Below are 57671 nucleotides of genomic sequence, written 5' to 3'. Positions count from 1 at the left end.
GCTGTTGATGATTCTGGCGTGGATGCTGCTGGCCGGAAATTGGGCGATGTTACCCGGCGTCTGGCAATGGGCGGTAGGCCGCTTTGTTCCAACGTTGATTCTGGTCGGCATGCTTATCGATCTGGGTGCGTTCATCGGCACCCAGGACGCAAATAAATATGGTAAGGATACGCAGGACGTAAAGTTCAGGGCTGACTCGTAGGCCGGATAAGCGCCATCCGGCAAAATGCCCGGGTGTTAACCGGGCATTGAAACGTTCTTACCAGTAGTGCTCTGCGGTCATATGGCCTGGTCGGCGGCGCAGGTGTTTGGTCATCTGCCGGGTGTCCTTCAGCAACTGCTGCGTGTCGCGTACCATCTGCGGGTTTCCGCACAGCATCACATGACAGGTTTCTTTATCCATTGGCAGCCCGACCGCTTTTTCCAGTTCACCGCTTTCAATTAGCGCCGGTACACGCCCGGTCAGCGAATCTGCCACGGTTTCACGGCTGACTACCGTCTGGATGCGTAATTTACCTTCGTAGCGCTTTTCCAGCGCCTGCATCAACGGCAGATAGCTCAAATCGGCGGCATAGCGCGCGGCGTGGACCAGCACCAGATTTTTGAAGCGATCCAGGTCGTTGCCTAATTGTAGAATCGACAAGTATGGGCCGATAGCCGTGCCGGTTGCCAGCATCCACAGCGTGTCGCAATCGGGGACTTCATCCAGCACGAAGAAACCAGCAGCTTCACTCACCACCTGGACTTCATCGCCAGGCTTCAGTGCTGCCAGACGAGGGCTGAGTTTGCCGTCGGGAACCGTCACCAGATAAAACTCTAAATCGGGGTTATCAGGGGCATTGACGTAAGAATAGGCGCGCTGGACGCGCTCGCCCTCGATCTCAAGGCCAAGCTTGGTGAATTGACCTGCAGTGAAAGGAAGAACCGGAGCTCGCACGGTCAAACTAAACAGGGCATCGGTCCAGTTCTGTACCTTCGTGACTTTGCCTGTTACCCAATCTGCCATGGTTCTCTCCTGTCTGCTTTGATTGCCTTATCTTCGTTCGTTGGACGAAAGATTTCCAGCCCATATGGGCTGGAAGGCTCTATTGATCAAATCAATTACAGGATGTGCGCCTGCACATCGGGATCTTTGCGATCGAGGTAGTGAATCGACTGAATGCGACGGATCGTACGTGATTTACCGCGGATCAGCAGCGTTTCGGTGGTCGCGATATTACCTTTGCGGCTAATCCCTTCCAGCAAATCGCCTTTGGTGATGCCGGTGGCAGAGAAAATGACGTTGTCGCTACGCGCCATTTCATCGAGACGCAGCGCTTTGCCCGCTTCAATGCCCATGGCGGCGCAACGAGCCAGTTCCTGTTCGCCAATGCGACGGTTCTCTTCGCTGTCGCCTTTGACGTCATGACGCGCCAGCAAACGACCCTGCATGTCGCCGTCCAGCGCGCGGATAACGGCGGCAGAAACGACGCCTTCCGGTGCGCCGCCAATGCCGTACAGCACGTCAACTTCACTGTCTGGCATGCATGTCAGAATGGAAGCAGCAACGTCACCGTCTGGAATAGCAAAGACGCGCACGCCCAATTTTTGCATTTCGGCGATCGTTTCATCATGGCGTGGCTTGGCCAGAATGGTGACGGTCAGTTCACTCAGCGGCTTATTGAGTGCAGCGGCAACGTTCTGCAGGTTGGCTTCCAGCGACAGGTTCAGGTCGATAGACCCTTTTGCGCCTGGGCCGACAATCAGCTTTTCCATGTACATGTCTGGCGCGTTCAGGAAGCAGCCTTTATCGCCAACAGCCAGTACGGCCAGCGCGTTTGCCTGACCCATTGCCGTCATGCGTGTGCCTTCGATAGGATCGACGGCGATGTCGACCGCATCACCAAGACCGGTCCCGACTTTCTCACCGATAAACAGCATCGGTGCTTCATCGATCTCACCCTCGCCAATCACGATGGTGCCGTCAATGTTGACCTGGTTGAGCATAATACGCATGGCGTTTACCGCCGCGCCGTCAGCGGTATTTTTGTCGCCGCGGCCCAGCCATTTATAGCCAGCCAGCGCGGCCGCTTCGGTCACGCGTGAAAATTCAATGGCAAGTTCTCGTCTCATTGCAAACTCGTAGCTGAAAGGAATGGCGCGAAGTGTAGCACAGGGGAGGGGGCGAGATTATTGATGTGTGTGCGGGGTTGCCCCCGCACGAAGATATTGCCGGATAAGGCACAGTTGCCATCCGGCTATGACGTATTACTCGTCGTGATCTTCCCACGCCATGGCGCGTTTGACCGCTTTTTTCCAGCCGCTGTAACGGAAGTTACGTTCGGTGGTTTCGATGCCTGGGCGGAATTCACGCTCGATGACCGCTTTTTCCTGCAGCTCATCCAGATTCTGCCAGAAGCCTACTGCCAGACCGGCCAGGTATGCCGCACCCAATGCGGTGACTTCGCGGACTTCCGGGCGCTCAACGCGCGTGCCGAGAATGTCGGACTGGAACTGCATCAGGAAGTTATTGGCGACCGCACCGCCATCAACGCGCAGGGCGTGCAGGCGAATACCGGAGTCAGCCTGCATTGCTTCCAGAACATCACGAGTCTGATATGCAATAGACTCAAGCGTGGCACGGATGATGTGGTTGGAGTTTACCCCACGGGTCAGACCAAAGATGGCGCCGCGAGCATACGGGTCCCAGTATGGTGCGCCCAGGCCAGTAAATGCTGGAACGACGTACACGCCGTTGGTGTCTTTCACTTTGGTGGCGAAATATTCGGAGTCGAACGCATCGCTGATGAGTTTCATTTCATCACGCAGCCACTGGATAGATGCGCCAGCCATAAATACCGCACCTTCCAGCGCGTAGTTCACTTCCCCGGTCGGTCCGCAGGCGATGGTGGTCAGCAGTCCGTTTTCGGACTTAACGGCTTTCTCGCCGGTGTTCATCAGCATGAAGCAGCCGGTACCGTAAGTATTTTTCGCCATCCCTTCCTTCACGCACAGCTGGCCAAACAGCGCCGCCTGCTGGTCACCAGCGATACCGGAGATAGGAATACGAATGCCGCCTTTACCACCGATGTTGGTTTGGCCGTACACTTCAGAAGAACGACGTACTTCCGGCAGCATTGCACGCGGAATATCCAGCGCATCCAGCATCGTGTCATCCCAGTCCAGGGAGTGGATGTTGAACAGCATGGTACGTGAGGCGTTGGTGTAATCCGTGACGTGTACACGTCCCTGCGTCATTTTCCAGATAAGCCAGGTATCTACGGTACCGAACAGCAGTTCGCCGCGACGAGCGCGCTCACGTGAGCCTTCTACGTGGTCGAGGATCCACTTCACTTTGGTGCCGGAGAAGTACGGGTCAATGACCAGACCTGTATTATTACGGATGTACTCTTCCATACCGTCGCGCTTGAGCTTTTCGCAGATATCCGCGGTACGACGACACTGCCACACAATCGCGTTATAGATAGGTTTACCGGTTTCGCGTTCCCAGACAATGGTGGTTTCACGCTGGTTGGTAATACCGATCGCTGCAATTTCATCGGAACTGATATCGGCTTTCGCCAGAACTTCTACCAGCGTGGAGCTTTGGGTCGCCCAAATTTCCATCGGGTCATGTTCTACCCAACCTGCTTTCGGGTAAATTTGTTCGAATTCGCGCTGTGAAACGGCAACGATATTCGCATCGTGGTCCATTACGACCGCGCGGGAGCTGGTGGTGCCCTGGTCGAGCGCAACGATATATTTTTTTTCAGTCATAATTTTTTGTCCCGTAGTCACATTACTGCGAAGCTTTTTGTTGAGTGTTGGCCGCAACGTCTTTTTCTTCAATCGCGCAGACATCGCACGGTAAATGACGACCAATCAGTTTGCGATATGCCCATGCGCCCAAAATCGCGCCGGTAATCGGGCCAAACACCGGAACCAGGAAGTAAGGGATATCGCGACCACCCGTGAAGGCAATCTCACCCCATCCGGCCATCCAGGCGAAGAGTTTCGGTCCGAAGTCACGTGCCGGGTTCATCGCAAAACCTGTCAGCGGACCCATGGAAGCACCAATAACGGCAATCAACAAGCCGATCAGCAGTGGTGCCAGCGGACCACGAGGTACACCGTTACCATCGTCGGTCAGAGCCAGAATCAGCCCCATTAGAATAGCGGTAATGACCATTTCAACCGCGAAGGCCTGCACAAAATTGATATGCGGGTTCGGATAGGTGGAGAAAGTACCTGCCAGACCCAGGCTTTCGGTACTGCCGCGAACGATATGGTTAGTTTGTTCGAAATCGAGGAAAAGATTGTAATAAAGCCCGTAAACCAGTGCCGCTGCGCAAAAGGCGCCGGCAATTTGAGAAATAATAAAAGGAACAACTTTGCGTTTATCAAAACAGGCGAACAGCCAGAGTGCGATGGTTACCGCGGGATTCAGGTGTGCACCAGAAACGCCTGCGGTCAGATAGATAGCCATCGCTACCCCCAGACCCCAGATGACACTGATTTCCCACTGACCGAAAGTAGCCCCAGCCACTTTAAGTGCAGCGACACAGCCCACACCGAAGAAAATCAACAACCCGGTACCGAGGAATTCAGCAATGCACTGGCCTTTTAAGGTTGATGTTTGACTCATAATCGGATCCTGAAGAGAGTTTAATGTTTATTGTGTGCGAGAAGGTCACTGACATCCCCGGAGCCGGTAGGCACACTGTTAATTTATCGTTAACGCGCAAAAACGAGAAATATCGAAATTAAAATGTGTGTACTGCATCAACAAAATGAGCGTTTTCGCGCCATTGTGAGGTATTTGTTATACAAAAATAGTGTGAGCTGAATCATTTCACTGATCAACCTGTTAACACTTAAGAGTTATGACAGTAATGTCACCAGGAGAAAGACTAAAAGTGTTGCAAACCGCAATCTGCGCGGGATGCCGCTGGACAGGGATGACGCGGCTTCATACAATCGGTGTTAAGTAGAGTGCGCTCGTTTTTATTAAGGCGTCGCCGGTTATCGGGACGAGGATTTTTATCCATCAACGCCTTGCAATTCAGGAGAGGTATGACGATGTCATTAGAAGTGTTTGAGAAACTGGAAGCAAAAGTACAGCAGGCGATTGATACCATCACGCTGTTGCAGATGGAAATCGAAGAGCTGAAAGAAAAGAACAACTCACTGTCGCAGGAAGTTCAGACTGCACAGCAGCAGCGTGAAGAACTGGAGCGTGAGAACAATAGCCTGAAAGAACAGCAGAGCGGCTGGCAGGATCGTCTGCATGCCCTGCTGGGTCGTATGGAAGAAGTCTAATTCTGATTTCTTGAAAAAGGCATCCATAATGGATGCCTTTTTGCTATGTAGAGATTAGGATATCGTATTTTTTAAATATCAAAGAATACGATATGACAAAAAGAAACGATATTATTGATGATTCGGATCGACTTATCACCAGAGATATTAGATATGGTCTTATCTATACAGATAATTTAGGATGGATTGATTTAGGCCATGCTAATCCGGCAGGGGCTGAAAAATTATGGTTTGAAATGACAAGGCCTCGTGGTGGTGATAGTGAGTTTTATGAAGTGAATTATCATCAAAGTATGTCCAAAAACATTCATGGCATAAATATCAATACTGGTATATATCGTAGATTTATGGTGCGCCGAGGATTGCAGGAGCGAACCTTACAAGGTATTGCTTTATCAATATTCTTAGGTACGTCACATCGCTTTGAGTCCTTACAGGACTTTTGGCCTTATGTTTATTTAACGGATAGTGGTTATAGTGCTGAAGATTTGGTCTCAAATCTATTTGGTTTTTACCAAGCGGTAAATTATGCAGATTACACCTCTTACCTTCAGATATGCTCGAAAGAAAAGGCTTATCGAATCTGGGACTTCTATGGCCCAGTTGGTGAGTTTAAGAATAAAAGTGTTATTCCGTTACTGTTTCCTGACCCTATCAATAAAGATAAGAGACATGAACCCTATTCGGGTGAATTACCTTTATTTATGGATGTAATAAGACCTATTGCTAATCCTGATTATGTTCGGGAACTTCACATATGAAATCCAGGAGATCAGGTTTTATTATTGTGTTTATGCTTTTTATTGCGCTATTTTATTGTCATTTTATGGTGAGCATCTATACAGAAAAAATCTACACTCAGCAGAATTTATTATTTTATCATCTGCTAACACCGAAACCTCTTAAACAGGCTCCAAGGATATCTAACGACTGGTTTTTTGTAAGCTATGCAGATGATGGTAGTCATCTTCAACGCAGTGAGATAATTTTTACCGGGATACAAAAGAGTGGCATTCAGATAGCTGAGGATAAATTAAATGCTTATATCGAAACTTATCCTGTCAGTCGTGAGACGATGAGTATCGTTGTCGAAGAAAAATATAAAAAGTATGATATTAAAGTCATTCATTACGAATCAAATGAATGAAAAAAAGGCCATCAAAATTGCTGATGGCCTTTTTCGCTTACTCGATATCGAGCGGGTCTTCGGAGAGGATTATCCCGGTGTTATCGGCGTACAGGTGGTCGCCGGAGAAGAACGTCACGCCACCGAAGTTGACGCGTACATCGCTTTCCCCAATGCCTTCACCTGAGGCACCTACCGGAATAGCGGCAATCGCCTGAATGCCGATATCCAGTTCTTCCAGATCGTCTACCTGGCGTACTGAGCCGTAGATGACCAGACCTTCCCATTCATTCTGTACGGCCAGCCGTGCCAGTTCGGCATCGACCAGCGCACGACGGACAGAACCGCCGCCATCGACCAGCAGAATGCGACCACGGCCGTTTTGTTCGAGCAGATCGTACAGCAACCCGTTGTCCTCGAAACATTTTACCGTGATGATTTGTCCGCCAAACGACGACCGTCCTCCAAAGTTAGAGAACAGCGGTTCCACGACGTTGACATCTTCCTGATAGATGTCACAAAGCTCGGATGTATCGTATTTCATAGGCTTAACGTTCAGTTGCTGCGAGAATTTTTAGTATATCGCGCTATGTGTACTGTTGGCAAAATCATCAATTGTTAATTGATATTTGTCAGTTAAAGAGACCACTGACTTAAGAAAATTCCAACGACAAACAGCAGGTTAGTTAACAATGCCGCTTTTACGGTGCGTTCCAGCATCGGACGCATTGCAGCCGGGTCCATCTCGCGCATTACATAGCGAGCCTGTTTGATCAGCAGCGGAGCGGCGAGGATAAACAGCCATCCCCACAGGCTTTGCAGTGAGAACAGGTTGAACAGTGCCAGACAGACCAGCGTGCCCATCAGCAGACAGGCGTGGTAGCGGCGGGCATTGACAGCACCTAAACGTACGACCAGCGTGTTCTTGCCGTTCTCTCTGTCGCTGTTGATATCGCGCAGGTTGTTGACGTTGAGCACGGCGGTTGCCAGCAGGCCGCAGGCGGTGGCAGGCAGAATCAGCGCTGGAATCAACGTATGCGCCTGCAGATACCAACTTCCCATTACGCTGAGCCAGCCGAAGAATACCAGCACAGAAATATCGCCCAGGCCGATATATCCGTAAGGGCGATTACCCACGGTGTAGGTGATCGCGGCGATAATCGACAGACCGCCGAGCACCAGGAAACCGACAAAATCCGCCAGCGTGTGACAGGCTACAGCAACCAGGGCCAGCCCGGACAGACAGATCAGCACCACGGTGACGATCAGCGCGCGCTTCATCTGCTGTTGGGTGATGACCCCTTTTTGCATACCGCGCAGCGGTCCAATACGGTCGGGTTTGTCGCTGCCTTTAACGGCATCGCCATAGTCGTTAGCGAGATTGGACAGAATTTGCAGCAGTCCTGCCGTAATCAATGCCAGCAGAGCAACCAGCGGATCGAAGTATCCTTGCCACCATGCTAATGCCGTACCGACGATGATCGCCGCGAAGGCGAGCGGTAAGGTCTTAGGTCGTAAACTTTCCAGCCAGGCTTGTGAGCGGCTAATTTGTTGTTGTTCAGTCATATTTAGCGCCAATAAAAATGGGGCTTTATCAGCCCCATCAACAGTGATGAAAATGCATTGAACGCGATTATAGGATAAAACGGCTCAGATCTTCATCTGCGACCAGCGCATCCAGATGTTTGCTCACATATTCGGCATCAATTGTGATGCTTTGGCCGTTCAAATCGCTCGCATCATAGGAAATATCTTCCATCAGACGTTCCAGAACGGTATGCAGACGACGTGCACCGATGTTTTCGGTGGTTTCGTTAACCTGCCAGGCCGCTTCGGCAATGCGTTTAATACCGGATTCAGTGAAGTTGATGTCCACACCTTCAGTCGCCATCAGCGCTTTGTACTGGACGGTGATGGAGGCATTCGGTTCGGTAAGGATACGCTCAAAATCGCTGGTGGTCAGCGCCTGCAGCTCGACACGAATCGGCAGACGACCCTGCAGTTCTGGGATCAGGTCGGACGGTTTGGCTACCTGGAATGCACCAGAAGCGATAAACAGAATGTGATCTGTTTTCACCATGCCGTGCTTGGTGGAGACCGTGCAGCCTTCAACCAGCGGCAGCAGGTCGCGCTGTACGCCTTCACGGGACACGTCCGGGCCGGAGGATTCGCCGCGCTTACAGATTTTGTCGATTTCGTCGATAAACACGATCCCGTGCTGCTCAACGGCGTCGATAGCTTCTTGTTTCAGCTCTTCCGGGTTCACCAGTTTGGCCGCTTCTTCTTCAATCAGCAGCTTCATCGCGTCTTTGATTTTCAGCTTACGCGGTTTTTGCTTCTGACCGCCCAGGTTCTGGAACATGGACTGCAGCTGGCTGGTCATCTCTTCCATTCCTGGAGGCGCCATAATTTCAACGCCCATCGGTGCGGCGGCGAGATCGATTTCGATCTCTTTATCATCCAGCTGGCCTTCACGCAGTTTTTTACGGAATGCCTGACGCGCTGCAGAAGGTTCCTGCGGCTGCTCTGACTGCCCCCAGTTATTTTTAGCTGGTGGGATCAGCACGTCGAGAATGCGCTCTTCCGCCATCTCTTCGGCACGGAAGCGGTTTTTCTCGATTGCCTGCACGCGGACCATCTTAATGGCAGCGTCGGTCAGATCGCGGATGATGGAATCTACTTCTTTACCAACATAGCCGACTTCGGTGAATTTTGTTGCTTCAACTTTGATGAACGGCGCGTTGGCCAGTTTTGCCAGACGACGGGCGATTTCGGTTTTACCGACACCGGTCGGGCCAATCATCAGAATGTTTTTCGGCGTGACTTCATGACGCAACTCTTCGTTGAGCTGCATACGACGCCAGCGGTTACGCAGGGCGATCGCCACGGAACGCTTAGCGTTATCCTGGCCGATGATGTGTTTGTTCAGTTCGCTGACAATTTCGCGTGGGGTCATTTCAGACATGGGGGATCCTTACGCTTTGGAGTTCAATTCTTCGATGGTATGGAAGTGGTTGGTATAAATGCAGATATCCCCTGCAATATCCAACGCTTTCTCAGCAATCTCGCGTGCGCCAAGCTCGGTATTTTCAAGCAGAGCGCGTGCAGCAGCCTGGGCGTAGGGACCGCCGGAGCCGATAGCAATCAGATCGTTTTCTGGCTGGATGACGTCGCCGTTACCGGTGATGATGAGCGATGCAGTTTCATCTGCGACGGCCAGCAGCGCTTCGAGTTTGCGCAGCATACGGTCGGTACGCCAGTCTTTTGCCAGTTCAACGGCCGCTTTCACCAGGTGACCCTGGTGCATTTCCAGCTTGCGTTCGAACAGTTCGAACAGCGTGAATGCATCCGCAGTACCGCCCGCAAAGCCCGCAATGACTTTGTCGTTATACAGACGGCGGACTTTCTTCACGTTGCCTTTCATTACGGTGTTACCCAGTGTGGCCTGACCATCACCGGCGATTACCACATGGCCGTTACGGCGTACGCTTACTATTGTTGTCACGAGCAGACCCCTTGGTTACAAATGCAGAATACAGGCCCCGCACAGGATGCGGGGCGTAATGCAAGTATAGATGGGGGGGATTTTGGGGGTTTCAACCCCCAGTGGCGAGTCGAATGCAGTTTGTGTGACCAGCAACCTTCAGGCGGCTGATGGTGTTGTCGGCATTCTCTTTGCCTTTGACCGGACCAATGACCACACGATTCCAGCCGTTATTGGTGGTAATACGCGAGTTGAACCCTTCAAAGGCCAGCTGCGCGCGCACGGTTTCTGCCTGCTCAGCGCCTTTAAATGACCCGCACTGAACCATCCAGCGGCGTTCATCTTTTTTCTCCGCCGTCTGTTTTGGCGGTTGCGTTTCATTCGTTATTGGCGCGGCCGGTTGCGTTTTCGGCTGAGCGGCGGTGGTATGCGCAGGCGTTTGCAGCAGATCCTGATACGGCTGTTGCGCCGCCGGTTTTGGCTGCGCTTTCGGCTGCTGTACCGGCGCGGCTTGTGCTGTACGCGTTTGCTGCTGCTGATACGGCTGTTCTGTTGCCCGTGGACGCGGCTGCTGAGCCTGCTGCTGTGCGTTATTCCACTGCTGCTGTTGCACCTGACGCTGACGCTGCAGCGTTTGTTGGCGCTGTTCAGGCGTTTGCTCGTTCCACGGTACTTCGTTGAGCTGTGTCGGCTGTTGACGCATATCAGCCTGCATTTGCGCCAATAGCTGGCGCTGCTCATTGGTTAGCTGATCGGCATTCAGCACCTCGCCGCCCGCAGACGGTTCGGTAGGCGCACGTACGCCAGGCTGACGGCTTTCCAGCTCTTTGATGTATCGCCAGCGCTCTTCCGGTTTTGGCGGAATGCCATTACCGGTGACTTTCTGGTTTTGCAGCGTTTCGGACTCTTCTTTCTTGTGATGCGTAATGAAGTACAGACCACCGATAAAGGTCACGAGTACGGCTGCAGCAATAGCAACCATTGCGGGCGATACCGCAGGCGTATTGCGTTGTTTTTTCCGTGATGTGCTCTTCTTGCGCCGCGAAGGTGCCGGTTGGCCGCGACGTACATAATCTCGTTGTGCCACTATCGTTTCGCTGTATTTATTCGTTCGTCAGCCCGCCATGTTACTTAAGCGACGGGCCTTTGACCAGACAGGGGAGTCCGAAAGCACTTTACTTTACGTCAGTGCCCGGGTAGTACCCCGAATAATAAGCTCGCAGTCCAGTAAACGTGAGCCACTGCTGACGCTCTGCCCTTGTAATTGATCGAGCAGTAACAGCATAGCTTCACGTCCGATATCGAAACGCGGCTGTGCGACGGTTGTCAGGGGTGGATCACAAAATTCCGTGAGCGAAATGTTATCAAAGCCAATAATGGATAAATCATCAGGGACTTTCAGACCCTGACGTTTGGCGTAAGAGAGTGCGCCCAGCGCCATGACGTCGCTGTGACAAAAGACAGCGGTAGGAGGCTGCGGTAGTTCAAGGAGCTGCTTCAACGCATTGGCTCCCGCTTCATAGGTAAAGTCACCGCGCGCGATGAAATGCGGATCGACCGTAATTCCGCTGCGACGTAATGCCTGAACGTAGCCTTGCAGACGGTAATGGCACAGCGGCATATCTTCGGGTCCGGCGATACAGCCAATGCGTTTATGCCCCAGTTCCAGCAGATAATTCATCGCATTAAAGGCGGCGGTGAGGTTATCAATGTGCACGGTAGGGAGTTCCAGCTCTGGCGCGAACTCGTTCGACATGACCATCGGCGGTAAATTGCGCTGTTCTTCCACGCTGGCATCAAACGGCAGGCGCGAGCTGAGCAGTACCATGCCATCGATCTGCTTGGTGATAATGAGGTTAAGAAACGTCTTTTCCTGCTGGTTCTGGTGCGCGCAGTCGCCAATAAGCACCAGGTATCCCTGTTCTGCGGCAGTCACTTCGATGCCACGAATCACTTCGCTAAAAAACGGATCGCAGATATCCGGCACAATCACCAGAATGGTACGTGACTCATTACGCTTAACGTTACGTCCCATTGATTGGGGTAGATATCCCACTTCCAGCGCTGCCTGCTCAACCTTGTTACGGGTTGACTGCGAGACTTTGTCCGGGTTCATTAATGCGCGGGATACGGTTGCCGTTGAGACTTTCGCCTTCAGAGCAACATCTTTCATCGTAGCGGCGGCAACCTGCTTATTCGGTTTCACTCTTTCTCCTCGCCAGAGAGCTGCTGGCACAGACTCGTCCCTGGATAACCTTCATCTGAAACATTTTTATCAGATAGTGAATGGAAGCGGTTACAGAATTTTCATAAAAAGTGTGATGGATCTTTAATTTTACGATCCGCCTCGCATCGTGAGGGGTTATCCCTCGATGGGATCGACATCCAGCACCCATTTAACCTTGCGTGCATCGGGTAGCGTATTGATCAGTGCCAGCGTGCCGCTGACGATATGTTGCAGACGAATTCGTGATGGATGTTGCAACAATATTTGCCAACGATAACGACCACCGCGTTTGGGCGCCAGTGCGGGAACCGGGCCGAGCACCCAGAGTTTGTCATCAGCCAACGGGCTGGCTTGAATGAGATTCCGTAGTTGCTGCAAGAACATTGGTGCATGCTGGTTGTTATGATCTTCTGCCCGCACGATCACATGGCTGGTCCACGGTGGAAGCTGGAGCGTTTGTCGCTCGGCCAGCGCCTGTTCGGCAAACGCGTCATAGCCTTTATACAGCAAGGTTTGCAGCAGCGGATGTTCAGGATGGTGCGTTTGCAGCACCACTTCGCCTTGCTTCCCGGCGCGTCCGGCACGGCCAGAGACCTGCGTATAGAGCTGGGCGAAGCGTTCTGCTGACCGGAAATCTGCGGAGAATAGCGCGCCGTCAACGTCCAGCAGCGCCACCAGAGTGACGTCCGGGAAGTGGTGGCCTTTGGCCAGCATTTGCGTGCCTATAAGAATTCGTGCGCCGCCGCGATGCACTTCCGCCAGATGCTGCTCCAGCGACCCTTTACGGCTGGTGGTGTCGCGATCGATACGTGAAACTGGCACACCGGGGAAAAAAGGTGCCAGAGCCTGCTCAAGCTGTTCGGTGCCGAGTCCTACCGGAACCATATGCGTCGAACCGCAGGAGGGGCACTGACGCGGTATTGGGCGCTGGCTGTCGCAGTGGTGGCAACGCAGGTGGTGCTGCGCCTGATGTAGCGTGTAGTAATGATCGCAACGCGGACATTCGGCAATCCAACCACAGTCGTGGCACAGCAGCGCAGGCGCAAAACCGCGACGGTTCAAAAACAGGATCACCTGGTTATCCGCCTGCAGGTGCTGACGCATATGGGCGATTAGAGCAGGGGCGAGTCCGGCCTGCACCTGCTGACCTTTGAGATCCAGCACGTGCTGAGTGGCTGGGCGCGCATTTCCGGCGCGGCGCGTCAGGCGCAGCATGCGGTATTTGTTCTGCCGCACGTTACACAGCGTTTCCAGTGCCGGGGTGGCTGAGCCGAGAATAATCGGGATTTGCTCGCTATGGGCGCGGTAAACCGCGAGGTCGCGCGCATGATAGCGCCAGCCTTCCTGCTGTTTATAAGAGCTGTCGTGCTCTTCGTCGATGACAATCACGCCGAGATTTTTAAACGGCGTAAACAGCGAAGAACGCGTGCCGATAACAATCGCCGCCTCGCCATTTTTTGCTTTCAGCCAGGCTGAAAGACGTTCACTGTCGTTTAAACCGGAGTGCAGGACTTCGACCGGCGCATTAAAACGTTCGCGAAAACGGGCAATAGTTTGCGGCGTCAGGCCAATCTCCGGCACCATCACCAGCGCCTGCTTGCCTTGGGCAAGGACGTTTTCCAGAACGCTGAGATAGACCTCTGTTTTGCCTGATCCCGTTACGCCCGCTAATAGCCAGGCGCTAAAACTGTCTGAGGCGCTGTGAATCGCCCCGACGGCGGTGGCCTGCTCGGTGTTCAGCCGCAGACGCTCACCGGAAACCGCGTAGTGCGTACGCCAGTCGCTAAAGCCTGGTGTTTCGCTCGCCAGATCGCACAGCCCTTTTTTCCGCAGTGCCTGTAATGCGGCATCATTAAATTCCAGTTCAGCCACCTGGTCGCGCCAGATTTTCCCCTGGCGTAGCGCAGCCAGTGCCTGTTGCTGCTTGGGAGAACGCTTCAGGCTGTTGAGGTCAATAACCTGGCCTTCTTCAGTAGCAAACCAGTACCACATGGGCGCGTTTGTCGCCGGGCGTCCCTGGCGCAGTAAAATCGGCAGAGCGTGAAACAGTACGTCACCGATGGGATGATGATAATAATCAGCCGCCCACAACAGCAGACGCCAGACGGAGGTCGAGTAGACCGGTTCGCTGTCCAGCACTTCGAGAACGGCTTTCAATTCGCTCCGCGGCAGTTCACTGTGCTCGCTGACGGAAAGGACAATACCCACGCGCTCCTGCTGCTTGCCAAAGGGCACGCGTACACGACACCCGGCTTTGGCACTCAAGCCTTCCGGCAGGAGGTAGTCAAAGGTGCGAGGTAGCGGAACAGGTAAGGCAACGTGCGCAACGGGCATTGAATCATCCTGACTTGAAATCTGGCGGGTTAGTATACACATTAGTGGAGGGTAGAATGCGGATCAGTTTGCATGGGCAGGTTAATTTCTGTATGATTCGCCGCCTTTGATGCAAATTGATTGCGTCAAACAATGACCATTACCCGAGAGTTTCAGGCTGTTGATGCAGCGTGAAAGGTGACGGGGAATAATTAACATCGCGTGGTGTCTGGCGTTAGGGCTGGAAGAGCGACGCGGCCTTAAACCGAGGTTTTCCCATGAAAAAAGATATTCACCCGAAATACGAAGAAATTACTGCAAACTGCTCTTGCGGTAACGTCATGAAAATCCGCTCTACCGTCGGTCACGATCTGAACCTGGACGTGTGCGGTCAGTGCCACCCGTTCTATACTGGCAAGCAGCGTGATGTTGCTACCGGTGGCCGTGTTGATCGCTTCAACAAGCGTTTCAGCATCCCAGGCAGCAAGTAAGTTTCAGCTGTCAGAAAAAAGCGCCTTACGGCGCTTTTTTTGTTTCTGCGTTTCAGAACTGAAATATATATTGATGCATTGAATAATCTATTTTATTTAATAAGTAAAACGGTGTTTTATTTTTTCGGTAAAATATTACAACTGGTGATCTGCATCCTTTTTATCTTCTGTCTTTTGCCACTTTTACCAGTTCCTGGCAAAATACCAAAGGTTTCTGCTTTCTTTCTAAAATACACTTTCGTGGAAATATAAAATTAATCTAAAAGCCTTTTTGTTTTCCCATTTTATGGACAAACGAGATGGATTATTTCCGTTGTTGAGTGTGAAGAGGGATTGTCATGAAATTTAAATCTGCGTTATTACTGATTCCATTATTCTCTGCGGCCGCACAAGCGGGTTATGTTGATTACCGGCATGAATATTATGACGATGGACGTAATTACGATCGTGTGTATATGTCTCACCGTTTTGCCACGGGTTTTGGTGTGGCAGTAGAAGCCATTTCTCGTTCCGAAAACACGCAGTCAAATGATGCGTGGAATAATATGGAAAGTAATGGTAACGAGTATACCGCAAGTTACCAGTTCACCTGGCAGGGTCTTGTCTGGCAGCCCGGCATTGCGATCGAAACGGGCGATAATATCGCGATTTATAAGCCTTATATCCGCGTGCAGTACAACATCAACGACAACTGGTGGACCGCGTTCCGCTATCGTCAAGAGTACATGCGCAGAAACACTGACGGCAAAGATGACCGCATGGTCTATCGTCCGGAAGCTTGGCTTGGTTATAACGTCAATGACTGGATGTTTGAGTTAAATGGTATTTATAAGATTGCCGATAGCGAAGATTTATATAACAACCGGAAAGATGATTATGAATATAACTTCCGCGTGGCCTACAAATTAGGCTCCTGGGTTCCATTTGTTGAGGTTGGCAACGTTTCCTCGGGTTATAACACAACAACGACAGACGATCGTCAGACCCGTTATCGTGTCGGTCTTGGTTATAACTTTTAATCGGTAATAGTTTTCGTATCGGCTGATTACGTCGATAAGCATAGTTTGTGTGAATAATATGTCTAAGGAGTTGACATCATGTCTAATGATGGAACTATTATCGGAAATAATGAAACCACTGCCGTCAGGCCTTTCGGAATTAGAGATAAAGTTGGTTATTTATGTGGTGACCTCGGAACCTGCTTTATTCTTGGCTTAGTTAATAGTTTTTTAATGATTTATTACACTAACGTCCTCGGTATTTCCGGCGTTATTGTTGGCTCACTCTATTTTGTGACCAAACTCTTTGATGCGTTCGTTGATGTTGGTGTAGGGCGCTTATGCGATACCTCTAAACTGACGGTACATGGACGTTTCAACCCGTGGGTGCGTCGCATGAAGTATCCATTTTGCATCATTGCGGTTGTCCTGTTCCTACCGTTTGTGAATGATTTTTCTTATACGGCGAAAATCATCTACATCTGCTGCTCCTATTTCATTTACGGTTCGCTGTTATCGACCGTGAGTATTCCGTACGGTGCTATGTCTGCGGCGATTAGCTCGAATCCTGAAGATCGTGTATCGCTTTCAACCTGGCGTAGCGTTGGGTCAGCAATTGGCGGTGGGGCAACTGGCTTTTTCATTCCAATCCTGATGTACACCACCCTGGTGGATGGAAGCCAGGTGATTTCCGGGCAACACTTCTTCTGGATTTCCATTGGTTGCGCAGTGTTGGGCTTGATCTTTTTATCCTTGACCTGTCATTTAACGACGGAGCGCGTGCGCGTGGAGAGAAAAGAGAGCATGCCCGTTTCGGTGTTGCTGAAGGGACTGGCACGCAATAAGGCGCTGATTGTTTTAGTGGTTGTGGATTTGCTGATTGTAATTAATCAGGGGTTGTCCGGTACCAACATGACTTACCTGTTTAATGACTATTTCCACAATAAAGAGGCGATGTCAGTCGCGTTGCTGTTTACCTTTGGTTCCCTGGTTTTGCTGGCGCCATCGGCATCCTGGCTCACGAAGCGGTTTGGTAAAAAAGAAGCCAGCGTAGGCGCGTTGCTTTTTGCCGTGGTCATGTATGTGATTATGTACTTTGTCCACATTACGGATGCAAAGGTCTATCTGGTTTTCTTGTTCCTGGCGACGCTGGGTGCAGGGTTATTCAACCTGATGATTTGGGCGTTTATGACTGATGTTTGTGACTACCATCAGTATGTCACTGGCGATCGCGAGGATGGCACGGTTTATGGTGTGAACTTCTTTGCGCGCAAGGTTGGTCAGGCATGCGCAGGAGCGATTGGTGTCTTTATGTTGGCTATCATTGGCTATCAATCATCGTCAACAGGTGGTGCAGTGCAAACCAGCATTGTGCAGGAAAATATTTATACGATGGCGAATCTCTTGCCGGCGCTATGCCTGTTTTTGGCGGCGGTCATTCTGATTTATTTCTATCCATTGAACCGTACGGAAACGCTCAAAATGGAAGAAACATTGAATAAACTCAATGGTATTAGTAAGTAACACTGTGAGAAAAGGCGGGAGCATTCCCGCCTCTACACGCCCATTGCTGTTCTAACTATCAGTATTCCCACGTTTCCGGGTTGATACCCAGTTCACGCATGATTACCTTTGCTTCTTCCGGGATTTCATCACTGCGTTCTTTACGCAGGTCGTCATCGTTGGGTAAGGGTTGCCCAGTAAAAGCATGCAGAAACGCTTCACACAGCAGTTCGCTGTTGGTGGCGTGGCGCAGGTTGTTCACCTGACGACGCGTGCGTTCATCGGTAAGGATTTTTAACACCTTCAGAGGAATGGAAACCGTAATTTTTTTGACTTGCTCACTCTTCTTACCGTGCTCAGCGTATGGGCTGATATATTCGCCGCTCCATTCAGCCATGAGATACCTAATCCTCTTCGTCATTAATATTGAGGCCAGAACCTGAGCCCGGACCATAATTGCGCGTAGTTTATCGTAGTGGCGTGGCCCTGACACGAAGTAAGCCGACGCAGATGTACGCTAATGCATATAATTTTAACGGCTATTTCCAGTTTGCTCAATCTATACGCAAAGAAGTTTAGATGTCCAGATGTATTGACGGCTATCGTAACTATGATTACTCTGGTGTCTGACTTTTCACCGACTCAGCCAGGATCTCCTCAATATGACGCGTAAACAGGCCACCATCGCAGTGCGTAGCGGGTTAAATGACGACGAACAGTACGGTTGCGTTGTCCCGCCGATTCACCTCTCCAGCACCTATAACTTTACCGGATTTAATGAACCTCGCGCCCATGACTATTCGCGTCGCGGCAACCCAACGCGCGATGTTGTTCAGCGTGCGCTGGCGGAGCTGGAAGGCGGTGCTGGTGCTGTGCTGACCAATACTGGCATGTCGGCGATTCATTTGGTGACCACGGTCTTCCTCAAGCCAGGCGATCTGCTGGTCGCACCGCATGACTGCTACGGCGGGAGCTACCGACTGTTTGATAGTCTGGCAAAACGTGGCTGTTACCGCGTCCTGTTTGTCGATCAAGGAGATGATCAGGCATTGCAGGCCGCATTGGCGGAAAAACCGAAGCTGGTGCTGGTAGAAAGCCCAAGCAACCCGCTGCTGCGCGTGGTGGATATTGCGAAAATCTGCCAGCTGGCGCGTGAAGCTGGCGCGGTCAGCGTGGTCGACAACACTTTTTTAAGCCCGGCACTGCAAAATCCACTGGCATTGGGCGCCGATCTGGTGTTGCATTCATGCACGAAATATTTAAACGGTCACTCAGACGTGGTGGCTGGTGTTGTGATAGCGAAAGATCCGGAAACGGTCACTGAACTGGCATGGTGGGCGAATAATATTGGTGTGACCGGCGGCGCGTTTGATAGTTATCTGCTTTTGCGCGGCCTGCGTACTCTGTCTCCTCGAATGGAGGTGGCGCAACGTAATGCTCAGGCGATAGTCGATTATCTGCAAACTCAGCCGCTTGTGAAAAAATTGTATCACCCGTCATTGCCGGATAATCAGGGCCATGAGATTGCCGCGCGTCAGCAAAAAGGCTTTGGCGCGATGTTAAGTTTTGAACTGGATGGTGATGAGCAAACGCTGCGCCGCTTCCTCGGAGGGTTGTCATTGTTTACGCTGGCGGAATCGTTAGGGGGCGTTGAAAGTCTGATCTCCCACGCCGCAACCATGACACACGCGGGCATGGCGCCAGAAGCGCGTGCTGCTGCCGGAATTTCCGAAACGCTGCTGCGTATCTCCACCGGTATTGAAGATGGCGAAGATTTAATTGCCGACCTGGAAAATGGCTTCCGGGCTGCAAACAAGGGGTAAACATGAGTGTGATTGCGCAGGCAGGGGCGAAGGGTCGTCAACTGCACAAATTTGGTGGTAGTAGTCTGGCTGATGTGAAATGTTATCTGCGTGTCGCAGGCATTATGGCGGAGTACTCGCAGCCTGATGACATGATGGTTGTTTCAGCCGCAGGCAGTACCACTAACCAGTTGATTAGCTGGCTGAAATTAAGCCAGACCGATCGCCTTTCTGCGCATCAGGTTCAACAGGCGTTACGTCGCTATCAGAGCGAGCTTATCAGCGGTTTGTTACCACCTGATATAGCGGATGGACTAATTGGCGCGTTTATTCACGATCTGGAGCGTCTGGCTGGATTACTCGACAGCGGCGTGAACGATGCCGTCTATGCTGAGGTTGTTGGGCATGGTGAGGTATGGTCCGCGCGTTTGATGTCTGCGGTCCTTAACCAACAGGGGCTGGAGTCAGCCTGGCTGGATGCGCGCGATTTTTTACGTGCTGAACGCGGTGCCCAGCCGCAGGTAGATGAAGGTCTTTCTTACCCGCTGCTACAGCAACTGCTGGCGCAGCATCCGGGTAAACGGCTGGTGGTTACCGGCTTTATTAGCCGCAGCAATGCCGGTGAAACGGTCCTGCTGGGGCGTAACGGCTCCGACTACTCGGCGACGCAGGTTGGCGCGCTGGCGGGCGTTTCCCGCGTAACTATCTGGAGCGATGTCGCCGGGGTTTACAGCGCGGACCCGCGTAAAGTAAAAGACGCCTGTTTGCTGCCGCTGCTGCGTCTGGATGAAGCCAGCGAGCTGGCGCGTCTGGCGGCACCGGTTCTCCATGCCCGTACCTTACAGCCGGTTTCCGGTAGCGATATCGATCTCCAACTGCGTTGTAGCTATACGCCGGAGCAGGGTTCAACGCGCATTGAACGCGTACTGGCCTCCGGTACCGGGGCGCGTATTGTGACCAGTCATGATGACGTCTGCCTGATTGAGTTTTTGGTTCCGACTGGTCAGGACTTTAAGCTGGCTTATAAAGAGATTGATCAGGTTTTAAAACGTACCCAGGTGCGTCCGCTGGCAGTGGGTGTGCATCCTGACCGCCAACTGCTGCAATTTTGCTATACCTCCGAAGTTGCTGACGGCGCACTGAAAATTCTTGATGAAGCTGGTCTGCCAGGCGAGCTGCGTCTGCGCCAGGGGCTGGCGCTGGTGGCGATGGTCGGGGCGGGCGTCACCCGTAATCCGCTGCATTGCCACCGTTTTTGGCAACAGTTGAAAGGTCAGCCGGTTGAATTCACCTGGCAATCGGAAGAGGGTATCAGCCTGGTCGCGGTACTGCGTACTGGGCCAACAGAGAGCCTGATTCAGGGTCTGCATCAGTCTATTTTCCGCGCGGAAAAACGCATTGGTCTGGTGCTTTTCGGCAAAGGCAACATCGGCTCACGCTGGCTGGAGCTGTTCGCTCGCGAGCAGAGCACGCTCTCGGCGCGCACCGGATTAGAGTTTGTGCTGGCGGGTGTGGTTGATAGCCGTCGTAGCCTGCTGAATTACGAAGGGCTGGATGCCAGCCGCGCGTTAGCTTTCTTTGATGACGAGGCGGTAGAGCAGGATGAAGAGTCTCTATTCCTGTGGATGCGTGCTCACCCGTATGATGATTTAGTGGTGCTGGACGTTACTGCCAGCGAGCAACTTGCGGATCAGTATCTGGATTTTGCCAGCCATGGTTTCCACGTTATCAGCGCCAACAAACTGGCGGGGGCGAGCAGCAGTCATAATTATCGCCAAATTCATGACGCTTTTGAAAAAACCGGCCGCCACTGGCTGTATAACGCCACCGTGGGAGCAGGTTTGCCGATCAATCATACCGTGCGCGATCTGATTGATAGCGGAGATACCATTCTGTCGATCAGCGGGATCTTCTCCGGTACGTTGTCGTGGTTGTTCCTGCAATTTGATGGCACGGTCCCATTCACCGATCTGGTGGATCAGGCGTGGCAACAGGGGCTGACTGAACCCGATCCGCGCGTAGATCTTTCCGGCAAAGATGTGATGCGTAAGCTGGTGATTCTGGCACGTGAAGCAGGTTACGACATAGAACCGGACCAGGTTCGCGTGGAATCGCTGGTGCCTGCGCACTGTGAAGAAGGCTCTATTGACCATTTCTTTGAGAATGGTGATGAGCTTAACGAGCAGATGGTGCAGCGTCTGGAAGCGGCGCGTGAAATGGGGCTGGTGCTACGCTATGTGGCGCGTTTTGATGCTAACGGTAAAGCGCGCGTTGGTGTTGAAGCGGTTCGTCCTGAACACCCGCTGGCGGCGCTGTTGCCGTGCGATAACGTATTCGCCATTGAAAGCCGCTGGTATCGCGATAACCCGCTGGTAATCCGTGGACCGGGCGCAGGTCGTGACGTTACCGCCGGCGCTATTCAGTCAGACATCAACCGTTTGGCGCAGCTGCTGTAGTTTGCGTTGCCTGATGACGCTTACGCTTATCCGGCCTACATATTTCATGAATCGTAGGCCCGGTAAGCGGCAGCGCCACCGGGCAAATCGTGCTGGGTGATCAGGGCGTTGTATTGATCTACCAGCGTCCTTATCGTCTGAAATACCGAATGGGCGGAGTAGCGGGGGCTTTGCTGAAATTCCGTCTGTTGCCGCAACCAGGCGAGAAAATGATGGCTTGCCGCCAGAGTTTTTGACGCGCCTTCTTCAACACGCCCCTGCGTTAACAAACACACCATTTTACGCGTATCGCCTCGTTGCCAGATTTGCCACTCATTTTGCCACCATCCCTGATAGGTTTTACCCAGCAATTGCCAGGGCAGCGTGCGCTTATCGTTATTCATTTCTTCATCAATAAACCACAGCGAGGCGCGATGATGGCGAAACTGTTCCGACCATGCGGTAATCGCTGCGCCGCGCAGGAAGCATTCGTGGGCAATAATATGGTTTTTTACCTCTGGCCACAGATGGCTCAGTAGGCGGAAATGCCCATGGGCAGTAATGACCGGGCGTAAAATCGCGCCGCTGGCGTTCCGTTTGAGTATGGCGCTGCCGTACTGAATTTCGTCAAACTGGCTGCGGCGTAAAAACTGTGTTTCCCGCTGGCTGACTCGCTCAACGATATCGTCATGAATGACTGTTGGCTCAGCGCTGCCGCGCCAGCGGTAAAGCAATGATGCGCCGGCAGTGTGCGGCGTGTAGTTGCTGGAAATATGCAGGACATTGCCGCGAATAGCGTCAAAAGAGAGTAATACATAGAGTTGCTGGCCTGCACTCACGCCCTGAAAAGGGACGGTCAGGGGGACTGTCGCTATTTGTTCTGGCGGAAGGGGGGAAGTGGGCTGCGGGTGCTTTGGTGTCCAGACCTTTTTGCAGCTCCGGCACTGAACGCGTTGGCTGCCCTGGGGATTATGTCCATAGCGGATGGTTTCCTGCTGATAACAACGTGGGCAAAAATGACCGCTTTGGGCTGCAAAATCCGTTAAATATGCCGACAACCAGCTACGGAACTGTTCCTCATTAAACAGCGGGGGATAGCTGCCGCATGCCCGACAATGCAGTGCGGCATAACCCAGCCGATATTCTGGCCAGCTGTAATCTGCTGAGCTCGCCAGCCCCAGATTTTGGCAGCCATAGGACTTGCAGCAATTGATGGTGAACAGTGAGGTCATCGTATTACCAACGATTTTTAATAGTCGTTGATTTTGGCCCGCAACTATCACCGATGGATGTGAGTCTTCTCACATAAAAAAACCTTTCAGAACGTAACGTAGCGATTCTTTATATAACTGAAAGGGATTGATTATGAAGTTAAAAATGCTTGCTGTCGGTGTTCTGGTATCTTTGCCGCTCTGGGCGAGTGCCAAAGACGTTACGATTATTTATACCAACGATCTCCATGCCCATGTCGAACCTTATAAAGTCCCATGGATTGCTAATGGCTCACGTGACATTGGCGGTTGGGCTAATATCACGACGATGGTGAAGCAGGAGAAAGCGAAAAATAGCGCCACCTGGTTTTTTGATGCCGGTGATTATTTTACCGGGCCGTATATCAGCAGCCTGACCAAGGGTAAGGCGATTATCGATATCATGAACACCATGAATTTTGATGCTGTCACCATGGGTAATCATGAGTTCGACCACGGCTGGGATAACACGCTGCTCCAGTTAAGCCAGGCGAATTTCCCCATTGTGCAGGGCAACATCTTTTATCAGAACAGCAGCAAAATGTTCTGGGATAAGCCTTACACCATTATTGAAAAAGACGGTGTGAAGATTGGCGTGATTGGTCTGCACGGTGTGTTTGCTTTTGATGATACGGTTTCCGCTGCGACGCGCGTTGGCATTGAGGCGCGGGATGAGGTGAAGTGGCTGCAACGTTATATCGATGAATTAAAAGGTAAGGTCGATCTGACGGTGGCTTTAATCCACGAAGGTACGCCGGCGCGTCAGTCCAGCCAGGGAAGTACAGATGTGCGTCGTGCGCTGGATAAAGATATCCAGACTGCAGGTCAGGTGCATGGCCTGGATATCCTGATCACCGGCCATGCGCATGTGGGCACGCCAGAGCCGATTAAAGTCGGTAATACCTTAATTCTCTCCACCGACAGCGGCGGTATTGATGTGGGTAAACTGGTGTTGGATTACCAGCAAAAACCGCATCAATTTACCGTTAAGAACTTCGAACTGAAGACCATTTTTGCTGATGAGTGGCAGCCAGACCCGCAAACGAAACAGGTCATTGATGGCTGGAATAAAAAGCTCGATAAAGTGGTACAACAAACGGTAGCCAACTCTCCGGTTGAGCTGACGCGTGCTTACGGTGAATCTTCTTCCCTGGGAAATCTGGCGGCAGATGCATTGCTGGCTGCGGCGGGTAAAGATACCCAGTTAGCACTCACTAACTCGGGCGGCATCCGGAATGAAATCCCGGCAGGTGCTATCACGATGGGTGCCGTCATTAGCACCTTCCCGTTCCCGAACGAGCTGGCAACCATGGATCTCACCGGGAAGCAGTTACGTAGCCTGATGGAGCACGGCGCGGGTTTAAGCAACGGCGTATTGCAGGTGTCCAAAGGACTGGAGATGAAGTATGACAGCAGCAAACCGGTTGGCCAGCGGGTCACCGTATTGACGCTTAACGGTAAGCCAATTGAGGACGCTGTGGTTTATCACATTGCCACCAATAGCTTCCTGGCAGACGGCGGTGATGGTTTTACGGCATTCACCGAAGGTAAAGCGCGTAACACATCCGGTGGTTACTATGTCTCTAATGCTGTCGTTGATTATTTCAAAGCGGGAAATACGCTGACGGATGAGCAACTCAAAGGCATGCGTGTGGAAGATGTGAAACCGTAGTGAGGTCAGGCCAGCAGATATTCCGCTGGCCTGTTGTTTTAGCCTTTGTGGGAGGCAAACACCTCTTTTGCGGCGAACAAGCCGTTGAGTGCCGCGGGGAAGCCAGCATATACGGCCATCTGCATAATCACTTCAATGATCTCATCCTGCGTTAAACCCACGTGTAATGCCGCGCCAATATGCACTTTCAACTGCGGTGCGGCGTTACCCAGCGCAGTTAATGCCGCGACGGTAGCGATTTCTCTACTGCGTAAATCCAGCCCCGGCCTTGAATAGATGTCGCCAAAAGGAAATTCAATCAGGTATTGGGCGAAGTCTGGCGCAATATCCTGCAGACTTTCGACGACCGCATCGCCCCCTTTACCATCCACTTTTTGCAACATCTCCTGACCGGTAATAAAGCGTTCTGAAGGCATCATTCCTTCCTCTTTCGTGTGGTTTGTAGTGTGAGGATAGGGCGTGCGGAATGATTGGGATAATACCGTTTCCGTGATACCTTTTCGGTATGACAACATCGTCTTTGCACTCTCTGGACATTCGCCTGCTGCGTTACTTTTCCGTAGTAGCGGAAGAGAACAATATGAGCCGGGCGGCGCAGCGCTTGTTTATGTCGCAGCCGCCGCTGAGTCGCCACATTCGCCAGCTTGAAGAACGCCTGGGAGTGACGCTTTTTGTCCGTCATACCCGTGGGCTTACGCTGACGGAGGATGGCCAACGCGTACTTGAAATCGTACGCCCGCTATTGGCGCTACAGGATAAAACCTGGGCGGCGCTGGGTCAGTTAGCGAAAACGGGGGAGCAATCTCTGCGCTTAGGGCTAAGTACGGCGTTTGAGCAGGGTGTCTTTACGGCGCTTGAGTCCCGGCTTAATATGCGCGTACAGAAGCTACATATTGTCCGGCATGGTTCGCCTGAGCTGGTGCGGCAGGTTCGTCGGGGAAAACTGGATGCAGCGCTGGTGGCGTTACCGCTTGAGACTCCTGGGCTTACTGTTATGCAACTTGGCTGGCAAGAGCCGATGATTGCCGCCTTACCCGCGCAGTGGGCAGAAGCGACGCTGCCGTCACTCTCATTAACCGCGCTGAGCCACCGACCGCTGTTCTGGTTCAAACGCGAACGTAACCCTGCCTTCTTTGATTACACCCGACACATTTTTCGTCGTGCGGGTTACTCGCCTGCCTGTATTGAAGAGCCGCTGGAACATGACGTGCTGCTGGCGCGGATCGCGCAGGGTGACGGCCTGAGCCTGATTCCGGCCTCCTTTTCCGCGATCCAACGTCAGGGCGTGATATTCCTTCCTCTTACCGATACCGAATTGCGTATTAGCATGGGGTTGCTGATGCTGCCTGAGAACGTAACAAAATTAGCATGGCTGCAGACGGTCGTGACGCAATCCCTCATCATTTCAGGCTGATGTGAATTTTTTTCACGTTGGCTGAGTATTCCTCACCTTTAACGATGATTTTTGTGTTGACGCCAGCATGCTTTTCCGTCATTTTTACATCTAGACGTCTAAACGTATAGCAGTTCACAACACAACATATAACGACAAAAGATTGATGAGGTAAGGTATGAGCTTTTTTCACGCCAACCAGCGGGAAGCGCTGAATCAGAGTCTGGCCGAAGTACAGGGGCAGATTAACGTTTCTTTCGAATTTTTCCCGCCGCGCACCAGTGAAATGGAGCAAACCCTGTGGAACTCTATCGATCGCCTGAGCAGCCTGAAGCCGAAGTTTGTTTCAGTCACCTACGGTGCAAACTCTGGTGAGCGCGACCGTACGCACAGCATTATTAAAGGCATTAAGGATCGCACTGGTCTTGAAGCAGCTCCGCACCTGACCTGTATTGATGCAACCCGCGATGAGCTGCGCACCATTGCTCAGGACTACTGGAATAACGGTATTCGTCATATTGTTGCTCTGCGCGGTGACCTGCCGCCGGGAAGCGGTAAACCGGATATGTATGCCTCTGACCTGGTGACTCTGCTGAAAGACGTTGCGGACTTTGATATCTCCGTTGCGGCTTACCCGGAAGTACACCCAGAAGCGAAGAGCGCTCAGGCCGATTTGCTGAACCTGAAGCGTAAGGTTGATGCCGGTGCAAACCGCGCCATTACTCAGTTCTTCTTCGATGTAGAAAGCTATCTGCGCTTTCGCGATCGCTGTGTGTCTGCGGGAATCGATGTGGAAATTATTCCGGGTATCCTGCCAGTCTCTAACTTTAAGCAGGCGAAAAAATTTGCCGATATGACCAATGTTCGTATCCCTTCCTGGATGTCGACCATGTTTGATGGTCTGGATGATGATGCGGAAACCCGCAAGCTGGTAGGTGCAAACATCGCTATGGACATGGTGAAAATCCTCAGTCGCGAAGGGGTGAAAGATTTTCACTTCTATACCCTTAACCGTGCCGAGATGAGCTACGCAATTTGTCACACGCTGGGAGTAAGACCAGCATAATTAGTGCCTCAGCCCTCTTCGGAGGGTTTTTTATTGATCATTTTGATCTACATCTCTGTAACTTTAAATATAAAAGGAATGAGCTATCGAATCTGTGGGTTTTTTCGACTATATCTTATCTCTGGTGGTGTATATCGTAGTCAGAACACTGTAAAGGGAGCATATAGATGAGCATGTCCGACGATAGCCAGAACGCATCAACTGCCGGTAAGTGTCCTTTTCATCAGGGCGGGCCGGATCACAGCGCGGGAGCAGGAACGAACAACCGCGACTGGTGGCCCAATCAACTCCGTGTAGATCTTTTAAACCAACATTCCAACCGTTCTAACCCGCTGGGTGAGGACTTCGACTACCGCAAAGAATTTAGCAAACTCGACTACTCTGCCCTGAAAGGGGATCTCAGAGCCCTTCTGTCCGAATCTCAACCGTGGTGGCCCGCTGACTGGGGAACCTATGCCGGATTATTTATCCGCATGGCATGGCACGGTGCAGGGACCTATCGCTCCATCGATGGACGCGGTGGCGCGGGTCGCGGACAGCAGCGTTTTGCACCACTGAACTCCTGGCCGGACAACGTCAGCCTGGATAAAGCGCGTCGTCTGCTGTGGCCAATCAAGCAGAAATATGGCCAGAAAATTTCCTGGGCCGACCTGTTTATCCTTGCGGGTAACGTGGCGCTGGAAAACTCAGGCTTCCGTACCTTCGGCTTTGGTGCCGGTCGTGAAGACGTCTGGGAACCGGATCTCGACGTAAACTGGGGTGATGAAAAAGCCTGGCTGACCCACCGTCATCCGGAAGAACTGGCAAAAGCGCCGCTGGGCGCAACCGAAATGGGCCTTATCTATGTGAACCCGGAAGGGCCGGACCATAGCGGCGAACCGCTCTCTGCGGCCGCGGCTATTCGCGCGACCTTCGGTAACATGGGTATGAACGACGAAGAAACCGTAGCGCTGATTGGCGGCGGTCATACGTTGGGTAAAACCCATGGTGCAGCACCGGCTTCGCACGTAGGCGCCGATCCAGAATCCGCACCAATTGAAGCGCAGGGCCTGGGCTGGGCCAGCAGCTACGGCAGCGGCGCGGGTGCAGACGCAATTACTTCCGGTCTGGAAGTGGTCTGGACGCAGACGCCGACCCAATGGAGCAACTATTTCTTCGAGAACCTGTTCAAATATGAATGGGTACAAACCCGCAGTCCGGCAGGCGCGATTCAATTTGAAGCGGTTGATGCGCCAGAAATTATCCCCGATCCGTTCGATCCGTCGAAAAAACGTAAGCCAACAATGTTGGTTACCGACCTGACGCTGCGTTTCGATCCTGAATTCGAGAAGATCTCCCGCCGTTTCCTGAACGATCCGCAGGCCTTCAACGAAGCATTTGCCCGCGCATGGTTTAAGCTGACGCACCGTGATATGGGGCCAAAAGCGCGTTACATCGGACCGGAAGTGCCAAAAGAAGATCTGATTTGGCAAGACCCGTTGCCGCATGCGTTCTTTAACCCAAGCGAAGAAGATATCCTGAAACTGAAGGCGACCATTGCTGCTTCCGGGTTGTCCGTGGGCGAGCTGGTGTCAGTGGCGTGGGCTTCTGCATCAACGTTCCGCGGTGGGGATAAACGTGGCGGCGCTAACGGTGCGCGTCTGGCGCTGGACCCACAGCGTGGCTGGGATGTGAATGCTACCGCGGCACGCGTACTGCCTGTGCTGGAAGGCATTTATAAGTCAGCCCATACCGCTTCGTTAGCCGATATTATCGTGCTGGCCGGTGTTGTTGGTATAGAGCAGGCGGCTAGCGCTGCGGGTGTCAGCATTAAAGTACCTTTTGCGCCGGGCCGCGTGGATGCGCGTCAGGACCAAACGGATATTGAGATGTTTGAACTGCTTGAGCCGATCGCCGATGGCTTCCGTAACTACCGCTCCCGTCCTGACGTATCGACCACCGAGTCGTTGCTGATTGATAAAGCGCAGCAGCTGACGCTGACCGCACCGGAAATGACCGTGCTGGTGGGCGGTATGCGCGTACTGGGCACCAACTTCGACGGCAGCCAGCATGGCGTCTTTACCGATCGTCCTGGCGTGCTCAGCACTGACTTCTTCGTCAATCTGCTGGATATGCGCCATGAGTGGAAGGCGGTTGATGAGTCAAAAGAGCTGTTCGAAGGTCGTGACCGTCTGAGCGGTGAAGTAAAATACACGGCAACCCGCGCCGATCTGGTGTTCGGTTCTAACTCCGTACTGCGCGCAGTGGCTGAAGTTTATGCCTGCAGCGATGCTCACGAGAAGTTCGTGAGAGATTTCGTTGCCGCATGGGTGAAAGTGATGAACCTGGATCGTTTCGATCTGCTGTAACAGATAATGCCGGATGTCGCTTGTGCGTATCCGGCATAGTATGAATAAAAAAATCCCCGCGATTGCGGGGATTTTCTATTGGCAGGTTATTCCCACTCTTGCAGGTAACGTTGACCGTACTGGTCAGCCACCAGCAGGGCGGCATACACCTGGTCCGGAGTTGCGCCGCCAGGCATGTTGTGGATGGTTTCGCCTTCTGCACAGGCTGCCTCAGCCACAATGCGCATTTTCGCCGGGATATCCTGTTTGATGTCCAGTTGCGCCAGGGTAATCGGCAGGCCAACGGAATGACACAGCGCGGCAACGGTTTCAATTTCATCAACTGGCGCGTTTTCCAGCACCAACTGCGTCAGCGTACCGAAAGCCACTTTCTCGCCGTGGTAGTAGTGATGCGCATCCGGGATTGCGGTCAGACCGTTATGAATGGCGTGAGCAGCTGCCAGGCCACCGCTTTCAAAACCGACGCCGCTCAGATAGGTGTTAGCTTCAATAACGCGCTCCAGTGCTGGAGTCACCACGTGCTGCTCGGCTGCCAGCATCGCTTTTTCACCTTCTTCGATCAGCGTATTAAAGCACAGCTCTGCCAGCGCCAGCGCCGCCTGAGTACACTGACCGCCCGCCATGGTGGTTGCGCCGCTACGTGAACAGGCACGGGCTTCGAACCAGGTCGCCAGCGCATCGCCAATACCCGCAGCTAACAGACGCGCCGGTGCGCCCGCGACAATTTTAGTATCAACAATGACCCTGTCCGGGTTGTTGGGCAGCAGCAGATAGCGATCGAATTCACCGGCATCGGTGTAAATGACGGACAGCGCGCTGCACGGCGCATCGGTAGAGGCGATGGTTGGGGCAATGGCGACAGGCACGCCCATAAAGTGCGCCAGCGCTTTGGCGGTATCCAGCGTTTTACCGCCGCCAATACCAAGTACTGCGCCACACTGCGCTTTTTCCGCTACGCCGCGCAGACGGTCGATTTCGTTTTGTGAACATTCGCCGCCAAACGGTGCAATTTCCAGCGCCAGTCCGGCATCCTGAAAGCTTTTTTCCAGTGCGCTCTGGGCAAAGCCTAAGACAAACTTGTCCCCAACGACCAGCCAGCGTTCTGCCAGTGGTTTGAGGTAGCTGCCAAGACGGGTAATAACATCGGCACCCTGGATGTACTTACCAGGTGATTGAATAATGCGATCCATACTTTATTTCCCTCACAGGTTGATGTGACCAAATGCGTTGTTCCAGTCCTGCTCAAACTTCTCTATTGCTGACTCTACCGCAGGGGTATTGAGCATTTGTTGCGCTACGTCTAATGGCAGGGTGATAGCTTCACATCCTGCCAGTAAGCAATCCAGCGCCTGACGCGGGGTTTTAAAGCTGGCTGCCAGTACCATGCTGTTTGGCGCATGCAGCTCCAGTAACGTTTGCAGTTCCTGTACTGTGCGAATCCCGTCGCCGCCCTGTGCGTCGATACGGTTAACGTAAGGCGCGATATATTTAGCTCCTGCCAGCGCAGCCAGTAGCCCCTGAGAAGCACTGTAAACGGCGGTTCCCAGCGTGGTGATACCCTCTTTTTTCAGCATCTTAATCGCGGCCAGACCTTCGGATGTCACCGGGATTTTCACTACCAGACCAGGCACCGCGTTGCTCAGGCGTTTGGCTTCTTCCACCATGCCCTGTGCGTCTCGGCTCATGGTTTGGGCAAACAAAATACCCTCTTCGCCGATGGCGTTTTGCAGGCGTGGCAGTACATCCCAGATGGATTCTTTGCTTGCCGCCACAATGCTTGGGTTGGTGGTAACACCCGCGATAGGGAAGATGCGTGCCAGACGTTCAACTTCCGCGACGTTGGCGGTATCAAGGTAAAGTTCCATACAAAAACATCCTCTTTAAAGTTCAAGTTCATGTTGCAACAGGCTGGCGATAGCGTCGGCTGAGGCGGCACTAACCAGCGCGTTACGGAATTCTTCATGCATAATGCGGCGCGCCAGACGCGAGAAAATACGCATATGCTGATCGCCTGCGGCATGTTTGTTGAGCGTCAGCATAATAATGAACTGTGCATCATCATCACCCCAACGTACCGGCGCTTGCAGGCGCGCTACGCTGATGGTGGACTGCTCAATATGTTCGGATTTGCTGTGTGGAATGGCGAAGCTAAAACCTAATCCGGTAGAGAAGACGGCTTCGCGTGCCCACAGGTCTGCTTCCAGTTTACGTGGATAGCGGCAACGGCCTGCCAGCAGGAGGTTATCGGTCATCCCTTTGATGACCTCTTCTTTACTACGCCAGTCGCTGTCCAGTGTGATGCATTCGGCGGTAACCAGAGGTGTATCTTGTTGGGTCATGCGGAACTGAGCCAGCAGATGTTCGACCTCCAGCGAGGTTCGACAAGCCATCGCTTGATTCAGCAATTGACGGCAGGCACGGCTGTCGAGTTGTGCCATCCGCGCTTTGGCGGCGGGAATGGAGGGAGCGCTCATACTGATCTCGTCCAGACCCAGTCCCACCAGCAATGGCAGCACCGAACCTTTGGCACCCAGTTCGCCGCACAGGCCAATCCATTTCCCCTGCCGATGTACTGCCTGCACGGCGTAATCCAGCGCGCGCAGGAAGGCCGGATTCAGGCTGTTGTAGTGGCGGGTAACTTTGGCGTTGTCACGGTCGACCGCCAGCAGGTATTGCGTCAGGTCATTGCTGCCAATACTAAAGAAATCAATCTCTTCACAGCATTGGTCAATGATGAACATCACAGACGGAACCTCCAGCATAATACCGAGCTGGATCTTCTCATCAAACGGAATGTGTTCACTTCGCAGTTGCTGCTTGGCTTCTGCCAGTTTCTCTTTGACCCACAGGATCTCTTCCATCGAGGAGATCATTGGGATCATGATTTTCAGGCTACCGTGCGCTGAGGCGCGCAGGATCGATCGCAGTTGCGTAGTAAACAACGTGGCATATTCTTCATAAATACGCACCGCGCGATAACCGAGAAATGGGTTGGTCTCAGCAGGAATATTCAGATAATCAACGGGTTTATCACCGCCGATATCCATGGTGCGTACAATAATGCTGCGTCCCTTTGCGGGTTCCAGCGCCTGGCAGAAAATGTTGTATAGTTCGTTCTCATCCGGGGCGCAGGTACGGTCCATATACAGCATTTCCGTACGGAACAGGCCAACCGCTTCCGCACCGTTACTAAAGGCTGCTTGTGCTTCCACGGAGTGGGCGATGTTGGCGGCGACTTCCATACGGATGCCATCAGCCGTGCGTGCCTCCTGGGTCAGCCAGATACGTTGCTGTTCCCGAATGGCATCCTGGATACGGGTTTCTTGCTGATAATAACGTACGATGGATTCATCAGGAGCAACGACGACTGCTCCTGCGTTACCATCGATATAAACCGTTTGCTGTAGCCATGGCATCAAAGATTCAATATCTACGCCAACCAGCGTAGGGATGTTGAATGACCGGGCGAGAATCACCGTGTGTGACGTAGTACCACCGCTTTTTAACAGCAAGCCTTTCAGCAATGTTTTGTCCAGTTCGAGGAACTGGCTCGGTGTTAGCTCATCCGCCATGCAAACCGTAGGCTGGGTCAGTTTTCCCGGTGCAGGGAAGCGCTGTTCCCCATAAATTTGCTGCAGAAGCTGGAAGCAAACATCGCGTACATCCAGTGCACGCTCCTGTAAATAACTGCTGCTTGAACGGGCGAATTCATCACAAAAATGTCCGGCACTTTCGACAACCGCCTGGGCGCAGCTTAACCCGCGTGATACGCCAGCGAGCAGGTGCTGGCGCAGTGAGAGGTCGCTTGCCAGCGAGCGGTGTGCTTCCAGAATCGCACTGGTAGCGCCGTCGCTGTCGAGTAATCGAAACTCAATATTTTTCATCAACAGCGTTAAACCGTTATCCAGTGCCGCTTGCTCGGTTTCAATATCTTGAGCGGATGGAAGGTTACTGAGCGCGTTAAGATCCAGCGAAGAAAGCAGACTCAGAACGCCCCCTGCGCTGCCGCTGCAGACGGTGCGAGCGCGGAAAAGCTGTGGATTTAAATGGGTGAGCGATGCCGGAAGTGGCTCCAGCTCGTTGTTTTTGGCTTCCGCTAGCGGTGCATCGCAGTGCGGAAATTCATTTCGTAACCATTGGCTCAGATGCTGGTGGGCTGCCTGTTCATCTGTACCGGAAATCAGCAACTGGCAGCTATCACCCGCCAGAGTATCGGTGCCAATCAGCGATAGTGCGCTCTTAGCGTTGCCCTTACGTTCGGTACGCAGGTTGTGCCACTCAATGTGTGAGGTAAAGGTGTTGCACTGCGTTTCTATGTGGCTTGCCGGGCGTGCATGTACGCCATTGGGTAGCTCACAGGTAAATTCCACAATCAGGGCCATAGCCTCATCTCCCATAACGATTTCTCGCTACAGGATAAAAGGGCAACGCCTGAGCCTGCCATGTGACAAATCTGCCAAAAACTGGATAAATGTAATGTAACTATCAAAGTGAGACATCCCTCACAAGTCAGCGTATCCACTATAAATTCCGAGAAACTGCAAGTTATGAGGCGGATCGCATTTTTGTACTGATATTACAAAAGTCCAGCAAATGGCCTTTTTATCCACTGTTTGCGTCGCGTCAGATTGCCTATTGTTTTCCGCAACAAGTTTATGGATATGGGCTTTAGGCAGCCCGGGAGCGACTTATGAAAGAGTTGGTACAAATCCTGAAAAATACTCGTCAGCACCTGATGACCGGTGTTTCGCATATGATCCCCTTCGTAGTAGCGGGCGGTATTTTGCTGGCTGTCTCCGTCATGCTGTATGGCAAAGGCGCGGTACCGGATGCTGCGACCGATCCTAATCTTAAAAAGCTGTTTGATATTGGCGTCGCCGGGTTGACTTTGATGGTGCCATTTCTTGCTGCTTATATCGGCTATTCCATCGCTGAACGTTCTGCTCTGGCCCCTTGTGCGATTGGCGCATGGGTGGGAAACAGCTTCGGTGCAGGTTTCTTTGGCGCATTAATTGCTGGGATTATTGGCGGTATCGTTGTCCATTATCTGAAGAAGATCCCCGTACATAAGGTGTTGCGTTCGGTAATGCCTATCTTCGTTATTCCCATCGTCGGCACTTTTATCACCGCAGGCATCATGATGTGGGGGCTGGGGGAGCCTGTTGGCGCGTTAACCACTAGCCTGACCGAGTGGCTGCAGGGTATGCAGCAGGGCAGCATTGTGCTGCTGGCGGTAATTATGGGACTGATGTTGGCCTTCGATATGGGAGGGCCAATTAACAAAGTTGCCTACGCCTTCATGCTGATTTGTGTGGCGCAGGGGGTTTATACCGTCGTGGCAATCGCCGCAGTAGGGATCTGCGTACCGCCGCTGGGTTTAGGTTTAGCGACGCTGATTGGTCGTAAGAATTTCTCTTCTGAAGAACGCGAAGCCGGTAAAGCTGCGTTGGTAATGGGCTGCGTTGGCGTAACGGAAGGCGCGATTCCGTTTGCTGCAGCCGATCCGCTGCGTGTCATTCCATCGATTATGGTGGGTTCCGCCTGTGGCACGGTAACCGCCGCCCTGTTTGGTGCGCAGTGTTATGCCGGCTGGGGCGGACTGATTGTTCTGCCTGTAGTGGAAGGAAAACTGGGTTATATCGCGGCGGTTGCCGTTGGTGCTGTAGTGACCGCCGTGTGCGTTAACGTACTGAAAAGTCTGGCGCGGAAAAAAGTGTCTCAGGTCGATCAGAAAGAAGATGACCTGGATTTAGATTTTGAAATGAATTAAGTGAGGAATGAGTCATGACCAAGATTATCGCAGTAACCGCATGTCCTTCTGGCGTTGCCCACACCTATATGGCAGCCGAAGCGCTGGAAAGCGCCGCTAAAGCTAAAGGTTGGCAAGTAAAGGTTGAGACTCAGGGTTCGATCGGTCTGGAAAACGAACTGACCGCGGCGGATGTGGCGGAAGCCGACATGGTCATTCTGACCAAGGATATTGGTATCAAGTTTGAAGAGCGCTTTGCGGGCAAAACTATCGTTCGCGTCAACATCAGCGATGCAGTGAAACGTGCCGACGCCATCATGAACAAGATTGGCGCGCATCTGGCGCAAACCGCTTAACCGTTTGTTTGCCGGATGGCGGCTTCGCCTTATCCGGCCTACAGATGCGTAGGCCTGATAAGCGTAGCGCCATCAGGCAACTATTCCCGCAGGAGTTCCTCATGACGAACCGTATCCAACGTTTAAAAACCGCTCTGTTTCAGAACAACCGTGAAATTTCGCTTGAGCGTGCGCTGTTATATACCGCCAGCCACCAGCAGACGGAGGGAGAGCCGGTTATTCTGCGTCGGGCGAAAGCCACCGCATATATTCTTGAGCACGTTGAGATTTCGATTCGTGATGAGGAACTGATTGCCGGAAACCGTACTGTTAAACCGCGTGCGGGCATTATGTCACCGGAAATGGATCCTTACTGGCTGCTTAAAGAGCTGGAGCAGTTTCCAACCCGTCCGCAGGACCGTTTTGACATCAGCGAAGAGGATAAACATCTCTATCGCGATGTGCTGTATCCGTACTGGGAAAAGCGGTCGATGAAAGATTTCATCAACGGTCAGATGACTGATGAGGTTAAAGCCGCCGTCAGTACCCAGATTTTTAGCATTAACCAGACTGACAAAGGTCAGGGACATATCATTATTGATTATCCACGCCTGTTGAATCATGGGCTTGGCGAACTGGTAGCGCAGATGCGAGCGCATTGTCTGCAGCAGCCGGAGAATCACTTTTATCAGGCTGCGCTGCTACTGCTTGAGGCTTCGCAAAAACATATTCTGCGTTACGCTATGTTGGCAGAGAAGATGGCGGAAAGCTGCCCGGATGCGCAGCGACGCCAGGAATTACTGACGATTGCTGAAAACTCTCGGCATAACGCCCAAAGCAAGCCGCAAACTTTCTGGCAGGCATGTCAGCTGTTCTGGTACATGAACATTATTTTGCAATATGAATCCAACGCCAGTTCTCTTTCACTCGGACGCTTCGACCAGTATATGCTGCCGTTTTATCAGGCTTCGCTGACGCAGGGGGAAGACCCAGCATTCTTACAAGAGATCCTCGAATCCCTATGGGTGAAATGTAATGACATCGTACTGCTGCGATCCACCAGCAGCGCGCGCTATTTCGCTGGCTTCCCAACAGGCTACACCGCGCTACTGGGGGGATTGACGGAGAATGGTCGTAGTGCGGTAAATGTATTGTCTTTCCTCTGTCTTGATGCGTATCAGAACGTACAGCTACCACAACCAAACCTCGGTGTGCGCACGAATGCATTGATCGATACACCGTTCCTGATGAAAACAGCACAGACCATTCGTCTTGGTACCGGCATCCCGCAAATCTTTAACGATGAAGTGGTGGTGCCCGCGTTTCTGAATCGCGGTGTTTCGCTGGAAGATGCGCGGGATTACGCGGTAGTAGGCTGTGTCGAGCTGTCTATTCCAGGCAGAACATACGGTTTGCACGATATCGCTATGTTTAATCTGCTGAAAGTGATGGAAATTTGTCTGCATGAGAACGAAGGCAACCGCACTCTGACGTACGACGATCTCCTGGCGCATATTCGTGCCAAAATCAGCCACTACATCACGTTGATGGTGGAGGGCAGTAATATCTGCGATATCGGTCACCGCGACTGGGCGCCGGTGCCGCTGCTCTCCTCGTTTATTAGCGACTGTCTGGATAAAGGGTGCGATATTACCGACGGCGGTGCGCGTTATAACTTCTCCGGCGTACAGGGGATCGGTATTGCAAACCTGAGCGATTCGCTGCATGCGCTCAATGGGCTGGTATTCGAACAACAGCGCTTATCTTTTGATGAACTTTTGTCGGTGCTAAAAGATAACTTTGCTACCCCGGAAGGCGAGAAAGTTCGCGCCAGGCTGATCAATCGCTTCGAAAAATACGGCAACGATATCGATGATGTAGATAACATTAGCGCCGAACTGCTACGTCATTACTGCAAAGAGGTAGAGAAATACCAGAATCCGCGCGGCGGGCAATTTACGCCGGGTTCGTATACCGTCTCTGCACACGTGCCGCTGGGTTCGGTCGTTGGGGCAACACCGGATGGCCGCTTAGCCGGGGAGCAACTGGCAGATGGGGGGCTGTCGCCGATGCTGGGACAGGATATGCAAGGACCGACGGCGGTATTGAAGTCGGTCAGCAAGCTGGATAACACACTGCTTTCCAATGGGACGTTGCTGAACGTGAAGTTTACGCCAGCCACACTGGAAGGTGAGGCCGGTTTACGCAAGCTGGCGGATTTTCTGCGGGCATTTACCCAGCTCAAACTCCAGCATATCCAGTTTAACGTGGTGAATGCCGACACATTGCGCGAAGCGCAGCAGCGCCCGCAGGATTTCACCGGGCTGGTGGTGCGCGTGGCAGGTTACAGCGCCTTCTTTGTCGAGTTGTCGAAGGAGATCCAGGATGACATTATTCGCCGCACCGCGCATCAACTGTGAGGTAATTGACCCACGAGGCGAGGAAGTCGCGCGTATATTCAACATTCAGCGTTACTCACTGAATGATGGGCAGGGTATTCGTACGGTCGTCTTTTTTAAAGGCTGTCCGCATACCTGCCCTTGGTGTGCTAACCCGGAATCACTCTCGCCACGTATTGAAACGGTACGGCGGGAGAGTAAATGTCTGCACTGTACACCCTGTCTGCGTGATGCCGACGAGTGTCCCTCTGGGGCATTTGAACGTATTGGTCGTGATATCACGTTGGACGATCTGGAACGTGAAGTGATGAAAGATGATATTTTCTTTCGCTCTTCTGGTGGGGGGGTAACGCTTTCCGGCGGTGAAGTGCTGATGCAAGCGCCCTTTGCCACACGGTTCCTGCAACGTCTGCGTCGCTGGGATGTGCGCTGTGCAATTGAAACGGCTGGCGATGTGCCGGCCGGTCGCTTGTTATCGCTGGCAAAAGAGTGTGATGAGGTGTTGTTCGACCTCAAAATAATGGATGGAGATCTGGCTCGTGAGGTCATCAACATGAACCTACCGCGTGTACTGGCGAATTTACGGCTATTGGTGGAGGAAGGGGTTAATGTCATACCTCGCCTGCCGCTGATTCCGGGCTTTACGATGACTTCAGATAACACGCGTCATGTGTTGACGATGTTGTCATCACTAGGCATAAAACAGGTACACCTGCTACCGTTTCATCAATATGGCGAGCCCAAATACAGCCTGCTCGGTTTGCCCTGGTTGATGAAAGAAGTGCCCGTACCGACGGCGCAAGAGGTGGATATTATACGTAAGATGGCAGAATGCGCCGGATTTCAGGTAACAGTAGGAGGATAGTATGACCATCGCACCTGTACGATATCTGGTTGCTGTCACCGCGTGCGTAAGCGGCGTGGCCCATACCTATATGGCAGCTGAGCGGCTGGAGAAACTCTGCCAGCAGGAAAAATGGAGCATCAAGATCGAAACTCAAGGGGCATTGGGAACCGAAAATCGCCTGATGGAAGAGGATATTAACCGCGCTGATGTGGTGTTGCTCATTACTGATATTGAACTGGCAGGAGCAGAGCGTTTTACGCAGAGCCGATACGTTCAGTCGGGCATTAGTGCATTTCTGCGTGAGCCGCAGCGGGTGATGAGCACCGTACGAAAGCTGCTTTCAGCGCCACAGCACACACATCTTACTCTGGATTAGCTTCTTTCTCCGTCAATTGGCTGTGGTACTGCCGACGGTATTCTGATGGTGAACGTTCGGTATTTTTGCGAAACAGGCGGCAGAAGTAGTTGCTGTCAACAAACCCACAAATGTGCGCCACCTCTTTAATCTTCAATTCGTAACCCTTCAACAGCGTTTTTGCGTGTTCCAGTCGCGTGTGGTTCAGGTATTCGTTAAAACCGATAGCGCCCGTTTTTTGAAAAAGATGGGAAAGATAATTGGGTGAGATGTAGAACGCCTGCGCGACGGATTCTCGGGTGAGCGGTGAAGCGTAGCGTTCGTCAATATAGTTGCGAATGGCTTCGAAAAGCGCCTGGCTGCGTGATGCGGTTTGGATCTGGCTGCCGAGCAGATCGCGGCAGTGGCTCAGTAAGCTTGCAACGATTAGCCTGGCGGTTTGCTGCTCCTGCGGCTGCATCTGCATTTCATTGAGCGTTTGCAGCAGGAATGAGCCAACACGCGGTCCACGCCGCGCAACGTGCTGGCGGGTAAGGTTTTGATATTGCTTACCGTCCCACTGAACGATGCTAAAACCCAGTTGCTGTTTGCCAAATAAGATACTGAGCGTGGTCACCGGTGTGAGCCACTGTGGAAAGTTCCAGCCACCAGCCGGAACGAACAAGGCATCGCAAGGCTGTAACGTCGCGGATGTGCCAGCAACACCGTTATCGGTGAATTCACCTTCCAGCACAATCTCCAGTCGGGGAAAATCGACCTGATACGCCAGTTCCGGCGTTGAGCTACTGGTGCTGGCAAAGTAAATCTGCCGCAGCGGTGTGGGGCCGTTGATCAGGCGAGAGAGCAGGTGGCTGATGTCGTGATACATGTTAATCCCTTGCAGGCAGCAGACAGGGAAACAGTAACGTTGAAAACAATCGCCCTCAAGTGATTATTGCCGGATGGCGGCTAATGCCTTATCCGGCCTACAAGTCTTTGCGAGCTGTAGGCCGGATAAGCGTAGCGCATCCGGCAGACTGTTACTGATTACCGATTTGATCGCCGTAAGGCAGGGTATCGTAATCAATCAGGGCATTCTTTTTGTACGGGTTGCCAATCCAGCGGGTCGTCTCTTTGAACTGCGGGCTGGTAATGGCACGAGTTGGATCGAAACCATCATAGGTGAAGCCCGCTAAATCAGACCAGGTGTGGATAAGCTCTGAGCTGCTGTATTTACGATTCACATCCTGTGAGAAGTCACGTGGGTGTGCGGCCTGCCATTTTTCCGAGGTCCACAGCAGGAACGGCACCGTATACATATGGCGCGTTGGGTTGTCTTCATTACGACCCTGCGTTTTATGCGGCGGCGTATCGTATACCTCTTCCCCATGATCGGAAAAGTACAGCAGGAAGCCGTTCGGATCAGTCGCTTTATAGTCTTTGATCAGACTGGCAATGATATGGTCATTGTAGACATTCGCGCTGTCGTAATCGTTGTAAGCTTCCAGCTCATCGTTACTCAGGCCAGCGGGCACATTGTCGATATTATTGTCGAACTTACCCTGACCATCCGGGTAACGGAATTTGTACTTAATATGCGTACCCAGCAGGTGAACGATGATGAACTTTTTCGGTGCAGGGTCAGCCAGTACTTCTTTAAATGGCGCCAGCACGTTGCTGTCATATTCGCGCGCACTTTGGGTACGCTGCTGGTTCATATAGAACTGTTTATCCGTCTGCTTAGAGAACACCGTCAGCATGGTGTTGCGGGCGGTCATCGTCTGCTGATTGGTGATCCAGAAGGCTTTATAACCTGCCTGTTTCATCATGTTCATCAGGGACGGCTGAGTCAGATACAGTTCTGGGTTCTTCTCGTTGGCAAAGGTCAGCGCCTGCTGCAGGATTTCAATGGTGTACGGACGTGAGGTCACGACATTATTGAACACGGTGAAGTTAGGATCGGATTTATGCAGCGCATCCAGTTCAGGCGTTGTTTCGCGTGGGTAACCGTACAGGCTCATGCGGCCACGTTGCGTTGACTCGCCAATCACCAGTACCAGCGTACGCGGCGCATCACCGGAGTTGTCTTTAAAGTTGGCCAGCGGCGGCAGGGCATTGTTCTCATTCAGCAGGCTATTCAGCGCGGTCAACTGCTGACGATACTGATAATACCCGGAGATGAACTGCCACGGTGCGGCAGGCTCCATGCGTGAAGCGAGGCCATCCAACGTTTTTTCAAACGGCTTATGTTTGATAAATGTGTTCACTGTCATCGGGTGCAGAATCAATCCGTATAACAGTGCAAACGACACCAGATAGCGCCAGGGTGATGGAATATGCACAGGACGCAGACGTGTCCATAGCAGAATTGCCACAGCTGTATAGGCCAGCGCAATTAAGACAATCTTCAGGCTGAAATATTGGCTCAGATATTCGCTGGCTTCGTTCGCATTGGTTTCAAACATTACGTACAGAACGCTTTGCGAGAACTCTTGCCCGTAGATGACGTAATAGCTCAGCGCAGCCAGCGAGGCCGCCCATAACACCACGCCAATGACGGCAGCAATAATGCGGATACGGTTTGGAAATAAGAATACCGGAATCAACCACAGCGAACTAAACAGCAAGGAGTCGCGTAAACCGGTAGATCCGCTGTAGCCACTAAAATAGATAACGGCCTGCAGTAATGAGGAAAAAAACCAAAAATAGAGGAGCGCCCAACCCAGGGCTTTCCAGCTAAAGGCGGGTTTAGACTGGAGTTGTAAGGATTGCATAATGTGAGCCTGTCTTTAATCGTAGCGCCAAGAGTAGCGACCAAATATTAAGAGGAACTTAAGCGTCGTGATGTAAAAAAACGCGTTTTGTTGATGATTCATTCATTAAGAGAATGAATTAAGGCGGGAATATATTGAAAATGAAACCGTTATAACAGCGATTTTTGATGTCGCCTTCGTACAATAGCACGAAGGCGACGGGAGGCGACGTTAGCCTGTATTACGCATGCCGGCTGCGACACCAGCGATGGTCACCATCAATGCTTGTTCCACGCGTGGGTCCGGTGCATTGCCCTGTTCTTCTGCCTGTCGTGAGCGGTGTAACAGCTCTGCCTGTAAGACATTCAGTGGGTCAGTATAAACATTCCTTAACTGAATGGACTCGGCAATCCACGGCAGGTCGGCCATCAAATGTGAGTCGTTGGCAATCGCCAGTACGACATCGATATCTGCTGCCAGGCGTTGGCGTAGCTCTTCACCCAGCGGCCACAGTTCTTTTTTGACCAGGCGCTGATCGTAGTACTCTGCCAACCACAGGTCTGCTTTCGCGAAAACCATTTCCAGCATGCCAAGGCGTGTGGAGAAGAATGGCCAGTCGCGGCACATGGCTTCAAGTTCGCTTTGCTTACCATCTTCAACCACTTTTTGCAGCGCGGTACCTGCACCCAGCCAGGCCGGGAGCATCAGGCGGTTCTGCGTCCAGGCGAAGATCCACGGAATGGCGCGCAGAGACTCTACCCCGCCGGTCGGACGGCGTTTTGCCGGACGTGAACCGAGCGGCAGTTTACCCAGTTCCTGCTCAGGTGTTGCCGAGCGGAAATAAGGGACGAAGTCTTTGTTTTCACGCACATATCCACGATAGAGCTCGCAGGAAATATCGGAAAGCTCATCCATGATATGACGCCAGCTATCTTTCGGTTCTGGCGGTGGTAACAGGTTGGCCTCCAGAATTGCTCCGGTGTACAGCGACAGGCTGCTGATGGTCACTTCCGGCAGGCCGTATTTAAAGCGGATCATCTCCCCTTGTTCTGTCACGCGCAGCCCGCCTTTCAGGCTGCCCGGCGGTTGAGAGAGTAGCGCCGCATGTGCAGGCGCGCCGCCGCGACCAATGGAACCACCGCGACCGTGGAACAGCGTCAGTTCGATACCGGCTTTTTCGCAGGTTTTGATTAGCGCGTCCTGAGCCTGGTATTGCGCCCAGGAGGCCGCCATCACGCCCGCGTCTTTTGCAGAATCAGAGTAGCCAATCATGACCATCTGTTTGCCCTGAATAAAGCCGCGGTACCAGTCGATATTTAAAAGTTGAGACATGACGTCATCGGCATTGTTGAGGTCGTCCAGCGTTTCAAATAGCGGAGCGACCGGCATAGCAAAACCAATTCCGGCTTCTTTCAGCAGCAGATGCACGGCCAGCACATCCGACGGAGTTTTCGCCATCGAGATAACATAGGCGGCAATGGAGCCATATGGGGCTTCGGCAATGACCCGACAGGTGTCGAGCACTTCGCGGGTGTCGTTGCTCGGTTCCCAGTTACGCGGCAGGAGCGGACGCTTGGAATTCAGTTCGCGGATCAGGAAAGCCTGTTTATCCGCTTCCGACCAGTTTTCGTAGTCGCCAATGCCCAGATAACGGGTCAGTTCGCCCAGGGCTTCAGTATGACGGGTGCTTTCCTGGCGAATATCAATACGCACCAGCGGCACACCGAAACACTTCACGCGCCTAAGGGTGTCGAGCAATTCGCCATTGGCGATAATGCCCATGCCACAGGCCTGCAGAGACTGGTAGCACGCGTATAGCGGGTCCCAGAGCTGTTCGTTTTGGGTGAGAAGTCCCGCAGGTTTCGGCAATTTCTCGCCTTTCAGACGGGCTTCAAGCCAGGCCTGGGTTGCCATCAGACGAGAACGCAGGGTTTTCATCAGATAGCGATAAGGTTCAGCTGCACCTTCTTCGCCTACCAGCGCCATCAGCTCCGGCGTGGCATCCACCATCGACAGCTCAGAAATCAGAAACTGGATGTCTTTCAGGAACAGGTCTGTCGCTTTCCAGCGGCTGAGCAGCAGCACGTGACGGGTGATATCTGCCGTTACGTTCGGGTTACCATCACGGTCACCGCCCATCCAGGAAGTAAATCGAACCGGGACAAAATCAACCGGCAGCTTATAACCCAGATGCTCTTCCAGTTGTTCATTCAGCTCACGCAGGTAGTTCGGTACACCTTCCCACAGGCTGTTTTCAACTACCGCGAAACCCCATTTAGCTTCATCAACCGGGCTTGGGCGCAGCTTGCGGATCTCATCCGTATGCCAGGACTGGGCAATGAGCTGACGCAGACGGCGCATCAGTTGGTTGCGTTCATAATCGACGAGGTCTTTGTTATCAAGCTGCTTGAGGCAGGCGTTCACTTCACCCATTTTATGGATCAGCGTACGACGAGTGATCTCGGTCGGGTGGGCGGTGAGTACCAGCTCCAGAGAGAGTGATTCTACGGCTTTCTTGATGGTGGCGTCATTGAGGTTGGGCTGCTCTTTCAGTTTACGCAGAGTGCGAGCAATCACTTCTGGGTTGCTGGCTGCTTCGCCTTTTGGCGAAATGCTGTGGTATTGCTCGGCGGTGTTGGCCAGGTTCAGGAACTGGCTAAATGCGCGGGCAACCGGCAGCAGCTCGTCGTTAGACAGATTTTGCAGTGTGGTGAGCAATTCCTGGCGATTAACTTCATTGCCAGCGCGAGATGATTTGGACAGCTTACGAATTGTTTCTACGCGATCAAGAATGTTCTCTCCCAGCGCATCCTTGATGGTCTCTCCCAGCACTTTGCCGAGCATACTGACATTACTACGCAACGCGGAATATTGTTCGTTCATATTAACCCAGACACCCCATCTATTTTGAATATGTCCTGTATCTTTCACGCCTGACTATCACGCGAAATCTTGCGGACTTAACTTTTTAGCCGTCTTTTATAAAGCCACGTAAAACACGTGACGTCAATTGCTGCGAAATCGGTTCAGCAAACGAATAAATGCCGTGAATTTACGTTATTTAATTCACATCCAATCAAATAAGCGTTGCTTATGGGAATGTTAAAAAATCACCCCGCTTACCACTAAAGGATTAGCGGGGTGACAAGCAGTTAATGCCAGCAGAAATGATGCACAACCTGGGTGATTAATTCGCGAGTTGGCTTAATAAAGCGTGTTTCCAGATATTCATCCGGCTGATGCGCCTGATTAATAGAACCTGGACCCAATACCAGCGTCGGGCAAAGCGTCTGGATAAATGGCGCTTCGGTGCAGTAGTTCACCACTTCAGTCTGTGCGCCCAGCAGTTTCTCAACCACCTCTACCAGTTGATGGTCAGGTGGACACTCATAGCCTGGAATCGGTGGATGCAGTTCCGATATGGTCAGACGACCCGGCCAGCGTTCGCTGACAGGGGCCAGCGCTTCGTTAAGTAACCCATTGAGATCGTTTAGCGTCATACCCGGTAGCGGGCGAATATCCATATGCAGTTCGCAGCAGGCGCAGATTCGGTTGGCGGCGTCGCCGCCGTGGATGTGGCCCAAATTTAACGTTGGATACGGAACGGTAAAGGCATCATGGTGATAGCGCGCTTTCAGGTCATCGCGCAGATGCATGATGTGGCCGATGGCATCATGCATCAGTTCAATCGCATTAACGCCACGCGCCGGATCGCTTGAATGACCCGATTGTCCCAGAATGCGTATCGCATTAGAGATATGGCCTTTGTGTGCGCGAACCGGTTGCAGTGAAGTGGGTTCGCCAATAATCGCGCAGTCTGGGCGCAGAGCAGTGGTTTCAGAGAAGTAGCGAGCTCCCGCCATGCTGGTCTCTTCGTCAGCAGTGGCCAGAATGTAGAGGGGCTTTTTCAGCTTCGTGACGTCGACATCACGCAACGCGTCGAGGATAAAGGCGAAGAAGCCTTTCATGTCCGCCGTACCCAAACCATAGAGCTTATTGTCATGCTCGGTCAGGGTGAACGGATCGCGCGTCCAGCGTCCGTCGTCAAAGGGTACGGTATCGGTATGGCCCGCCAACAACAGACCACCAGAGCCCTGTCCAATGCTCGCCAGCATATTGAATTTATTCCGCGTATCGGGAACCGGCTGGACCTCCACATTGAAGCCTAAATCTTTAAACCAGCCTGCCAACAGAGTGATTAAACCTGCATTGCTTTGATCGAGCGCTTCTTCGGTAGCGCTAATCGATGGCGTGGCAATCAGAGCGCGGTAAATCTCGATAAATGGCGGTAAATTGTTTTTCATTGTTGACACACCTCGGGTCATGATAGTATCAATATTCATGCAGTATTTATGAATAAAAATACATTAACGTTGAGCGTAATAAAACCCACCAAGTGTAAGGTGAGGTGATAAAGGCTTATACCTGGCAACAGAATCTAAGAAGGTGAGCAGCCCCGATGTTGAATACGCTGATTGTGGGCGCCAGTGGCTATGCCGGCGCAGAGCTTGTGACCTATGTAAATCGCCATCCTGATATGACCATAACCGCTTTGACCGTCTCAGCGCAAAGCAATGATGCAGGAAAATTAATCTCCGATTTGCATCCGCAGTTGAAAGGCATTGTCGATTTACCGTTGCAGCCAATGTCAGATATCAGCGAGTTTAGCGCAGGGGTGGATGTTGTGTTCCTCGCAACGGCTCATGAGGTAAGTCATGACCTGGCTCCGCAGTTTTTGCAGGCCGGTTGCGTGGTGTTTGACCTCTCTGGTGCGTTTCGCGTAAATGACAGCGCGTTCTATGAAAAATATTATGGTTTTACCCATCAGCATCCCGACCTGCTGGAGCAGGCAGTTTACGGGCTGGCGGAATGGAAAGAAGACCAACTGAAAGAAGCGAATCTGATTGCTGTGCCGGGTTGTTACCCGACGGCGGCGCAGCTTTCGCTGAAACCACTGATTGACGCCGGGTTGTTGGATCTCGGCCAGTGGCCGGTAATTAATGCGACCAGCGGTGTGAGCGGCGCGGGCCGTAAAGCGGCTATCTCTAATAGTTTTTGCGAAGTAAGCCTGCAACCGTATGGCGTGTTTACCCATCGTCATCAGCCGGAAATCGCTACTCATCTGGGGGCTGAAGTGATTTTCACCCCGCATCTGGGCAACTTCCCGCGCGGAATTCTGGAAACTATCACTTGCCGCCTTAAAGCGGGTGTAACTCATGCTCAGGTAGCGCAGACGCTGCAACAGGCGTATGGCGATAAACCGCTGGTGCGTCTGTATGACAAAGGGGTTCCAGCGTTGAAGAATGTGGTTGGATTACCATTCTGCGATATCGGGTTTGCTGTGCAGGGTGAGCATCTGATCGTTGTGGCGACGGAAGACAACTTATTGAAAGGCGCGGCGGCACAGGCGATGCAGTGCGCAAATATTCGTTTTGGCTTTGCCCAAACGCAGTCTCTTATTTAAGGGTGCAACAATGAATCCATTAATTATCAAGCTGGGCGGCGTTTTACTGGATAGTGAAGAGGCGCTGGAGCGCTTGTTTACCGCACTGGTGAATTATCGTGAGTCGCACCAGCGTCCGCTGGTCATTGTGCACGGTGGCGGCTGCGTGGTCGACGAGCTGATGAAGCAGCTAAATCTGCCGGTGAAAAAGAAAAATGGTCTGCGCGTCACGCCTGCCGATCAAATTGACATTATTACCGGTGCCCTGGCGGGAACGGCGAATAAAACCTTGCTGGCCTGGGCGAAAAAGCATCACATCGCGTCTGTGGGTCTGTATCTTGGCGATGGCGACAGCGTAAAAGTGACGCCGCTCGATAAAGAACTGGGTCATGTTGGACTGGCGCAGCCGGGTTCGCCTAAGCTGATTAACACGCTGCTGGAAAGCGGTTTTCTGCCGGTAGTGAGCTCTATTGGTGTCACTGATGATGGTCTGCTGATGAACGTGAATGCCGATCAGGCTGCAACGGCGCTGGCGGCAACGCTGGGTGCGGATCTGATCCTGCTCTCTGATGTGAGCGGTATTCTGGATGGCAAAGGCCAGCGCATTGCCGAAATGACCGCAGCGAAAGCGGAACAGCTGATTGAACAGGGCATTATTACCGATGGCATGATCGTGAAGGTGAATGCGGCGCTGGATGCCGCGCGTACGCTGGGCCGTCCGGTGGATATCGCCTCCTGGCGTCATGCAGAGCAGCTTCCGGCGCTGTTTAACGGCACGCCAATTGGTACGCGTATTCTGGCTTAACTATTAATGTGCCGGATGGTGGCTTCGCCTTATCCGGCCTACGTGGGTTTTGTAGGCCCGGTAAGCGCAGCACCACCGGGCAAAAATATCATATTAAGGAAATTCGTTATGGCACTTTGGGGTGGGCGTTTTACACAGGCAGCAGATCAGCGGTTCAAACAGTTCAACGACTCGTTGCGTTTTGACTACCGCCTGGCAGAACAGGATATTGTTGGCTCTGTGGCCTGGTCCAAAGCGTTGGTAACGGTCGGTGTACTGACTGCCGATGAACAGCTGCAGTTGGAAGAGGCGCTGAATAACCTGCTGGAAGAGGTTCGCGCGAATCCTCAGCAGATTTTGCAAAGCGATGCCGAAGATATTCACAGTTGGGTGGAAGGTAAGCTGATTGATAAAGTCGGCCAGCTTGGTAAAAAACTGCATACCGGGCGTAGCCGTAATGACCAGGTCGCGACCGATCTCAAGCTGTGGTGCAAAGACACGGTTATCGAATTACTGTCGGCCAATCGTCAGTTGCAAACTGCGCTGGTGGTGACGGCGGAGAATAACCAGGACGCCGTCATGCCGGGTTACACCCACCTGCAACGTGCGCAGCCGGTGACGTTTGCTCACTGGTGTCTGGCCTATGTTGAAATGTTGGCGCGTGACGAGAGCCGTTTGCAGGATGCGCTCAAACGCCTGGACGTCAGTCCGTTAGGCTGCGGCGCGCTGGCGGGTACGGCGTATGAAATCGATCGAGAGCAGTTGGCGGGTTGGTTGGGCTTTGCCTCGGCAACGCGCAACAGCCTGGACAGCGTTTCTGACCGTGACCACGTGCTGGAGTTACTCTCCGATGCCTCTATCGGCATGGTACACCTGTCGCGTTTTGCTGAAGATCTGATTTTCTTTAACACCGGCGAAGCGGGCTTTGTTGAACTCTCCGACCGTGTGACTTCCGGTTCATCTCTGATGCCGCAGAAGAAAAACCCGGATGCGCTGGAGCTGATCCGTGGCAAATGCGGTCGCGTGCAGGGTGCGCTGACCGGCATGATGATGACGTTAAAAGGCCTTCCACTGGCATACAACAAAGATATGCAGGAAGACAAAGAAGGGCTGTTCGACGCGCTCGACACCTGGCTGGACTGCCTGCATATGGCCGCGCTGGTGCTGGATGGCATTCAGGTGAAACGTCCGCGTTGTCAGGAAGCGGCGCAGCAGGGTTATGCTAACGCCACTGAGCTGGCGGATTATCTGGTGGCGAAGGGCGTCCCGTTCCGCGAAGCGCACCATATTGTGGGGGAAACGGTGGTCGAGGCGATTCGTCAGGGCAAACCTCTGGAAGCGCTGTCGCTTGCCGACTTACAAAAGTTTAGCCAGGTGATTGGTGATGACGTTTACCCGATCCTCTCGTTGCAATCGTGTCTGGATAAACGTGCAGCGAAAGGTGGCGTGTCGCCGCAGCAGGTTGCGCAGGCGATCGACTACGCGAAGGCACGTCTGTAGGTCCGATAAGGCAAAGCCGCCATCCGGCACTGTGCGCCGTTCTGCCTGATGGCGCTACGCTTATCAGGCCTACCAAACCATAACCCGGCCGAGCTTTGCGACGCCGGGCTTTTTTATGCAAAAAAAATGCGGACGCAAGGTCCGCAAAAGTTCACGTTGGCTTTAGTTATTTCGAGTATGAGAGAAACTCTCAAAACGGACAGTAGCTTCAAGGGTTAAAGGGGTACCGTTCCGTTTCTGTGGTGCATTATTAAACAGAAAGCTTGATAGGGATAATCGTTCGTTGCTATGCTACCTATCGCTACGAACTATCGTGGCGATGGAGGATGAATAATGAATATTCGTGATCTTGAATACCTGGTGGCGCTAGCCGAACATCGTCACTTCCGACGAGCGGCAGACTCCTGTCACGTTAGCCAACCCACGCTGAGCGGGCAGATCCGCAAGCTGGAAGATGAGCTTGGCGTCATGTTGCTGGAGCGTACGAGTCGCAAGGTGCTGTTCACCCAGGCCGGTTTGCTGCTGGTGGATCAGGCGCGCACCGTGCTGCGCGAGGTCAAAGTGCTCAAGGAGATGGCAAGCCAACAAGGCGAGACAATGTCTGGCCCGCTGCATATTGGTTTGATCCCAACGGTGGGGCCATACCTGCTGCCGCATATTATTCCGATGTTGCACCAGACCTTCCCAAAACTGGAGATGTATCTCCATGAAGCGCAGACACATCAGCTGTTGGCGCAACTGGATAGCGGCAAGCTCGACTGCGTCATTCTGGCGCTGGTCAAAGAGAGTGAGGCGTTCATCGAAGTACCGTTATTTGATGAGCCTATGATGCTGGCGATCTATGAAGATCACCCATGGGCAAACCGTGACTGTGTACCGATGTCCGATCTGGCGGGTGAAAAACTGCTGATGCTGGAAGATGGCCACTGTCTGCGCGATCAGGCGATGGGTTTCTGCTTTGAAGCGGGTGCTGATGAAGATACCCATTTTCGGGCAACCAGTCTGGAAACGCTGCGTAACATGGTGGCGGCAGGCAGTGGTATTACCTTACTGCCTGCGCTGGCCGTTCCGCCGGAGCGTAAGCGTGATGGTGTCGTTTATCTGCCATGCATTAAACCCGAACCGCGTCGTACGATTGGTCTGGTGTACCGTCCTGGTTCGCCGCTGCGCAGCCGTTATGAACAGCTGGCAGAGGCCATCCGTGGATCAATGGATGGCCATTTCGACAGTGCGTTAAAACAGGCGGTTTAAGCCATTTAGCGCCGCTACCCGATAGGCTTCTGCCATGGTTGGGTAGTTAAAGGTGGTGTTAACGAAGTACTCGATAGTGTTACCACCACCTTTTTGCTCCATTATCGCTTGTCCGATGTGAATAATTTCGGCCGCGCGCTCCCCAAAGCAGTGGATCCCCAAAATCTCCTTGGTTTCGCGATGGAACAGGATCTTCAGCGTTCCGACACTCATACCCACGATTTGTGCACGTGCCAGATGCTTAAACTGGGCGCGGCCAACCTCGTATGGAACTTTCATTGCCGTGAGCTGCTGTTCTGTTTTACCAACGGAGCTGATTTCCGGAATGGTGTAAATCCCGGTTGGGATATCTTCGATCAGATGCGCGGTGGCTTCGCCTTTTACCAGTGCCTGGGCGGCAATGCGTCCCTGGTCGTAGGCCGCCGATGCCAGGCTCGGATAACCAATCACATCCCCTACGGCGTACACATGCGGCAGCGCCGTCTGGTACATGCTATTCACTTTGAGCTGCCCGCGGCTGTCGGTTTTCAGACCAATGTTTTCCAGCGCCAGCGAATCGGTATTACCGGTACGGCCATTGGCGTACAGCAGGCAGTCGGCCTTCAGTTTCTTACCTGACTTCAGGTGCATGATGACCCCGTCATCGCAACCTTCAATCTTCTCATACTCTTCGTTGTGGCGAATGACCACACCGCTGTTCCAGAAGTGGTAAGAGAGCGAGTCGGACATCTCCTGATCGAGGAATGCCAGCAGACGATCGCGGGTGTTGATTAAATCAACTTTGACGTCCATTCCACGGAAGATCGACGCATATTCACATCCAATGACCCCCGCGCCATAAATCAGCACATGACGGGGTTCGTGGTGCAGGCTCAGGATAGAGTCACTGTCGTAAACCCGGGGATGCGAAAAGTCGACATCAACAGGGCGATAAGGACGCGAACCGCAGGCAATAACAAACTTATCCGCAGTCAGCGTTTCCACCGTACCGTCGTGACATTCCAGGGCGATCGTGTGTTCATCAACAAAACGGGCATTTCCCTGCAAAATTTCGCAGTGGTTGCGCTCGTAAAATCCTTGCCGCATACGCGTTTGCTGATTAATAACGTTATCAGCGTGGTTGAGAATATCGGCGAAAGAAGAACGAAGGAGTCGGGAGTGGTCGCTGTACAGTGGGTTCTGATTGAATTCAATAATGCGGCTGACGGCGTGGCGGAGAGCTTTCGACGGGATGGTGCCCCAGTGGGTACAACCTCCGCCGACATTATGATAGCGCTCAATCACCGCGACGCGCGCTCCTTGCTTAACCAGACCCATTGCCGCGCCTTCGCCGCCGGGACCGGAACCTATTACTATTGCATCGTAATCGTAAGAATGTGACATGGTCAGGCTTACCTGTTCTTATACATAAAAGCAACAGAATAGTAACATCGTTGTTGAGATAACCCAATTATCGTTGTGCTTTTTTGCGAAGTCGAAGCACAAACTGCGCGTAAACAATCATTCACAAAGCCATGCCAACCGCCTAATCTCTGGTATAGTGCCAGCAAGGTATGTGGAAGGATTCAGACATCGTGATGGGCGTTAGAGCGCAACAAAAAGAGAAAACCCGGCGTTCGCTGGTAGAAGCCGCATTTAGTCAACTCAGCGCTGAGCGTAGTTTTGCCAGCCTCAGTTTACGCGAAGTCGCTCGTGAAGCGGGCATTGCGCCAACCTCGTTTTATCGCCATTTCCGCGATGTGGATGAACTCGGCCTGACGATGGTGGACGAGAGCGGTCTGATGCTGCGTCAGTTGATGCGCCAGGCGCGCCAGCGTATCGCGAAGGGCGGGAGTGTGATCCGCACCTCGGTCTCAACATTTATGGAGTTCATCGGCAACAATCCCAACGCCTTCCGTTTATTATTGCGCGAGCGTTCGGGGACATCCGCAGCGTTTCGTGCAGCGGTCGCTCGTGAAATTCAGCACTTCATTGCGGAACTTGCGGACTATCTGGAACTCGAAAACCATATGCCTCGTGCGTTTACTGAAGCGCAAGCCGAAGCCATGGTAACCATTGTGTTCAGCGCCGGGGCAGAAGCACTGGATGTTGGCGCTGAGCAGCGCCGACAGCTGGAAGAGCGGCTGGTATTGCAACTACGCATGATCGCGAAAGGCGCATTTTATTGGTACCGCCGTGAACAAGAGAAGATGACGCACCACTCCGAGTAACGAGAAGGACAAGCAATGAAACAGTCAGGTCAAGATAAAGGTACGCTGCTGCTGGCGCTGGTTGCTGGCTTATCGATCAATGGTACATTTGCGGCGCTGTTTAGCTCCATTGTGCCATTCTCAGTATTCCCGATCATTTCGCTGGTGCTGACGGTTTATTGTCTGCATCAACGCTATCAGAACCGCACCATGCCTGTGGGATTGCCGGGCCTGGCTGCCGCCTGCTTTATCCTCGGCGTTCTGTTGTACAGCACCGTAGTACGCGCTGAATATCCGGATATCGGCTCTAACTTCTTCCCGGCGGTACTGTCGGTGATTCTGGTGTTCTGGATCGGCTTTAAAGTGCGTAACCGTAAGCAGGAAATAGCAGAGTAACAGTTGTAACTGTAGGCCGGATAAGGCAAAGCCGCCATCCGGCAATCTGAAGCGGCCGGCCTACGTTCAGTTTTACTTCTTGGTTAACAGTACGCCGCATTCCATATGGTGCGTATACGGGAACTGATCGAATAGCGCCAGACGTGAAACATTGTGCGTCTGGCTTAACGTTTCCAGGTTTTTACACAGCGTCTCCGGATTGCAGGAGATGTACAGAATGCGCGGATACGCCTGCACCATTTTCTCCGTTTCGCTGTCCAGACCGCTGCGCGGTGGGTCAACGAAAATGGTTTCACACTGGTAACTCTTCAGATCGATTCCCTGCAAACGGTTGAACTCGCGAACGCCGTTCATCGCCTGAGTAAACTCTTCGGCCGCCATGCGGATTATTTGTACGTTTTCAATCTGGTTAGCCGCAATGTTGTACTGTGCAGCAGCAACGGACGGCTTGGCGATTTCCGTTGCCAGTACGCGGTTGAAGTTTTGTGCCAGGGCTAACGAGAAATTGCCATTGCCGCAATACAGCTCCAGCAGATCGCCTTTTGAGCCCCTGGTGACATCAATCGCCCACTCCAACATCTGAATATTCATGGCGGCGTTCGGCTGGGTGAAGCTGTTCTCAACCTGGCGATAGATAATCTCTTTACCCGCAACCGGCAGGCGTTCGTCAATGTAGTCCTGATCCAGCTCGATTTTGGTTTTGGTTGCCCGGCCAATCAGATGCACATTCAGGTTTTTCGCCCGTAGCGCATCCCGCAGCGTTTCAGCTTCCTGACGCCATTCATCATCCAGCTTTTTATGGTACAGCATCGAGACCACCGCCTGATCGCTCAGGGTTGTGAGGTAATCAATCTGAAACAGTTTGTGACGCAGGACGTGGTTGTTGCGAACGCCTTCGATCATTGCCGTCATCAGCGTGTTGATAAGCTCACTGGCCGCCGGGAAGCTGTCGACACGGATACGGTTTTTGGTCTGGCTGTCGAACATGATGTGGTACAGATCATCACCGTCATGCCACAAACGGAATTCCGCGCGCATACGGTAGTGGCTGACCGGTGAGCGAAACACTTCCGGAGCCTGTGCATAAAATGGCGTCATTAAGCTCTGCAGACGCACCACTTTTTCAGCTAACTGTGCGTCGTACTGTTCTGTCGGAAGGTGTTCGGGGGTCATGATGCGTCCTGAAAAATAAAAGTACGCGGGGATTGTAGGGATTGCTCATCAGATGTCCAGTCATTGATGATTTCCGATATTGTGATACGCAGTCTGGACAGTGGGTTGTAACAAACTGTAGCATCCGTTTTCCGGTCCTGTGAGTTAAAAGGGAATCCAGTGTGAATCTGGAGCTGACGCGCAGCGGTAAGGAAGGTAGGGGATGAGCGCACCTGGTGCAGACACTGCGGCATGCCGTGGGAAGTTATCGTCTCTTTAAGTTGCCTCCAAGCCCGAAGACCTGCCGGCTAACGTCGCATCTGGCTTTCATCATCGCGTACTATCGGTGGGACCTGCGGCATCCTTCTTATATTGTGGATGCTTTACAATGATTAAAAAATCGTTGCTGTGCACGGCACTTTCCGTCACGGCATTTTCTGGTTGGGCACAGGATACTAGCCCAGATACTCTCGTCGTTACTGCCAACCGTTTTCAGCAGCCTGTTAATACTGTCCTTGCCCCCACTGATGTGGTGACGCGTGAAGATATTCAGCGCTGGCAGTCAAAAGATCTCAATGATGTCATGCGCCGATTGCCGGGCGTAGATATTTCGCAAAGCGGCGGTATGGGGAAAAGCTCCTCGCTGTATGTTCGCGGTACTGAGTCCCGGCATGTGCTGGTATTGATTGATGGAGTGCCGATGGCGCGTGCGGGCATCGGTAATGCGATTGATATTGGTCAGATTCCGGTATCGTTGGTGCAACGTGTTGAATATATTCGCGGGCCGCGTTCAGCTGTGTACGGATCTGGTGCGATCGGTGGTGTGATGAACATCATTACGATGAGTAATGAAGAGAAATCACAGATCAACGCAGGTATGGGGACTGATGGTTATCAGACCTACGACGGCACGATAAATAAACGATTTGGTGACACGATGGTGACGGCGGCTGGCGCTTACCAGACGACCAAAGGTTTTAACATTCAACCTGACTCCCCTTACAGCGGCGACAGCGATCGCGATGGTTATCGCAACAAACTGTTCTGGGGCGGCTTGCAGCACAAGTTTAACGATAACTTCTCCGGTTTCTTCCGTGGTTACGGCTACACGGCGAATAGCGATTACGATCAGGGCTCTTATGGCTATGCTGGCGGTAATGACGAAGCTCAGAATTACACTCAGTCCTGGGATTCCGGCCTTCGTTACAGCTCAGGTATCTATTCCGCCCAACTGATTGCTAACTACCAGCATCTCAAAGATTACAACTATAGCAATCAACTCGGTCGTTATGCGGGGGATGCTACGCTGGATAATATGGAACAGCGCTATATTCAGTGGGGAAATAACGTTGAGGTTGGGCATGGAGCGATTAGCGGTGGTGTCGACTGGAAACAAGAAAAGCTGACTTCCAGTAGTACCACGAAATCGGACGCTTATAAACGTGATACGACCGGACTTTATCTAACTGGGCAACAACAAATTGATAGCGTCACGCTGGAAGCCTCAGGCCGTGAAGATCATGATGAACAATTCGGCTGGCATGGCACCTGGCAGACTGCTGCAGGCTGGGAGTTTGTTGATGGCTATCGTGCAACGCTCTCTTACGGCACAGGTTTCCTGGCTCCTTCACTTGGTCAGCAATACGGGGCTACGCGTTTTGCCTCTTCCTATGGGCCGGGTATTGCAGCCAACCCGAATTTGAAACCGGAAGAATCTAAACAGTGGGAAGCAGGGATTGATGGATTGACAGGGCCGCTTGATTGGCGTCTTTCGGCATATCATTATGAAATTCAAAACCTGATCGATTACAAGAATAACCAGTACGTCAACGTTAAGTCAGCCACGATTAAAGGGCTGGAATGGACTGGGAATGTTACGACTGGCCCGGTAGATCATCACCTGACGCTACAGTATGTTGACCCGCGGGATGATGATACGAATAAGGTACTCTATCGCCGAGCAAAACAGCAGGTTAAGTATGAGTTAACTGGGCAGGTTCAGGACTTGGGGTGGAACGTTGCTTATCAATATATAGGTGAACGTTACGATAATGATTACGACAATAATCGTGATGTTAAATTAGGCGGCGTCAGCTTGTGGGATATCGGAGTGTCATATCCAATCACCTCACAGCTGACAGTTCGTGGTAAAATCGCCAACCTGTTCGATAAAGATTACGAGACAGTTTATGGCTACGCAACTGCAGGACGGGAATACACCTTGTCTGGCAGCTACACCTTCTGATCCCCGTCCCACCGTGCTGGTGTTTGATTCCGGCGTCGGTGGGTTGTCGGTCTATGACGAGATCCGGCGCCTTCTGCCGGATCTCCACTATATCTACGCTTTCGACAACGTCGCCTTTCCTTATGGAGAGAAGAGCGAGGAGTTTATCGTCGAGCGTGTTGTTGAGATAGTGACTGCGGTCCAGCAGCGCTATCCCCTCTCTCTTGCGGTCATCGCGTGTAATACAGCAAGCACGGTGTCGCTCCCTGCGTTACGTGAGAAATTTGCTTTCCCGGTTGTGGGCGTGGTGCCTGCGATTAAACCGGCAGCGCGACTCACGGCGAACGGTGTTGTGGGGCTACTGGCTACACGTGCAACGGTGAAGCGCTCGTATACCCATGAGCTGATTGCGCGATTCGCTAACGAATGCCAAATTGCAATGTTGGGTTCTGCTGAGCTGGTGGAACTGGCGGAAGCGAAGCTGCACGGTGAAACAGTTTCTCTGGAAGAACTGCGGCGTATTCTGCGTCCATGGCTGCGGATGTCTGAACCACCTGACACAGTAGTGCTCGGTTGCACTCATTTCCCTCTATTACAGGAAGAGCTTTTACAGGTCCTGCCCGAGGGGACGAGACTGGTGGATTCTGGTGCCGCGATAGCGCGCCGCACGGCCTGGTTGTTAGAGCATGAAGCGCCAGATGCGAAATCAACCGATGAGAACGTCGCATTTTGTATGGCAATGACGACAGAAGCTGAACAATTATTGCCTGTGCTACAGCGCTATGGCTTTAAAACGCTCGAAAAACTGTCAGTTTAAGTGGTTTTGATGAAAAAATACGCACTCGGAAGATTATTTTAAATTTCCCCTTGTCAGCCTGAAATAACTCCCTATAATGCGCCTCCACTGAC

At 52.4% G+C, this 57671-nt stretch carries 49 protein-coding genes and 1 riboswitch (1 of these 50 running past the window's edge); of the genes, 26 read left to right on the top strand and 23 right to left on the bottom strand.

Going from position 1 to position 57671, the window contains the following annotated elements; translation table 11 throughout:
- Positions 1 to 202 carry the 3' portion of a DUF805 domain-containing protein gene (locus OGX86_RS01390; protein WP_048227736.1) on the top strand. Its footprint begins 227 nt before the window's first position, so only the last 202 of its 429 coding nucleotides appear in the window; the start codon falls outside the window, past its left edge; the stop codon is at positions 200 to 202.
- A 57-nt stretch (positions 203 to 259) separates the two neighbouring features.
- On the opposite strand, the gene fpr is transcribed toward OGX86_RS01390, so the two are convergent.
- The 4 genes from fpr to OGX86_RS01370 form a co-directional block, all read right to left on the bottom strand.
- Positions 260 to 1006, bottom strand: a complete 747-nt coding sequence (gene fpr / locus OGX86_RS01385; RefSeq protein ID WP_048227737.1) for a ferredoxin--NADP(+) reductase — start codon at positions 1004 to 1006, stop codon at positions 260 to 262.
- A gap of 95 nt (positions 1007 to 1101) precedes the next feature.
- Positions 1102 to 2112, bottom strand: coding sequence for a class II fructose-bisphosphatase (gene glpX / locus OGX86_RS01380; protein ID WP_008787030.1), 1011 nt, complete (start codon positions 2110 to 2112; stop codon positions 1102 to 1104).
- 135 nt (positions 2113 to 2247) lie between these two features.
- Positions 2248 to 3756, bottom strand: coding sequence for a glycerol kinase GlpK (gene glpK / locus OGX86_RS01375; protein WP_003028792.1), 1509 nt, complete (start codon positions 3754 to 3756; stop codon positions 2248 to 2250).
- A gap of 22 nt (positions 3757 to 3778) precedes the next feature.
- Entirely contained in the window at positions 3779 to 4624 is an 846-nt protein-coding gene (locus OGX86_RS01370) for an MIP/aquaporin family protein (RefSeq protein ID WP_008787032.1), read from the bottom strand.
- 428 nt (positions 4625 to 5052) lie between these two features.
- On the opposite strand from OGX86_RS01370, the gene zapB reads away from it, so the two are divergent.
- From zapB to OGX86_RS01355, 3 genes are all read left to right on the top strand, one after another.
- The gene (gene zapB / locus OGX86_RS01365; RefSeq protein ID WP_095533156.1) at positions 5053 to 5298 is read left to right on the top strand and encodes a septal ring assembly protein ZapB; all 246 of its coding nucleotides are present in this window, start codon (positions 5053 to 5055) and stop codon (positions 5296 to 5298) included.
- 92 nt (positions 5299 to 5390) lie between these two features.
- The gene (locus OGX86_RS01360) at positions 5391 to 6059 is read left to right on the top strand and encodes a hypothetical protein (protein ID WP_032934070.1); all 669 of its coding nucleotides are present in this window, start codon (positions 5391 to 5393) and stop codon (positions 6057 to 6059) included.
- A complete protein-coding gene (locus tag OGX86_RS01355; RefSeq protein ID WP_003825190.1) occupies positions 6056 to 6445 on the top strand; it encodes a hypothetical protein in 390 nt (129 codons plus the stop codon). Before OGX86_RS01360 ends, OGX86_RS01355 begins: the two co-directional genes overlap by 4 nt.
- A gap of 37 nt (positions 6446 to 6482) precedes the next feature.
- Here the strand turns inward: OGX86_RS01355 and rraA are convergent, their stop codons facing one another.
- The 7 genes from rraA to priA form a co-directional block, all read right to left on the bottom strand.
- Entirely contained in the window at positions 6483 to 6968 is a 486-nt protein-coding gene (gene rraA, locus OGX86_RS01350) for a ribonuclease E activity regulator RraA (protein WP_008787034.1), read from the bottom strand.
- A gap of 92 nt (positions 6969 to 7060) precedes the next feature.
- A complete protein-coding gene (gene menA / locus OGX86_RS01345) occupies positions 7061 to 7990 on the bottom strand; it encodes a 1,4-dihydroxy-2-naphthoate polyprenyltransferase (protein WP_003825185.1) in 930 nt (309 codons plus the stop codon).
- 67 nt (positions 7991 to 8057) lie between these two features.
- Positions 8058 to 9389 (bottom strand): ATP-dependent protease ATPase subunit HslU, encoded by a 1332-nt coding sequence (gene hslU, locus OGX86_RS01340; protein ID WP_003028803.1) that lies wholly within the window; start codon positions 9387 to 9389, stop codon positions 8058 to 8060.
- A gap of 9 nt (positions 9390 to 9398) precedes the next feature.
- Positions 9399 to 9929, bottom strand: coding sequence for an ATP-dependent protease subunit HslV (gene hslV, locus OGX86_RS01335; protein WP_003028805.1), 531 nt, complete (start codon positions 9927 to 9929; stop codon positions 9399 to 9401).
- A 91-nt stretch (positions 9930 to 10020) separates the two neighbouring features.
- Positions 10021 to 10995, bottom strand: coding sequence for a cell division protein FtsN (gene ftsN / locus OGX86_RS01330; RefSeq protein WP_071692614.1), 975 nt, complete (start codon positions 10993 to 10995; stop codon positions 10021 to 10023).
- 93 nt (positions 10996 to 11088) lie between these two features.
- The gene (gene cytR, locus OGX86_RS01325) at positions 11089 to 12114 is read right to left on the bottom strand and encodes a DNA-binding transcriptional regulator CytR (protein WP_003825179.1); all 1026 of its coding nucleotides are present in this window, start codon (positions 12112 to 12114) and stop codon (positions 11089 to 11091) included.
- Positions 12115 to 12270: 156 nt separating this feature from the next.
- Complete coding sequence (gene priA, locus OGX86_RS01320; protein ID WP_286639080.1) at positions 12271 to 14469, bottom strand: primosomal protein N'; 2199 nt, start codon at positions 14467 to 14469, stop codon at positions 12271 to 12273.
- Positions 14470 to 14726: 257 nt separating this feature from the next.
- Here priA and rpmE point away from each other — a divergent pair, with 257 nt between their 5' ends.
- From rpmE to OGX86_RS01305, 3 genes are all read left to right on the top strand, one after another.
- Complete coding sequence (gene rpmE / locus OGX86_RS01315) at positions 14727 to 14939, top strand: 50S ribosomal protein L31 (RefSeq protein ID WP_008787040.1); 213 nt, start codon at positions 14727 to 14729, stop codon at positions 14937 to 14939.
- Positions 14940 to 15277: 338 nt separating this feature from the next.
- Positions 15278 to 15958 (top strand): oligogalacturonate-specific porin KdgM family protein, encoded by a 681-nt coding sequence (locus OGX86_RS01310; RefSeq protein ID WP_003825173.1) that lies wholly within the window; start codon positions 15278 to 15280, stop codon positions 15956 to 15958.
- Positions 15959 to 16036: 78 nt separating this feature from the next.
- Positions 16037 to 17461, top strand: coding sequence for an MFS transporter (locus tag OGX86_RS01305; RefSeq protein WP_286639078.1), 1425 nt, complete (start codon positions 16037 to 16039; stop codon positions 17459 to 17461).
- A gap of 58 nt (positions 17462 to 17519) precedes the next feature.
- Here OGX86_RS01305 and metJ read toward each other — a convergent pair whose 3' ends face one another.
- A complete protein-coding gene (gene metJ, locus OGX86_RS01300) occupies positions 17520 to 17837 on the bottom strand; it encodes a met regulon transcriptional regulator MetJ (protein ID WP_003825168.1) in 318 nt (105 codons plus the stop codon).
- A 265-nt stretch (positions 17838 to 18102) separates the two neighbouring features.
- Between metJ and metB the strand changes: the two genes are divergently transcribed.
- A complete protein-coding gene (gene metB / locus OGX86_RS01295; protein WP_100271674.1) occupies positions 18103 to 19263 on the top strand; it encodes a cystathionine gamma-synthase in 1161 nt (386 codons plus the stop codon).
- Positions 19264 to 19265: 2 nt separating this feature from the next.
- A complete protein-coding gene (locus OGX86_RS01290; RefSeq protein ID WP_048215182.1) occupies positions 19266 to 21698 on the top strand; it encodes a bifunctional aspartate kinase/homoserine dehydrogenase II in 2433 nt (810 codons plus the stop codon).
- A 44-nt stretch (positions 21699 to 21742) separates the two neighbouring features.
- Here OGX86_RS01290 and OGX86_RS01285 read toward each other — a convergent pair whose 3' ends face one another.
- On the bottom strand, positions 21743 to 22909 hold the full coding sequence (locus OGX86_RS01285) for a cytoplasmic protein (protein WP_284106344.1): 1167 nt from the start codon (positions 22907 to 22909) through the stop codon (positions 21743 to 21745).
- Between the two features lie 133 nt (positions 22910 to 23042).
- Between OGX86_RS01285 and OGX86_RS01280 the strand changes: the two genes are divergently transcribed.
- Complete coding sequence (locus OGX86_RS01280) at positions 23043 to 24599, top strand: bifunctional metallophosphatase/5'-nucleotidase (RefSeq protein ID WP_128317575.1); 1557 nt, start codon at positions 23043 to 23045, stop codon at positions 24597 to 24599.
- Between the two features lie 38 nt (positions 24600 to 24637).
- On the opposite strand, the gene OGX86_RS01275 is transcribed toward OGX86_RS01280, so the two are convergent.
- Positions 24638 to 25015, bottom strand: coding sequence for a carboxymuconolactone decarboxylase family protein (locus OGX86_RS01275; protein ID WP_048227742.1), 378 nt, complete (start codon positions 25013 to 25015; stop codon positions 24638 to 24640).
- Positions 25016 to 25104: 89 nt separating this feature from the next.
- Between OGX86_RS01275 and OGX86_RS01270 the strand changes: the two genes are divergently transcribed.
- From OGX86_RS01270 to katG, 3 genes are all read left to right on the top strand, one after another.
- Positions 25105 to 26013 carry a LysR family transcriptional regulator gene (locus OGX86_RS01270; RefSeq protein WP_286639074.1) on the top strand — a complete coding sequence of 303 codons (909 nt, stop codon included), beginning with the start codon at positions 25105 to 25107 and terminating at the stop codon, positions 26011 to 26013.
- Positions 26014 to 26170: 157 nt separating this feature from the next.
- Positions 26171 to 27058: a methylenetetrahydrofolate reductase gene (gene metF / locus OGX86_RS01265; RefSeq protein ID WP_008787045.1), complete on the top strand. Its 888-nt coding sequence runs from the start codon at positions 26171 to 26173 to the stop codon at positions 27056 to 27058.
- Positions 27059 to 27225: 167 nt separating this feature from the next.
- Positions 27226 to 29406, top strand: a complete 2181-nt coding sequence (katG, locus tag OGX86_RS01260; RefSeq protein WP_032945632.1) for a catalase/peroxidase HPI — start codon at positions 27226 to 27228, stop codon at positions 29404 to 29406.
- 86 nt (positions 29407 to 29492) lie between these two features.
- On the opposite strand, the gene gldA is transcribed toward katG, so the two are convergent.
- Genes gldA through ptsP form a run of 3 tightly spaced genes read right to left on the bottom strand, consistent with a single transcriptional unit; the run spans position 29493 to position 33788 of the window.
- The gene (gene gldA, locus OGX86_RS01255; protein ID WP_006686227.1) at positions 29493 to 30596 is read right to left on the bottom strand and encodes a bifunctional L-1,2-propanediol dehydrogenase/glycerol dehydrogenase; all 1104 of its coding nucleotides are present in this window, start codon (positions 30594 to 30596) and stop codon (positions 29493 to 29495) included.
- 12 nt (positions 30597 to 30608) lie between these two features.
- Positions 30609 to 31271 carry a fructose-6-phosphate aldolase gene (gene fsa / locus OGX86_RS01250; RefSeq protein ID WP_003825157.1) on the bottom strand — a complete coding sequence of 221 codons (663 nt, stop codon included), beginning with the start codon at positions 31269 to 31271 and terminating at the stop codon, positions 30609 to 30611.
- Positions 31272 to 31286: 15 nt separating this feature from the next.
- Positions 31287 to 33788 (bottom strand): phosphoenolpyruvate--protein phosphotransferase, encoded by a 2502-nt coding sequence (gene ptsP, locus OGX86_RS01245; protein WP_128317578.1) that lies wholly within the window; start codon positions 33786 to 33788, stop codon positions 31287 to 31289.
- A gap of 308 nt (positions 33789 to 34096) precedes the next feature.
- Here ptsP and OGX86_RS01240 point away from each other — a divergent pair, with 308 nt between their 5' ends.
- The 5 genes from OGX86_RS01240 (at position 34097) to OGX86_RS01220 (ending at position 39112) form a co-directional block, all read left to right on the top strand.
- A complete protein-coding gene (locus OGX86_RS01240; RefSeq protein ID WP_003825153.1) occupies positions 34097 to 35176 on the top strand; it encodes a PTS fructose transporter subunit EIIC in 1080 nt (359 codons plus the stop codon).
- A 14-nt stretch (positions 35177 to 35190) separates the two neighbouring features.
- On the top strand, positions 35191 to 35511 hold the full coding sequence (locus tag OGX86_RS01235; RefSeq protein ID WP_003825151.1) for a PTS fructose-like transporter subunit IIB: 321 nt from the start codon (positions 35191 to 35193) through the stop codon (positions 35509 to 35511).
- 101 nt (positions 35512 to 35612) lie between these two features.
- Positions 35613 to 37910 (top strand): formate C-acetyltransferase, encoded by a 2298-nt coding sequence (locus OGX86_RS01230; protein ID WP_137377415.1) that lies wholly within the window; start codon positions 35613 to 35615, stop codon positions 37908 to 37910.
- Positions 37876 to 38754, top strand: a complete 879-nt coding sequence (locus tag OGX86_RS01225; protein ID WP_286639071.1) for a [formate-C-acetyltransferase]-activating enzyme — start codon at positions 37876 to 37878, stop codon at positions 38752 to 38754. Before OGX86_RS01230 ends, OGX86_RS01225 begins: the two co-directional genes overlap by 35 nt.
- A 1-nt stretch (position 38755) precedes the next feature.
- Entirely contained in the window at positions 38756 to 39112 is a 357-nt protein-coding gene (locus OGX86_RS01220; RefSeq protein WP_286639069.1) for a PTS fructose-like transporter subunit IIB, read from the top strand.
- Here the strand turns inward: OGX86_RS01220 and OGX86_RS01215 are convergent.
- From OGX86_RS01215 to argE, 4 genes are all read right to left on the bottom strand, one after another.
- Positions 39099 to 39959, bottom strand: coding sequence for a helix-turn-helix transcriptional regulator (locus OGX86_RS01215; protein ID WP_048227745.1), 861 nt, complete (start codon positions 39957 to 39959; stop codon positions 39099 to 39101). The genes OGX86_RS01220 and OGX86_RS01215 overlap by 14 nt on opposite strands.
- Positions 39960 to 40110: 151 nt before the next feature.
- Positions 40111 to 41844 carry a phosphoethanolamine transferase CptA gene (locus OGX86_RS01210; RefSeq protein ID WP_286639066.1) on the bottom strand — a complete coding sequence of 578 codons (1734 nt, stop codon included), beginning with the start codon at positions 41842 to 41844 and terminating at the stop codon, positions 40111 to 40113.
- Positions 41845 to 42054: 210 nt separating this feature from the next.
- Entirely contained in the window at positions 42055 to 44706 is a 2652-nt protein-coding gene (gene ppc, locus OGX86_RS01205) for a phosphoenolpyruvate carboxylase (RefSeq protein WP_048227747.1), read from the bottom strand.
- A 269-nt stretch (positions 44707 to 44975) separates the two neighbouring features.
- On the bottom strand, positions 44976 to 46127 hold the full coding sequence (argE, locus tag OGX86_RS01200; protein ID WP_048215168.1) for an acetylornithine deacetylase: 1152 nt from the start codon (positions 46125 to 46127) through the stop codon (positions 44976 to 44978).
- Positions 46128 to 46282: 155 nt separating this feature from the next.
- Between argE and argC the strand changes: the two genes are divergently transcribed.
- The 4 genes from argC to oxyR all read left to right on the top strand — a co-directional run bounded on the left by argC (position 46283) and on the right by oxyR (position 50801).
- A complete protein-coding gene (gene argC, locus OGX86_RS01195) occupies positions 46283 to 47287 on the top strand; it encodes an N-acetyl-gamma-glutamyl-phosphate reductase (protein WP_048227748.1) in 1005 nt (334 codons plus the stop codon).
- Between the two features lie 10 nt (positions 47288 to 47297).
- Positions 47298 to 48071, top strand: a complete 774-nt coding sequence (gene argB / locus OGX86_RS01190) for an acetylglutamate kinase (protein WP_003028854.1) — start codon at positions 47298 to 47300, stop codon at positions 48069 to 48071.
- Positions 48072 to 48179: 108 nt separating this feature from the next.
- Complete coding sequence (gene argH / locus OGX86_RS01185; RefSeq protein ID WP_032945646.1) at positions 48180 to 49550, top strand: argininosuccinate lyase; 1371 nt, start codon at positions 48180 to 48182, stop codon at positions 49548 to 49550.
- 333 nt (positions 49551 to 49883) lie between these two features.
- Positions 49884 to 50801 (top strand): DNA-binding transcriptional regulator OxyR, encoded by a 918-nt coding sequence (gene oxyR, locus OGX86_RS01180; protein WP_008787060.1) that lies wholly within the window; start codon positions 49884 to 49886, stop codon positions 50799 to 50801.
- Here the strand turns inward: oxyR and sthA are convergent.
- Positions 50784 to 52184, bottom strand: coding sequence for a Si-specific NAD(P)(+) transhydrogenase (gene sthA / locus OGX86_RS01175; RefSeq protein ID WP_003028860.1), 1401 nt, complete (start codon positions 52182 to 52184; stop codon positions 50784 to 50786). The two genes, oxyR and sthA, sit on opposite strands and share 18 nt — an antisense overlap.
- 191 nt (positions 52185 to 52375) lie before the next feature.
- Here sthA and fabR point away from each other — a divergent pair, with 191 nt between their 5' ends.
- Both fabR and OGX86_RS01165 read left to right on the top strand, forming a co-directional pair.
- Positions 52376 to 53011 (top strand): HTH-type transcriptional repressor FabR, encoded by a 636-nt coding sequence (gene fabR / locus OGX86_RS01170; protein WP_003028862.1) that lies wholly within the window; start codon positions 52376 to 52378, stop codon positions 53009 to 53011.
- A 15-nt stretch (positions 53012 to 53026) separates the two neighbouring features.
- Positions 53027 to 53386, top strand: coding sequence for a YijD family membrane protein (locus OGX86_RS01165; RefSeq protein WP_003825114.1), 360 nt, complete (start codon positions 53027 to 53029; stop codon positions 53384 to 53386).
- Positions 53387 to 53458: 72 nt separating this feature from the next.
- Here OGX86_RS01165 and trmA read toward each other — a convergent pair whose 3' ends face one another.
- Complete coding sequence (gene trmA / locus OGX86_RS01160; protein WP_100271667.1) at positions 53459 to 54559, bottom strand: tRNA (uridine(54)-C5)-methyltransferase TrmA; 1101 nt, start codon at positions 54557 to 54559, stop codon at positions 53459 to 53461.
- Between the two features lie 115 nt (positions 54560 to 54674).
- A riboswitch (cobalamin riboswitch) is annotated at positions 54675 to 54861 on the top strand.
- A 65-nt stretch (positions 54862 to 54926) separates the two neighbouring features.
- On the opposite strand from trmA, the gene btuB reads away from it, so the two are divergent.
- Complete coding sequence (btuB, locus tag OGX86_RS01155) at positions 54927 to 56783, top strand: TonB-dependent vitamin B12 receptor BtuB (RefSeq protein WP_032945649.1); 1857 nt, start codon at positions 54927 to 54929, stop codon at positions 56781 to 56783.
- Complete coding sequence (murI, locus tag OGX86_RS01150; RefSeq protein WP_003847829.1) at positions 56728 to 57579, top strand: glutamate racemase; 852 nt, start codon at positions 56728 to 56730, stop codon at positions 57577 to 57579. Before btuB ends, murI begins: the two co-directional genes overlap by 56 nt.
- The last annotated feature ends 92 nt before the right edge of the window (positions 57580 to 57671 follow it).

Source organism: Citrobacter sp. Cpo040, assembly GCF_030332915.1.
Taxonomy (GTDB): Bacteria; Pseudomonadota; Gammaproteobacteria; order Enterobacterales; family Enterobacteriaceae; genus Citrobacter; species Citrobacter portucalensis.
Note: the sequence above shows the minus strand (reverse complement) of the source record. Positions and strands in the feature narration are given on the sequence as shown.

Bases quoted from the DNA above. Each gene is read 5' to 3' on its own strand.
- fpr (WP_048227737.1), bottom strand. From the start codon at position 1,006: ATGGCAGATTGGGTAACAGGCAAAGTCACGAAGGTACAGAACTGGACC.
- zapB (WP_095533156.1), top strand. From the start codon at position 5,053: ATGACGATGTCATTAGAAGTGTTTGAGAAACTGGAAGCAAAAGTACAG.
- OGX86_RS01360 (WP_032934070.1), top strand. From the start codon at position 5,391: ATGACAAAAAGAAACGATATTATTGATGATTCGGATCGACTTATCACC.
- argB (WP_003028854.1), top strand. From the start codon at position 47,298: ATGAATCCATTAATTATCAAGCTGGGCGGCGTTTTACTGGATAGTGAA.
- ptsP (WP_128317578.1), bottom strand. From the start codon at position 33,788: ATGGCCCTGATTGTGGAATTTACCTGTGAGCTACCCAATGGCGTACAT.
- OGX86_RS01165 (WP_003825114.1), top strand. From the start codon at position 53,027: ATGAAACAGTCAGGTCAAGATAAAGGTACGCTGCTGCTGGCGCTGGTT.
- gldA (WP_006686227.1), bottom strand. From the start codon at position 30,596: ATGGATCGCATTATTCAATCACCTGGTAAGTACATCCAGGGTGCCGAT.
- glpX (WP_008787030.1), bottom strand. From the start codon at position 2,112: ATGAGACGAGAACTTGCCATTGAATTTTCACGCGTGACCGAAGCGGCC.
- murI (WP_003847829.1), top strand. From the start codon at position 56,728: ATGGCTACGCAACTGCAGGACGGGAATACACCTTGTCTGGCAGCTACA.
- metB (WP_100271674.1), top strand. From the start codon at position 18,103: ATGACGCGTAAACAGGCCACCATCGCAGTGCGTAGCGGGTTAAATGAC.
- OGX86_RS01210 (WP_286639066.1), bottom strand. From the start codon at position 41,844: ATGCAATCCTTACAACTCCAGTCTAAACCCGCCTTTAGCTGGAAAGCC.
- ppc (WP_048227747.1), bottom strand. From the start codon at position 44,706: ATGAACGAACAATATTCCGCGTTGCGTAGTAATGTCAGTATGCTCGGC.
- OGX86_RS01220 (WP_286639069.1), top strand. From the start codon at position 38,756: ATGACCATCGCACCTGTACGATATCTGGTTGCTGTCACCGCGTGCGTA.
- OGX86_RS01370 (WP_008787032.1), bottom strand. From the start codon at position 4,624: ATGAGTCAAACATCAACCTTAAAAGGCCAGTGCATTGCTGAATTCCTC.
- OGX86_RS01305 (WP_286639078.1), top strand. From the start codon at position 16,037: ATGTCTAATGATGGAACTATTATCGGAAATAATGAAACCACTGCCGTC.
- OGX86_RS01285 (WP_284106344.1), bottom strand. From the start codon at position 22,909: ATGACCTCACTGTTCACCATCAATTGCTGCAAGTCCTATGGCTGCCAA.
- rpmE (WP_008787040.1), top strand. From the start codon at position 14,727: ATGAAAAAAGATATTCACCCGAAATACGAAGAAATTACTGCAAACTGC.
- OGX86_RS01275 (WP_048227742.1), bottom strand. From the start codon at position 25,015: ATGCCTTCAGAACGCTTTATTACCGGTCAGGAGATGTTGCAAAAAGTG.
- trmA (WP_100271667.1), bottom strand. From the start codon at position 54,559: ATGACCCCCGAACACCTTCCGACAGAACAGTACGACGCACAGTTAGCT.
- OGX86_RS01280 (WP_128317575.1), top strand. From the start codon at position 23,043: ATGAAGTTAAAAATGCTTGCTGTCGGTGTTCTGGTATCTTTGCCGCTC.
- OGX86_RS01235 (WP_003825151.1), top strand. From the start codon at position 35,191: ATGACCAAGATTATCGCAGTAACCGCATGTCCTTCTGGCGTTGCCCAC.
- oxyR (WP_008787060.1), top strand. From the start codon at position 49,884: ATGAATATTCGTGATCTTGAATACCTGGTGGCGCTAGCCGAACATCGT.
- priA (WP_286639080.1), bottom strand. From the start codon at position 14,469: ATGCCCGTTGCGCACGTTGCCTTACCTGTTCCGCTACCTCGCACCTTT.
- OGX86_RS01240 (WP_003825153.1), top strand. From the start codon at position 34,097: ATGAAAGAGTTGGTACAAATCCTGAAAAATACTCGTCAGCACCTGATG.
- OGX86_RS01225 (WP_286639071.1), top strand. From the start codon at position 37,876: ATGACATTATTCGCCGCACCGCGCATCAACTGTGAGGTAATTGACCCA.
- OGX86_RS01215 (WP_048227745.1), bottom strand. From the start codon at position 39,959: ATGTATCACGACATCAGCCACCTGCTCTCTCGCCTGATCAACGGCCCC.
- fsa (WP_003825157.1), bottom strand. From the start codon at position 31,271: ATGGAACTTTACCTTGATACCGCCAACGTCGCGGAAGTTGAACGTCTG.
- metJ (WP_003825168.1), bottom strand. From the start codon at position 17,837: ATGGCTGAATGGAGCGGCGAATATATCAGCCCATACGCTGAGCACGGT.
- sthA (WP_003028860.1), bottom strand. From the start codon at position 52,184: ATGTCACATTCTTACGATTACGATGCAATAGTAATAGGTTCCGGTCCC.
- hslU (WP_003028803.1), bottom strand. From the start codon at position 9,389: ATGTCTGAAATGACCCCACGCGAAATTGTCAGCGAACTGAACAAACAC.
- OGX86_RS01310 (WP_003825173.1), top strand. From the start codon at position 15,278: ATGAAATTTAAATCTGCGTTATTACTGATTCCATTATTCTCTGCGGCC.
- OGX86_RS01230 (WP_137377415.1), top strand. From the start codon at position 35,613: ATGACGAACCGTATCCAACGTTTAAAAACCGCTCTGTTTCAGAACAAC.
- argC (WP_048227748.1), top strand. From the start codon at position 46,283: ATGTTGAATACGCTGATTGTGGGCGCCAGTGGCTATGCCGGCGCAGAG.
- katG (WP_032945632.1), top strand. From the start codon at position 27,226: ATGAGCATGTCCGACGATAGCCAGAACGCATCAACTGCCGGTAAGTGT.
- glpK (WP_003028792.1), bottom strand. From the start codon at position 3,756: ATGACTGAAAAAAAATATATCGTTGCGCTCGACCAGGGCACCACCAGC.
- OGX86_RS01290 (WP_048215182.1), top strand. From the start codon at position 19,266: ATGAGTGTGATTGCGCAGGCAGGGGCGAAGGGTCGTCAACTGCACAAA.
- argE (WP_048215168.1), bottom strand. From the start codon at position 46,127: ATGAAAAACAATTTACCGCCATTTATCGAGATTTACCGCGCTCTGATT.
- argH (WP_032945646.1), top strand. From the start codon at position 48,180: ATGGCACTTTGGGGTGGGCGTTTTACACAGGCAGCAGATCAGCGGTTC.
- metF (WP_008787045.1), top strand. From the start codon at position 26,171: ATGAGCTTTTTTCACGCCAACCAGCGGGAAGCGCTGAATCAGAGTCTG.
- OGX86_RS01355 (WP_003825190.1), top strand. From the start codon at position 6,056: ATGAAATCCAGGAGATCAGGTTTTATTATTGTGTTTATGCTTTTTATT.
- btuB (WP_032945649.1), top strand. From the start codon at position 54,927: ATGATTAAAAAATCGTTGCTGTGCACGGCACTTTCCGTCACGGCATTT.
- menA (WP_003825185.1), bottom strand. From the start codon at position 7,990: ATGACTGAACAACAACAAATTAGCCGCTCACAAGCCTGGCTGGAAAGT.
- rraA (WP_008787034.1), bottom strand. From the start codon at position 6,968: ATGAAATACGATACATCCGAGCTTTGTGACATCTATCAGGAAGATGTC.
- OGX86_RS01270 (WP_286639074.1), top strand. From the start codon at position 25,105: ATGACAACATCGTCTTTGCACTCTCTGGACATTCGCCTGCTGCGTTAC.